This is a genomic window from Streptomyces sp. UF-297 (assembly GCF_058245575.1).
In genome coordinates this window covers 112,364-168,209 of sequence record NZ_JBSIBZ010000005.1, presented here as the reverse complement: position 1 = coordinate 168,209, position 55,846 = coordinate 112,364, and the positions used below count along the sequence as shown (strand labels likewise).

The following is a 55,846-nucleotide window of genomic DNA, read 5'->3' as shown; positions in this document are numbered from 1 at the left end:
GGGTGCGGGCAACGAGAGGGGCGTTGGGGGTAATGCCGCCGACGGGGAATCGGCCTGCGCGGAAACGGTGCAGAGGGTGCCGGTCATGGCGATGGCGAGGGCCGCGCCGGCCAGAAGTGTGCGTCGCATGGACTTCGCTCCGTCGATGTTTTGCCGTGTGTGCCTTGGTGTCTGAATGCCAGGGAAAGGCCCCGCGCCTGCCATCGCTCCGCAGAGCTGTCTGAAAAGCGCGGGGCCGGCTCCGTGGAGTTACCTCTCAAGGGCTACGGCTGCGGGCGGAAAGGCATCACTCAGCGACTCAACAGGGCTTTCACCGTGGCGACTTGGGTCGGCTCCAGTGCGGTCCTGCCGTCCTCGATGTCCCACAGCGCGTTCTGCAGGACGCGGCCGAGCGTCCAGCCGACCGCCCGCTGCCGGTCCAGTGCGAGCACTTCGGTCAGCAGGTCGAAGCGGCGCAGCACCGTACGGGTCAGCTCGCCGCTCGTGCCGGCCTGTGCCAGCCGGCTGTCCAGCGCGGGCCACAGGTCGAAGCCGGGGTCGCCGGCCAGGGGTTCGGGGTCGATGGCCAGCCAGGGTTCGCGCTCGGCGGCCAGGATGTTGTCGTAGTGCAGGTCCCAGTGCAGCAGGCGGTCGCCGGGCTCGTCGATCAGCTCGGTGACGGCGGACGCGCAGGTACGCACCAGGCGTTGCTCGGCCGGGTCGCGCAGCGCCGGCACGGCGCGGGGGACTTCTTCGAGCATGGCGGCGGCGATGTCGGACAGCTGCCGCAGGCCCTCCGGGGCGGGCACCGCGACCAGGCGTGCCAGCAGTTCGGCCAGGATCTGTACGGCCGCGGTGTCATCGGTCACCGAGGACAGCGGCCGGGTGGCGTCCAGCCGTTCCAGCAGCGTGACGTTGGTTGCCGGGTCGTGGTCGAGCAGGCGCACGATGCCGTTGCCCTCCCACCGGCGCAGGCCCGCCGGCGCTCCGGCGCTGTCCTCGCTGACCGGCTGGAGCTTGAGTACGGCGGGTGTGCCGTCCGCGCGGGTGACGGGCAGGACGAGCGCGGCCATGCCGTGCCGGGCGGGGCCGTCGCGCCGCAGCGACCAGCGGTCCAGGAAGTGGGCGGCCAAGGCGGGCAGGGCGGCGAGCCAGGCGCGGCCCGTGGGGTCGCTGTCCTTGTCGTAGGACGCGGCCAGTGCGTCGGGGACGTCGAGGCGAATCGACGTGCTCATGGCGAAATTCTCCTTCGTGGGCTCCGGAAAAGGTGCGGTGGCTCCGTACGAAGGAGGTGATGGCGGTGCCCGGCTGCCGGGCAGGCGTCAAAGCATGACCGCACCCTACCCGGGGCAGTTTCCGTCCAGCGATCGCGGCTCTGATACGGGGCCGCGGCATTCAGGAGGGGGATCGTCCCATGCGCCAGATCCGTAGCACGTTCAGAAAGGCGGCGGTGACCGCCGTCGCGCTCGCCGGTGGCGCGGTGCTGTCGCTCGGCGGAAGCGCCAATGCCGCGCAGCCTGCGGTAGCGGCGGGAACTTATCAGGGGTGCCCGTCCGGGTACGTCTGCCTTTATCCGAACGCGGGTTGGAATGGCGGGCGTCCGACCTACAAGTGGTACACCTACGGCGCCCACAACCTCAGCAATCAGTTCGGCGTGAAGAGGATCTTCAACAACCAGACCGGCGGCGCCATCGCCCGTAACTGCACCGGCTACAACGGCACCGGCTGCCAGGGAGCCCAGCCGGCCGGTACGTACGCCGACTACGACTACACCCCGTACAACTCCGTCGTGCTCGCCCCGCAGTGAGCCGCTCCCGGCCGACCGTCGCCCGTCGGCGGCGGCCGACCGGGGCCGCGAGGCAGGTGGACGGGGTCGAGAGGCGGGTGGGCGGAACCTGGCAGATCATGAAGGCCAGGAGGTCATCATGAGTGCGACGGGCAATCCCAGCCCCCAGCTGTCCGCGGAGGCGCGTGTGGTGTGGTGCGTGCCGGAGGTCGACAAGCCGCTGTGGGCGCGCGAGGTGCGCGGCGTCCACCCGCGCACCGGCCCCCTCACGCCCTCCGACAGCGCCTGGCAGGTGGTGGCGTACACCGAGGCCGACCCCGGCGAGGGGACGGTGATGCGGCGCCTGTTCTATCTGGTGGCGGGCGACCATGACCCCGGCGGCCCCTGGGCGCACGGCATCTATCCGTCCGAGGCGGTGCTCTCGGCCTCGATCCAGCCGGGCCACGACGGGCTCCAGCCGCCCGGCTGAGCGACCGGCCCCGACAGCCCGGCTGAACGGTCGGCGTCGGTAGAAAGACTACAAGCCGTTGGCTGTAGCAGCCCCAAAGTCGACTTATCGGGGACTTTGGTGCGTAGTTCACTTGTGGGATACGCACTTGACTTCTTCTTGGCAGGTTCGCCCCCTCGAAAGGGTGTAGGGGACCGGCCGCATATCGTGCCGCGCGGAAATTGCTGAATTTCCTGCGCGGCGCGTGAAGTTGAGTCGTTGCGAGAGAGAGTCATGATCCCCACAAGTCGGCATGGGCAGTGCATGCTGCGCCTGAAGCAACGCACCGGTGTCCAGCGGATTCGGGGGCTTGCCGCCAGTGTGGTCCTTGCCGCCAGCCTCGTGGTCATGCTGGTCGGTGCCCTGGTGCCGCACGCGTGGGCCTTTGCTCTGGCCGGTCTGGCCAGTTATGCGGCCGACCTCTATCTGCACCGCAAAGAGCCGAAATTCATGCGGCGGCTGGGGCAGCTGCGGGCGGGTGTCACCCTGCGGGCGCTGCTGCGCGGTGCACTGCTGCTCGTACTGATCGCGAGCCTGCCCTACACCGATGACCACACGCCGTACGTGGCCACGATCCTGGTTCCGGTGCTTCTGCTGCTCCAGGCGCTCTTCTCCGCGCTCAACGCGGCCGTCCGGCGCTTTCGGACGATGCCCGTCTCCACACGCAATATCGACCTGGGGCGGCTGCGCATCACCGACCGGCCGCCGCGGGTGCTGGTGGGCTGGCCGGGGCAGCGGCTGCTGCACTGCGAGCTGGTGGTCCTGGCGGGGCTGTGCGCGACCGCCCGGACCCTGGACAGCACCTGGATCACGCTCGGGCTGGGCCTGGCCGTGGCCGTATCGGCCCTGACCCTGCTGGCGCTGATCCCCTACGCGGTCCAGGCCAGGGGCTTTCCCGAGCCCGAGCGGGTGCTGGGGCGGATCGACACCTGGCTGGGGCAGTACCGGCCGGTGGCCGTGCTCTACTTCAGCGGTTCGCGCAGCTCCGCGTACCAGGTCAACATGTGGCTGGAGACGCTGGCCGCGCTGGACGTACGGGTCCTGGTCGTGCTGCGCGAGCGCTATCTGCTGCCGCGGCTGAAACAGACGGATCTGCCGGTGCTGTGCGTGCCCAGCGCGGTGCATCTGATGAACCTGGACCTGTCCAGCGTGCGGGTCGCGCTGTACCCGGCCAACGTCGGCAAGAACATCCATCTGCTGCGGGTGCCCACCATCAAGCACGTCTTCATCGGGCACGGCGACAGCGACAAGCTGGCCAGCGTCAACCCGTACAGCAAGGTGTACGACGAGGTGTGGGTGGCCGGGCGGGCCGGCCGGGACCGCTATTCCAGGGCCGGTGTGGGCGTGCAGAGCGCCGACATCGTGGAGGTCGGGCGCCCGCAGCTGGACGCCGTACGCGTCGCCGACCCCGCGGCCCGCCCGGCCGAGGTGCCCACGGTGCTCTACGCGCCGACGTGGGAGGGCTGGACGGACGACCCGGGCAACACCTCGCTGATCCTGGCGGGCGAGAACATCGTGCGCGAGCTGCTGGGCAGCGCGCGGCCGGTACGGCTGATCTACAAGCCGCACCCATTCACCGGCAGCCGCTCGCCCGAGGCGCGGCGCGTGCACGAGCGCATCATCCATCTGATCGGCAGGGCCAACGTCCAGCGGGCCGCGCAAGTGCGCTTCCAGGAGCCGGAGCAGGTCACGGAGCAGCGGGAGGCCGCGCGCCGGGAGCTGGCGGAGCTGGCCGACCGGCTGGCGGCGATCCGGGCCGCGCTGCAGCCCAAGGGCGCCGACGAGGCCCAGCGCTCGCGGGACGGCGCGCTGCCCGACCCCGCCCTTCGGGCCGAGGCGGAGGCGCTGCGGGCACGCCGGCACCGGGTGCACTGGGAGGCGCTCGCGCCGTGGGAACACCAGGTCGTCCAGGGGCCGCACCCGACGCTGTACGAGTGCTTCGACCACGCGGATCTGCTCATCAGCGACATCTCCAGCGTGGTGTCCGACTTCATCGCGAGCCTGAAGCCCTATGCGCTGACGGACACGGCCGAGCTGGGGGTGTACGAGTTCTGCCGCCGCAACACCGCGGCGCGGGCGGCGTACATCCTCAGCAGTGACGCCCGCCAGGTGCGCGATCTGATCGGCTTGCTCTTCGACCCCGGCAAGGACGTGCTGCGCGAGGGCCGCAAGCGGCTCAAGGAGTATCTGCTCGGGCCGGATTCCCTGTCCTCGCTCGCGCGGTTCAACGCGGCCCTCAACGCCCTGGCCCGGCGCGGCGACGGCGAACTGCGCCGCCGCGAGGCGTCGTTCGCCCCTCCTCTTCCCTCTCCTTCCCCTCCGTCTCTCCCCCTTCAGTGAGGTCGTTTTCGTGAAGATCAGTTTCTTGCTGCACAACCGCTACGGGATCGGAGGCGCCATCCGCAGCGTGCTCAATCTGTCGGCGGCCCTGGCCGAGCGGCACGACGTCGAGATCGTCTCGACGCTGCGGGACCGGGCGGTGCCCTCGCTGTCCGCCGATCCCCGGGTGCGGGTACGGGACTTGGTGGACCTGCGGGAGACCTCCCATGTCTACGACGGCGATGTGCCGCTCGCGTCCCAGCCGGCGCGTATCTTCCCCGAGAGCGACCAGCCGCGCTGGGGCGAGGTCACCCGCCTGACCGAGATGCGGCTGGCGCAGTATCTGGCCACCACCGACGCGGATGTCGTCGTCGCCACCAATCCGGGGCTGGCCGTCTGCCTGGCCGCGATGGCATCGGGGAACTATCTGCGCGTCGTGCAGGAGCACTCCATCCACAGCCGCTACCCGGCGCGGTTGCGCGATGAACTGGCCGCCTTCTACAGCGGTGTTGACGCGGTGGTCGCCGTCTCCGAGCAGGACGCCGAGTACCAGCGCACGGCGCTGCGGGCGAGCGGGGTGGCGGTGCACTGCATTCCCAACTGCGTGCCCACACCGCCGGTCGCGCCGTCCACCGGCGAGAACAAGGTGGTGATGGCGGCCGGGCGGCTCGTCCCGGGCAAGCAGTACGACCTGCTGGTCGAGGCGTTCGGGAAGGTGGTCGCGCAGCATCCGGACTGGGAGCTGCGGCTGTTCGGGCGGGGCCCGGAGCGCGGCAGGCTCCGCAGGAAGATCGATGAACTCGGGCTCTACAACAACGTCTTCCTGATGGGCGCGTCCTCCCAGATGGAGACCGAGTGGCCCAAGGCCTCCCTCGCCGTCTCCTCCTCCCGGGCGGAGGCGCTGCCGATGAACATCATCGAGGCGATGCACGCCGGGCTGCCCGTCGTCAGCACCGACTGCGACTTCGGCCCCCGGGAGATCATCCGGCACGGCGAGGACGGTCTGCTGACCCCGGTGGGCTCCAGTGATGTCCTGGCCTCGTCGCTGATCACCTTGATCAATGACGTCGAGTGGCGGACCGAGATGAGCCAGCAGGCCCGCAAGAGCGCACAGCGGTACGCACCCGAGGCCGTCACCGCCCAATACAAGGCGCTCTTCGAGGAGTTGACGGCGCAGCGGGCCATTCCCGCGGAGGCGGACTGCCGGGTGGCGGGCCCCGGCGACATCGTCGTACGCCTCGCCGCGGACGACGGCCCGGACCTGCGCTACCACCTGCTGTGCGTGAACCGCCACGCCTCCGGGGACGCGGAGGCGGACGCGGTGCGCTTCCCGCTGCGCCCCGAGATCTCCCCCACCCCCGACGGCCCTGGCTCCCCCGGTGCCGAGGAGGAGACGGACGGGCTCGTGGCGGTCATCCCGTGGCGGGGCGAGTCCCTGCCGGAGGGGGTGTGGGACGTGTTCGTGGAGGCAGCGGCGAGCGGGCTGCGGCGGCGCGTACGGGTCGGGGTGTGCGACCAGCGGGAGCTGCTGCCGCCCGCGGGGCCGCACCCGGACAGCCCGGTGCTCCAGGCCCGCATCCCCTACGCCACCCCGGCCGGGCTGCTGTCCGTCCGCAGCTGGGTGCGGGACCTGCACGTCGAGGCGGACCGGGTGAAGGTGTCGGACGGGCGTATCACCATCGAGGCCGAGGTGTGGGGTGCGGCGCTGGAGAGCGGCGCGACGCTGCTCGCGCGGTCGCGGCAGCGGCGGGAGTGCGACTTCGAGCTCCCCGTCGAGCGGGTCGGGGGCGGGCGCTTCCGGGTCACCGTGCCGTGCGCGCGGCCCGCGCTGCTGAGGACCACCGAGCACGACGTATGGGATCTGTATCTGCGCCGCGCGAAGGGGAGCAGTCCGATCCGTATCGGGCGCTTCCAAGGGGACCTGCACGAGCGCAAGTCGGTGTGCTCCTACCCGTATTCCGTCATCGAGGAGAACCCGCGCGGCCGGGCCCGGGTGCGGGCCTTCTACACCGTCAACTGCGAGCTGTCCGTCAACGCGGTCGACCTCTCCGACCGGTGACGAGGAAGGGATACGTGTCCAGCAATCCGAGGCGTACCGTCGCCGTCGTCCTGGCCGGCGGCACCGGTACCCGCGTAGGCCTCTCCGTACCCAAGCAGCTGGTGAAGATCGCGGGAAAGGCGATCATCGAGCACACGCTGCAGATCTTCGAGGAGGCCGAGGGCGTCGACGACGTCCTGGTCTTCATGACCCCGGGCTTCGTGCCGGAGGTCGAACAGCTGGTGGCCGCGGCCGGGCTGCGCAAGGTGCGCAGGGTCCTGCCCGGTGGGGAGACCCGCAGCGAGACGACCCGGCGGGCGATCGACGCGCTCGGCGAGGGCCTGGGCGCCGAGGAGGACCTCAACGTCCTCTTCCACGACGCCGTACGGCCGCTGCTCTCGCAGCGGGTGATCGCGGACTGTGTCCGGGCGCTGTCGCGGTACGCGGCGGTGGACGTGGCCATCCCGTCCGCCGACACCATCGTGGTGACGCGCACGCACGGCACCGAGGGCGAGTTCATCACCGAAGTGCCCGACCGCACCCGGCTGCGCCGCGGCCAGACCCCGCAGGGCTTTTGGCTCTCCACCATCCGCCGCGCCTACGACATCGCGCAGCGCGACCCGCGGTTCAAGGCCACCGACGACTGCTCGGTGGTGCTGCGCTACCTGCCCGAGGTGCCGGTCCATGTGGTGCGCGGCGACGAGCAGAACATGAAGGTCACCCACCCCGTGGACATCTTCCTGGCGGACAAGCTCTTCCAGCTGTCCTCCACCGTGGCGCCCGAACACCGCGAGGAGGCGTCCTACCGGGAGCTGCTGGAGGGCAAGGTGCTGGTGGTCTTCGGGGCCAGTTACGGCATCGGCGCCGATCTGGCGTCCCTGGCCGGGCAGTACGGGGCCACGGTCTTCCGGCACAGCCGCTCGGAGACGGGGACGCATGTGGAGATTCCCGAGCATGTGCACAAGGCGCTCGCCGAAGCACACCGGCAGGCCGGGCGGATCGACTATGTCGTCAACACCGCGGGGGCGCTGCGCATCAGCAAGCTCGCCGAGACCGACTGCGCGGCGATCGAGAGCGCCACACGGGTCAATTACCTGGCTCCGGTGCAGATCGCGCGGCTGGCGCACCGCTATCTCGCAAAGACGCAGGGGCAGTTGCTGCTCTTCACCTCCAGCAGCTACACCCGGGGCCGGGCCCAGTACAGCCTGTACTCCTCCGCGAAGGCCGCGACCGTCAACCTCACGCAGGCGCTGGCCGAGGAGTGGGCCGAGGACCGGGTCCGCGTCAACTGCATCAATCCCGAGCGCACCCGTACGCCGATGCGTACCCGGGCCTTCGGTGACGAGCCCGCCGGGTCGCTGCTGACCTCCCGGGCGGTGGCGCTGTCCTCGCTGGACGTCCTGCTGTCGCCGCTGACCGGCCATGTCATCGACGTACGACGGCAGGATCCCACCCGGGGCGGGCCGGTCCCGCTGCCGGCCGTCCCGCCCGCGTGCGGGAGTTCGCAGCCGTAGCCGGGGATGCGGCGCTCTGACCCGGTGGTTCGTGGTGGCCACCGGGTCACGCGTATCTCTGCCGCACCTCTCTCCGCGTATCCCTGTCGCGCGCTCTACCGGAGCGCGCCGTCGGCAAGCGCCGGAAAATATTCAATCTTGCACCACTTTTCCGTGCACAACTTACGTACTGATTACGGAATTACGGCTGACCGCGTCATCGATCCCGTACGGCCTTCCCGGTGCGGTTACAGTGCACCCAACGGCCGATTCCGACGGGGAATTCGCGGCCGGGCGCCCGCACACCGATGCGTGCCAAGGATGCATGCTGAGCATCCCGGCGCCGAATTTGGCGGCCGTCCCAAGGCAGGTACGGACGCCGCAGCAAAAGGCAGGCCGTCGTTGTCACCGGTGCGGTCTTTCCAAAGGCGAGAAAGGCGAACTCATCCTTCATGTCCGAGCACCTGGGGCGGTTCGCCGCGCTGTGCGGCAGCCGGCGCAAGAACGTGGTGGCCGCGGTTCTCTACGGGGTGCCGCTGCTGGTGATCGCCGTGACCGCGCCCGACGCGGGGCTCACACCGGGCCGGGCGGTGGGCGCGTGCGTGTCCGCCGTGATCGCGGTGGCCACCGTATGGCGGGAGCGCTTCCTGGTGCCCTACGCCGTGGTGTCGGCCGCCGGGGTCCTGGCCACCGGCCATCTGCTGAGCGCCACGGTGGCCTGCTACACCGCCGTCCGCAAGCGCCGCTACCGGCTGGCCGCGGCGCTGGTGCTGGTGCCGCTGGTGTTCGCGCTGACGGTCCCGCACGCCCTGATCGCCCGGGCCCCGCACCCGGAGACCACCGTGGCCGAGAGCACGGTGATGGTGCTGGTGCCGGTCCTGCTGGGCTGTCTGGTCAATGTGAACGAGCGGATGTCCCTGCTGACCGCCGAGCGGCAGGCCCAGCAGGCGCTGCTGCAGGAGAGCCGGCTGCGCGAGGCGGCGCTGCAGCAGCGCGAGCGGCTGGTGCGCGACATCCACAACGGGGTCGGGCGCCAGGTCACGCTCATGGTGCTGCAGGCCGGCGCCATCGCCGTATCACCCGGCGCTTCCGACCCCGTCAAGGAACGCTGCCGGCTCATCACCGACTCCGGGCGTGACGCCGTGACCGCCCTGCGCGAGATCGTCACGCTCGTCCAGACCCCGGACCCCGGCCACACGCCGCCGCCCGGCAAGGAGCACGACCTCTCGGACCTGGGCGCCCTGATCAAGCGCTACCGCGACGGCGGCCAGAAGATCACCATCGACCTCCATATCGCCCCCGCACCGCCTGAGTCCGCCGCGCAGGACCTCGCCTACAAGGTCGTGGCGGAAGGGCTGAGCAACGCCGTGCGGCACGCCCGCGGCGCCGCCGTGGACGTGGAGATCACCCAGATCCGTACCGCCCTGCTGGTGGCCGTACGCAACGGCGCCCCCGCGCTGGGCACTTCGCCGCTTCCCGGCACCGGCCACGGCCTGGTCTGGCTGCGCGAGGAGGTCCAGGCCGCCGGCGGCACCCTGCACGCCGCCGCCCAGCCCGGCGGCGGATTCCTCCTGGAAGCCCGCCTGCCCGGCGCCGCCCAGGACGCGCGCTGACCCGCACCACGCCTGCGCGCCGTCCCTGCCCCCCCCCGGCCCCGCCCCTGCCCCGTGTCACCGAGGAGAAGTCGATGATCCGTGTCCTGATAGCCGATGACGACGAGCTGGTACGCGCCGGAATCCGCACCATCGTGGAGACCGCGCCCGACATCACGGTGACCGCCGAGGCCCGGGACGGCGCCGAAGCGGTGTCCCGGGCCCGGCAGAGCCGCCCCGATGTGGTGCTGATGGACCTCGACATGCCCGGCTGCGACGGTCTGACCGCGACCCGGCGGCTGCTGGCGCAGCCCGAGCCGCCCAGAATCCTGGTCCTGACCACCTTCGGCATGGACGAGAACATCACCACCGCGCTGCGCGCCGGGGCCTCGGGCTATCTGATGAAGCAGCTCAGCCCGCAGCAGCTCATCCACGCCGTCTCCACCGTCGCGGCCGGCGGCACGGTCCTGTCCCCCCACGTCACCCAGCGGCTGCTGTCCCAGTCCGCATCGCCGCGCTCGCGCAGCGCCGAGCGCGCCCGCTCGCTGTACGCCACGCTCAGCAACCGCGAGAGACAGGTGCTGGCCCTGCTCGGGCAGGGCCTGAGCAACGCGGACATCGCCGCGCGCCTGTTCATGGGCATGTCCACCGTCAAGACGTATGTCTCGCGCACCCTGACCAAACTCGGCGTCGACAACCGCACCCAGGCCGCCCTCATCGCCTACGAGCTGGACCTGCACCTTCCCGAGGACGAGACGGCTTGAGCGCGGACAGCCCGGCGCGGATCGGCGTGGGGTCAGGTGCGGGGCTCACCAGTCGCTGTCCTGGATGGGCTCCAGGCGCCACTTCTGGTTGTCGCCGTCCTTCCACTCCCACTGGTGAACAGCCGCACCGTTGTCATACGTCGCCGCACCGCCGCCGACATCCAGCACCTTGCCACTGTGCTGGACCACCAGGCGGGCCGTGCGATGACCGTCGGCGCGCACCGTCCCCGCAAGATCACCGGAGCGTTTCCGGCCACCCGGGCGTCACCCCGGCGGGCCGGTGTCACTGCTGCCGGTCGGCCGCATCCAGGGCCGAGGCCAGCTGGCCTCGGCCCTGGATGCGGAGTTTGCGGTACGCGCGGGACAGGTGCAGTTCCACGGTCCGCTGGACCACGCTGAGCTGCTCGGCCATCTCCCGGTTGGACAGTCCCGACAGCGCCAGCTCCACGGTCCGCCGCTCGGCGGCCGTCAACGGCGTGCCCTGCATGGGGACTTTGGCCTCCTCGGCAGTGCCGCCCGCCTTGCGGTAGGCCGAGGACGCGCGGTCGGCGAGCACATGCGCGCCGTGGGCGACCGCTTCGCGGTAGGCGCGGGCGAGGTTGCGGCGGGCCGGGTCGGTCAGGCCGCTGCGCAGCAGCGCCATCCCCAGGTCGTAGCGGGCCCAGGCGCAGTCGATCGTCGCGCCGCTCGCGGACAGCGCCTGGACGGCCTCGCGCAGCCAGTGGTGCCGGTCGGCGCCCGTGGCGGTCATCGCCAGGGTGCGCAGCGCCGGGCCCAGTACGGCCGGTACGCCCCAGGTCCGGGCGTCGGCGACCTGCTCCTCGGCCAGGGCGCGGGCCTCCTCGCCGCGGCCGAGCCGCAGCAGGGCGATCACGGCCACCGAACGCCAGCCGTTGACGGCGGGGTTGGTGATGCGCCACACCCGCAGTCTGCGTCCGCACTCGCGGGCGTCGGCCAGGGCTTCCTGGGGGCGTCCTGAGGCCAGGTGCCAGCGTGCCCGTGCCGTGAGCAGCGGCAGGACGTGCAGGAAGGAGGGGAGCACGCCGCGCAGCGCCGGGCGCGTGAAGATCGCGTCGATCTCGGTCAGCCGGTCCTGCTCCAGCAGCGCCTCCACGCGCCGGGCCATCGCCCAGGCCGCGTTGACCTCGCTGAGCACCCGCCCCGGGCCCAGGATCTCGATGGTCTCTGCGCTGTCCCGCAGCGACTCGCGCAGCTTGCCCATCAGGAACAGCGCCTCGCTGCGGACGGACAGGGCCGCGGCGCGCTGCTGCGGGCAGCCGCGCCGGGTGGCGATCTCGACGCGGGAGTCCGCGTAGGCCACGGCTTCGGAGAACTCACCGAGGCGGGTCAGGGCCAGCACGATGAGGAACCAGTGGTGCGGGTCGTGCCCGTCCGCGCGCTCGTAGGCGCCGCTGGAGGCGGCCTGGAGCAGCTGCCGTACCCGGGCCGCGTCCGTGCCCTCCCACAGCCCGCGGACCAGCAGCAGCCGCAGCAGTTGGGGGCTCTGGGGGATGTCGGTGCTCGCCGGGTCCCACAGTTCGGTGATGCGGGACAGTCCGGAGGGGGCGCTGCGCTCCGAGTAGAGCTCCAGCAGGGTGAGCAGGGACAGCAGTTCGGTGCGCTGGCGCGGATCGGTCTCGGGGGTCTCGTCCAGGATCTCGCGCACCGTGGCGACGCCCTCGGCGAACCGTTCGCCGCGGATCATCGCGGCGACCAGCCGGGACTTGGCCCGGGCGGAGACCTCCACGTCCGTGCCGGGGCACTTGGCCGCTTCCCACAGGTGCCGTACGGCCGGCTCCAGGCGCCCTGCCCTGATCTCCAGCTCGCCCAGCTCGTCCAGTGCCTGTACGCGCAGCGCGGGCTCCAGCGGTTCTTGGAGCAGGCGGTGCAGCAGGGCGTGCAGCGCTGCGCTGTCGCCGCGGCGCTTTTTGGCCTCCACGGCCACCAGGAGGGTGTCCCGTACCCAGGGTGCGCTGTGGCCGCCGCTGTGCAGCAGGTGCCGGGCGGCCAGGTCCGCGGGATAGGCCTGTTCGTGCGCCAACTGGGCGGTCTTCCAGTGCAGTTCGGCGCGGGCCTCGGCCGTCATGCCCGCCAGCAGGGCCTGGGCGACCATGGGCGGCTTGAGGTGGTGGCCGAGGCCGGGGGCGTACTGGGAGGCGTCGGCCAGGCCCCCGTACAGGAGCGCCGCCGCGGCTTCGGCCGCGATGCCGGGTGGCAGTGCCGCTGCTTTGGCGGCCAGTCCGGGGTCCGCCGCGCCGTCCAGGACGGCCAGGGCGCGGGCATAGGCCAGGACGGGTGCGGGCAGTTGGGCCAGGCGGGCCGCCACCGCGCGCAGCGACCGTTCGGGGGCGGTGTCCGCGTCCGGCGACAGGGCGTCGTGCACCGTCGAGCGGTGCCGCAGGTCGCGCGCCAGCTCGCGCAGCAGCAGCGGGCTGCCGCCGCTCAGCCGGACGCAGGACTCCACGACGTCGGCGCGCAGGCCGTCCGTGCAGGTCTCGCCCTGCTCGTCCGTGGCGCCGGTGGCGGTGCCGTCCCCCTCCTCGCGGGCGTGTACGCACGAGTGCAGCAGGTCGGCGGCCGCCGGGGAGGGCAGTGCGGAGAGCCAGATGCGGTCCGCGTTGGGCGGCATCGAGTCGCGGGCGAGGCGGCCAGCCGGGCCGATGGGGAACTCGGCGGGGCTCAGCGTGGCCAGGACGCCCAGCGGGAGCGGGTCGAGCCGGTCGGTCAGGTAGCACAGCCAGCGCAGGGTGTGCGCGTCCGCGAGGTGCACGTTGTCCAGCAGGAGCAGGACGGGGGAGGTACGCGCCAGCCGGGACAGCACCCGGAACAGCGCCCGGTCGGTCGCCGATATGTCCGGCTCGTCCGCGGCGAGGCCCTCCGCGAGGCGGGCCAGGGCGGGATCGCGGAGCAGGTCGACGGTCTCCGGCGCGGGGTCCAGCAGGAGCGCATCGAGCACATCGCGCAGCACTCCGTAGGGGGTGCCAGCGGTGTGCGGACCGGCCGTGGCGGCCAGTACGCGCACGCCCTGGCGCTGGGCGGACCGGGCGGCACCGCGCAGCAGCGCGCGCTTGCCGATTCCGGGAGGACCTTCCACGAGCAGTACGAAGGGTTGCCCCTGGACCGCTTTGGCGAGGAGTTCGTGAATCTGACCCGTCTCCTCTTCTCGGCCGTACAGCATTGCCCTCCTTCATGTTTTCTCTGCACTCCCGAGTATGCCGCCACTTCCGGTTTACGGATTTCCCCGAGGAGGAGTGAGAACAGTACCGAAATGGCCTTCGGTGGGAGTTTCGGTGACGGCTGGGCAGCCCCTTTCCGAAAGGTGGCGGCGCGGCCTGCCCCACCGGTGCGGCCACCGAACACACCGAGATCCGCCGAGCGTGATCCAGCGCCCCTCCCCGCACCGCCCGGCACCGCTGTGGCCGCCGGCGATTTGCTGGGGCCCATCACCCGGCACGGCAAACGGCCGGGCAGCAACGGCGTACCACTGGAGGAGCGCATGAGCCCCATCGAAGAGCTGTCGGCGGAGGACATTCCGATCCACGGGCTGTGGAGCGAGGAGCTTCCCGCGCAGGCGGCACCGGACAGCTGTGTCGGCTGTGCGGCGACCGCCGCCTCGATGTCCTGTCCGGTCGGGTGCGTGAGTTCGGCGGGGTCGGCGTCCACCGCCTGAGCAAACCCGCCGGGACCCGCGAGTCCCCTGTCATTCACTCGACAATTCACCGTTCAAGAATTCGCAGGAGAAGGAGAGGTGCATGAATTCCCTTGAGGAGCTGTCGGCGGAGGACTTTCCGATCCATGGACTGTGGAGCGAGGAACTCCCCGAGCACGCCGCCGCGAGCAACTGCGTGGGCAGCGCCGGAAGCATGGGGTCCGCTTCCTGTCCGGCCAGCACGCTGAGCTCCCAGAGCACCGCGTCGTGTCACTGATGCCGAGCCGCTGACGCCGGGCTGCTGGAGCGGATCGCGTCACCGCAGCGATCCGCCCGACGGACGTCGGTCGCATCGCCGAAGCAGGCGGGCGCCCCGCGCGGCCGGGGACCACGAGTCCTCTCAGCACCGGCCCGCGCGGGGCCGTCCGCCGGACCCGCCGCCCCTCGAACGTTCCCCCCGCCCCTTGGAGACCGACCATGCCCGAGACCGAGGCTCTGATGACCATGCCCCTGCGGCTGCGCGGCGGGGTGGAGACGCTCACCGGGACCACCGGAGCGACCCTGCTGTACGCACCGGCCAGCGGCCGCTACCTGCGGATCGGCGATGCCACGGGCCGCCTGCTGACCTACTGCGACGGCCAGTACACCGGGGAAGACCTCGTCCACGCGCTCACCGGCGACGCCGGCCCGGACGCACGGCGGCAGGCCGAGGAGAAGGTCTTCGCCCTGCTGCGCACCCTGCGGGACATTTCGGCCCTGGAGGGCACCGGACCACCGCCCGGCGCACCACCGGTCCGGCGCGGACGGACCGCAGGGGAGAGCCTGCCGAGACTGCGCAAGAAGTTCCCGCCCGGTCCCGTACGAGCGGCGGCCGCGCCCCTGCACCGGGCGCTCGCGCGGCTGGGCGACCGAGGTGCGCTGCTGCTGACCTGCGCCACGGCCGTACTCGCGGCCCTGGCCGTCGCTTCCCTGCTCGCCCGGCACGGCGTACCCCGCCCCGGCCTCCCCCTCCTGGGCGCGTACGCCCTGCTGCTCCCCGCGGTCGTCGTCCACGAGCTGTGCCATGCCGCCGTGGCCGAGCGGCTGGGCGTACCGGTACGCGGCGGTGGCGTCGGACTGCGCTACGGGCTGATCCCCACCGCCTTCGTGGACACCACCGACGCCTACCGGCTGCGCGGGCGCGGCGGCCGGGTCGCCCTGTGCCTGGCGGGCCCGTGGTGCGACCTGGTGCTGGCCGGGGCGGCCTCGGCCGTCGCGCTGGGCACGCCCGACAGCGCCCCGGGCCGGATCGCCGCCGCCTACGCCCTGCTGCAGCTGGCCGTCCTGGCCATGAACCTCAACCCGCTGCTGCCCTCCGACGGCCAGCAGGCGCTGGAGGCGGCGGCCGGGGAGATCAACTTCCGTGGGCGGGCGATGACTTATCTGGCGCATCTGGTACTGCGCCGCCCCCGCCCCGCGTTCGTGGAGTGCCTCGGCGTGGGACGGCGCCGGGCGTACCTGGCCTACGGCGGGCTCTCGCTCGGCTATCTGCTCCTGGTCGCCGCTGTGGTGGCGGGAGGACTGATCGCAGCCGTCGCGCATCTGCGGCGCTGACCGGGCCCGTGGTGGCACGGCGGCACGGCGGCAGCACCGCAAAGAACTCACCAGCCTCGTAATGAAGGAGGAGCCTCGTGGAGCCAACGCAGCACTCCCCCGCGGTGCAGCACGCGCCACCGGCGCTGACGGCGCCCTTCGCGATGGTCCGGCTGTGCGGCCTGCCCGCCGCCCAGCGGTACGCGCTGCGCGCCACGGCCACCACCGAACTGCTCGCGCGTGCCGAGGAGGCCACCGCACGGGCCGGGGCAGCGGCGCCTGAACTGGCCGACGCGCTGGCCGCGGCCGTACCGGCCGCACCGGACAAGGCCGTTCGGCGGTCCCTGCTGGACCTGCGCCGCGACGTACACAACGGACGCCTGACCCGGCGCACGCTGCGGACCCTGGCAGCGGCGGGCGCCGCACTGGAGCCGGGGGCACTGGGGCGCGCGAAGGAGTGGGCCGCACACCATCGGAGAGCCCTGGCCCTTCGCGACCAGGCCCGTACCGCGCTGGATGCCGACCTCCTGCGGGCCGCGCACGCCCTGCGCCAGGCGCTGTCCGTACCCGCCCTGCGTGCCGCTCTGGCGCTGACCGCACCCGAGGCCGCCCGCGTACTGCTCGTCGCGGACGCCGCAGCCCTGGCCGCACCGAAGAGCCGGCCCGCGCGGACCGCCACCGCCTATCTCACCAGGGCGATGCTCAAGACCAGCCCGAACAGTTCGCTGACGGTGGTGGGCACGGCGGCCTTCGCACCACCCGGACCGGGCGCCTGCTGGACCGGCGCCCCCGACCGCACGGTGGCCCGGCACCTGGTGGGCGCCCGGCCCCAGGCGCTGCACCTGCTGCTGGACTGCGCGGCCGACCCGGAGCTGAGCCGCGCTGTCGAGCTGGCGTGGCACGACGGCTGCCGCGAGGTCGACGGCGAACTGCTCGCCGCCCTGCCGTGGTACGTCCCCGCGCTGGGCACCCTGTCCCGGATCGACGAGCTCACTGCGGTCGATGCCTACGGCGGCCTGCTGTTTGGCCCGCCTCCCCGGCCCTGCGCACCCGATCCCGGTGCGGCGGCCCTCGCCCGGCGGCTGGTGCGGGCCGGTCTGGTCCGGCCGGTGGCGCCCTGGGGCCCGTACGACACCGATGCGCTGGGCCCGCTCGCCAAGGCACTGCGCCACGCCGCTACGTCACGGGCAGGGGAACTGGCCTGCCATGTCGAGCGGTTGGCCGCTTGCGTCGCCCGGCTTCCGCAGGCCACGGCAAAGGAGCGCCTGGCGGTGCACAGTGAGGCGGGTGCGGCCTTCGACGGGGCGTGCGCGGTGCTGCGCCGCCAGGCGTCGGCGGAGGTGCGGTCGGCGCCTCCGGCACATGAGACGGTGACCGTCGGGCCCTGCGGCACCCTGCCCGCCACCGTGCGCGACGACTTGGTGCGGCTCGGGGAGCGGCTGGCCGACCGCACCGTGCGCAGCGCCCTGTACGGGGTCCTGGTCAGCGCTTTCGTCGCCCGGTACGGGACCGGCGGACGCTGTACGGACATCCTCGCCTTCCTCCACTCCGTCGCCCGCCGCCCCGGCCACCACCACACGCTGCGGCAGGCGCTCGCCGCCGACTCGGCCGCCGGCGCGGACCGGAGCCGGGAGCGCGATCCGCTGCTGGGCGGGTACGGCAGCCTCGCCCCGGCCACCGCCACGGTGGCCTTCCAGGTCGCCGCGTACGACGAGGCCGCCGTACGGGAGGGCGCGCACCTGACCGTGGTGAACAAGGTGCATCTCGGGGGCGCCGGGCTGCTGGCCCGCTGGGCGGCCGTACCGGGCGTGGATCTGGCCACGGAGCTGGGCGACTGGCTGCGAGCCCTGCATCCCGGTCACCACGCGCTCCAGGTGGCGCCCTTCTCCGAGGTCTCCGGCATGCAGATTCCCCAGCCTGGACTGCTGCCGCTGCTGCGCCTGCCGGGAGATCTGCCCAGCGCGGCCTGGGACGAACAACCAGCCTGTGGGCTGGATGATTTGACGCTGCATCATGACGTGGATAGCGGCACCTTGCAGCTCACCGACCGCGACGGCGGACCCGTCGCACTGATCGACCTCTCCGTGGTGCCCGCGCACCTCCTGTCGGGACCGGTGCGGCTGTTGCTGCTCCTGGCCAACCCCTGGGCGTGCGCGGAAGGGCGGCCCGAGCCGGTGCCCGCCCTCGCGTACCGGGAGCCGGTCGCCCTGGGGCGCGTACAGGAAGGCCGCCTGGTCACCTCCCGGCGCCGCTGGTACCTGCCCGCGCAGCTGCTCCCCTGGCCCGATCCGGGCGATGACGACCTCACCCTGCTGGCCCGCGCCGCACGCTTCGCGCGCACGCACGGCCTGCCGACCGAAGTGTTCGTCACGGACCGCAGCGGCTCCGGCCGCCACAAGCCCTGCTGGCTCGCCTTCGACAGCCCGCACGCGCTGCGCGCCGCCTTCGGCGCACTGCGCGCCGCGACCGGCCCGGTGGAGCTGACCGAAGTGCTGCCCGGCACGGACGGCTGCTGGGTGCGGGATGACGAGGGAGCGCCGCGCGCCACGGAGTTCCTCACCTCGGTGCGCCTCACCGGTGCCCCTGCCCTGCATAACTCACCTCAAGGAGCCGGGATATGAGGGAGGCTCAGGACTGGCTCTGCCTGCGCATCGCGGCAGACGACGCCGTCGGCGTCCAGCGGCTCGTCGCCGGGCCGGTGCGCGAGCTGCTGCCGACGGCACGGGCGGCGGGTGCCGATCGCTGGTTCTTCCTGCGCTGGCACGACATCGCCGGATGGCATCTGCGGCTGCGCCTGCGCGGCACACTGCCGGCCCTCGCCACGGTCCAGGACCTCGCGGAACGCGCCTTCGCCGGTCGCACCGTCTCCTACCACGTGTACGAGCCGGAGTACGCGAAGTACCGCGGCCCGGACGGCGTCGACCGCGCCGAGGCCGTCCAGCAGCACACCAGTGAACTGGCCCTGGAGCTGGCCGCCACCGACTACTGGCCGGACCGGCACCTGTACGCCACCGCCCTCGTGCGGCTGGCCGCCGAGCGCCTGCCGCCGTCCGAGCGCGCGTCCTTCCTGTACCACTACGCCTGGTACTGGTCGGGCGGCAGGATCGCGGCCTTCCAGCGGGCCCGCGCCCATGGCGCCGCCGCGATCCGGGCCGTACGGGAACTGGAGCGGCGGCCCGCCCTGCACCGAACCCTGGCCGACACCGCAGCCGCACTCGGCCAACCACCCGGCAGGACAGCCGACTTGGACCGCTATCTGCTCTTCCACCATCTGCACCTCGCCAACAACCGGCTGGGCGTGACACCGGCACAGGAGGCAGTGGCGGCTGCCGTCCTGCATCACTCGCTGACCAGCGCTTCTCATCACCCCCACCCCCTTGGAGGACCCCATGCGCCCCAGCCTTGAGGACCGTCAGACAACCCCGCAGGACACACCTGCGCGGCTGCGCGGCCTGGTGTCGCCGCACGGCGGACTGGTCTCCCATGTCTCCGCACTCCCCTCCCCGCCCGGCGACCCGAGGTTCGCCGTCGCCACCGCATCCCTGGGCGACACCTCCGCCGTACTGCCCGAAGTGGCGGACTGGTGCCGCGAGTTCGAGATGGCGGGGACGTACGCGACGCTGGACGGCGCGGGCGGATCGCTGGAACCGGACCGCGCCTCCTGGCTGTGCATCGCGGAGGCGCTGGAGCGGTACGCCTCCACCGTGTACGACCGCGACAGCATGCGGGTGGCCACGGCGCGGGAACTGGAGGCGGACGGGGAGCACCTGGTCGACCTCGACGACTGTCCCCGTGTCTCCGAGCGGGAGGCCGGGCACCCGGGATGTCCGCTGCGCGTACCGGACAAGTCACTGCCGCAGCGATGGGTGCGCGGGGTGCATCTGACCACCGGCCGCCCGGCGTGGATACCGGCGGTCATGGTGTATCTGCACTATCGCGCCGACCTTCCGGGCGAGCGCTGGTGGAACCAGATCTCGACGGGCTGCGCCGCCCATCCGGACCTGGCCACCGCACTGGCCAAGGGGCTGGCCGAGGTCATCGAGCGGGACGCCATCGCGCTCACCTGGCTGCAGCGACTGGCGCTGCCGCGCATCGAACCGGACGAGTGTCCGCCGGAGCTGGCCGAGGCGATGGAGCGTTCGGAGCACAGCCACACCCGCCTGCATCTCTTCGACGCGACCACGGACGTGGGTGTCCCGACGGTGTATGCCGTGGAGCAGCTGCTGCATCACCCGCAGATCCGCACCCTGGTCATGTGCGCCACCGAGCCGGACCCCGTGGTGGCGGTGGCCAAGACCTATCGCGAGGTCGCCTCCTCCCACATCGGTCTGACCGCGCGCAGCCGTACCCCGGCGCGGCAGGACACCGCCGCCTTCAGCAACGTGTGGGACGGCGCCCTGTACATGGGGGCGCCCGAGCGCGCGGACGCCTTCGGCTTCCTGCTGGACAGTCCGCACTCGGTGCGGCTGAGCGAGCTGCCCCGGCGGCACTTCGCCACGGGGGACGAGGAACTGCGGTATCTGCTGGGCCGGTTGACATCCCGCGGCCTGGACGCCTACGCCGTCGACCTCACCTGCGACGAGGCGCTGCGCGCCGGGATGCGGGTGGTGCGCACGGTGGTGCCCGGGCTGATGCCGCTGTCCTTCGTCCACCTCGCCCAGTACCGCGGGCACCCGCGCCTGTACGACGCGCCCACGGCCATGGGGCGGCGCGCGCTGCCGGAGGACCGGCTCAACCCGTACCCCCAGCCCTTCGCCTGACGGAAGCCGCCGAACGCCCGACACCCGCAGCGGAGACCGAGGAGAGAAACCACCGTGAAGAGTCTGTACGTGATCGCCACCGACGCCTTCGCCGAGGCCGTCGCAGCGGCCCTGGAGTCCGCCGCGCTGGGACGCTGGCAACTGCGGACCGTATCCCGCAACGAGCTGGGCCGGCTGCCGACGGCCGATGCGTATGTCTTTGCGCGCGGCAGGATCGCGCGGTACGAGGAGGAGTCGCTGGACCGCTTCGCGCGCGGCCGTGGCGCGTGCTCGCTGCCGCTCGTCCTGGATCTGCCGGTGCTGCGGGTCGGGCCGCTGAGCCGCCTCGGCGCACCCTGTTCGGCGTGCTATCTGGCGCGGGTGCGACAGCACTCCGTGCCGGGCCGGGCCAGCAGCGATGCCGTCATCGAGGAGCACTATCGGGCGCACGTCCAGGACGGGCCGCGCGGGGTGCTCCCCGCCCATGCCGCCCTGGCCGCCGAGCTGGCCCTCGACGCACTGCGCCCCGCTCCCCCGCGCGAGCCCGGCGCGGTGCTCCAGGTCGATCTGCTGACCCTCCGGACGAGCCGCAGCCGCACCGTGGGGGTTCACCGCTGCCCTCGGTGCGGCACGGGGCGGTCCGAAGAAGCCCGCGGATACGCCGACTTGCTGCCGGTCGCGGCGTCGGCGGCCGCTGCGACAGCCGCCGAACGGGCCTGACCCACCGCGCCTCCCCCATGCGAACAGGAACCACCGATATGCCCTCGACCAAGCCCGCCGTCCGCTCTTCCACGGGACCGCGAACCGCCCCAACTTCTCAACCAGACGCCACAGAACACGAGTTGAAAGAATTTCCCACGCCCGGCGGGCCGCATCTCGTCTCGGCTTCCGACATGCTCAGCGCCGTCAGCCAGGACCAGCAGTTCAGCGTGCCCGAACGCCCCGCTCTGGTGCCCGGTGCCGTCTGCGTGCCCTTCACGGCGGGGCTCGTCATCGACGGTGCGGCCGGGCGGCAGGTGTTCCGCGGCAAGGCGGCCACCGAACTACTGCCCCGCATCCTGCCGTTGCTCGACGGAACGCGTACGGTGCACACGATCGCCGGAGCCGTCCAGGCGCCCGCGGGTTCCGTCGCCGCCGTCGTGGCCCTGCTCTACACGCGCGGCCTGCTCGTCGACGGCGTCCCCGACCCGCACTCCCCGGTGCCGCCCGGCGTCACGGATCTCGCGACCCGGCTGATCGACACGACACGGATCCACCCTGGCCCCGCCTCCTTGCAACGCGCGCTGAGCACCACCGTCGTCCAGGTGGTCGCCGGGCAGCGCGCCGACGCGGACCGGCTGACCGGCCTGCTGACCTCGTGCGGCGTGCGTGCGTACCCCCTCTCCCGCCCCCGGGACCTGGCGCGGGCCCTGCCGCCCGACGTCCGCAAGGTGCTGGTCGCGGCGGTGTGGGACGGCCCCAGAGGAGCCGCCTCGGACCGATTCTTCACAGTCATCGACGCCATCTGCACGCCGCTCGACCTCCCCTGGATCCACCTGCACCGCTCGGGTGGGCAACACCGGATAGGCCCCCGCTTCCACCGGCCCGTCACGGCGTGCTTCCGCTGCTACCGCGCGGGGACCGGTCACGCACCGGCCTCCCGGGACAGCGGTACGGCCACCACCTCGACCGCCGGATGGCTCCCCCTCGCCGCGACCGAGATCTTCCATCTGGTGGCAGGCATCGGCACTCCCCTCAGCCGCCAGGGCGGCGCCGTCATCGACCTCGCGGCGGGCACGACCACGACAACACCCCTGGTACGCAAGGTCGGTTGCCGCCACTGCCTGCCGCCCGTACCCGGGCTCGCCGAGATCACCGGCCCCTTTCCCGCCCCGTACACATACGACCAGGCGGTGGCCTTCCCGCCGCGGGAGGACACCAGCCCCAGGGCCCACCAGGCGCACTACGAGGTCCGCAACCGGCTCAAGCAGCGGGACCACAAGGCGTACGCGAACGCGCCGATGCTCGCCCTGCCGCCCGTGGAAACCGCTCTGCGACGGGCCGCCCGGGCTCCCAGCCCGCTGGACATGAAGGCCCGCGTCGCGGCACTGCTCGGTACGGCCTTCGGGCTGCGCGGGCCCGCCGTACAAGGATCACCGGAGACGGCGGTACGCCGCTACGCGCCCACCGGCGGCAACCTGGGATCACCACAGGCGTACCTGATCAACGTCAAACTCCCCGGCATTTCCAAGGGAGTTCACTTCTACGACCCCTTCACCCACGGCCTCTCCCGCATCCGTGAGCTGGACACCGCCGCTGCCCGCCGCACGCTCGACGGCCTCCAGGCGGGCCAGGGCGCCGCGGCGATCGTGCTGACCGCCGGATTCCACCGCGTCGCCTCCAAGTACCGCACGTTCGCCCTGCGCGTGTGTCTGCTCGACGCCGGCGTAGCCCTGGAGCAGCTTCTCACCGTCTCCAGCGCACTGGGTCTGATCTGCGCACCCGCCGCCGAGTGGGACGACGCGTCCGCCGCCACCGCCCTCGGCCTGCCGGACCACTACGAGCCGATCACCGGCATCGCCATGCTGACCCTCCCCCCGCGCCCGGCAACCACCTCCACTCCTGCCGCGTGAGCGCCCCCGAAAGGAAAACCCCCATGCCCGCCTCATCCCCGCCCCAGAACACCGACCGCGAAGAACAACACCACCCTGCGAACGCAGCCTTGGTGCCGCCCGGACACGCCCTGGTCGACCAGATACTGACGCAACTCCGCGACTCTCGCCCCCAAGGCACCGCCACATCAAGACACTTGCCTCCCCGCCCCCGCCCCACGGGTGAGGTGCGCTTCCATCCCCTGACCACCGGCCGCCAGACCGCCGCGAGTTCGCCCCCAGCCCCACTCGAAGCAGTCATCCACCGGAGGTCTCAACGCGCCTACTCCGACCTGCCGTTGAAGGCTGCCACCCTGCACCGGCTGCTGCGGGCCGCGACGGATGCCGACGCCGCGCTGCGCGCGCCGACCGAGACGCCGCTCCAGGCTCTCGTCGTCACATCGAATGTGGCGCAGGTGCCGCTCGCCATCCACCGCTACCGGCACGAGCTCGCCTGCCTCCAGCCCGTCGGCCCCATCCACGCACGCAGCGAGCTGTCGGAGTTCGTACTGCAACGCGAGTTCGCCGACGCGGCCGCGCTCATCCTCATGACCGGAGACTTCGCGCAGGAACTGGCCGCTCGCGGGGCGCACGGCTACCGGCGCCTGCTCACCCGCGCCGGCGCGTCGGTCCAGGCCATGTGGCTCACGGCCACGGAGCAGAAACTGGCCGGAGCCGGGTTCGCCGGGGTGCTCCCCCACGTACTGCGCGAGCGCGCCGCAATCGACGGCCTCACCGAAACCGCGCTGTTCGCCTTCGCCGTCGGTCACCCCGCCTGACCGTACGGACCACGCAAAGGAGGCTCCCGCCGCCCAACGGTGGCGGGAGCCTCCTTTTCGACGTGAGCGCATCCGGCCTCAGCCGGCGCTGCCCGCCGTCGCCGCGGATCCGGCGGTGCTGAACGGACAGGCGAGCGTCGACTGCGTGCTGGCCGTGCCGAGCGTGGACGACGGGCTACCCGCCGCGGGCAGTTCCTCGGCCCACAGCCCCTCCAGGCCCTCGTCCTCCGCGTACAGGTCGAGACCGGCGAGGTTCTCGTTCATGATGCTCTCCTCCGCTTTCTCTTGCGTTCGTGGTGATTGCTCCCGGTGTCTCCTTCCGGGCCACTTCCATAGGACGCCAGAAGCCACCCGCACCACGACCACGAACGCCGCTCAGGGACGAATCGCACCCAGAGGACTCGGAGGTTTCGGAGCACCCACCACCCACCGCCCGATCCCTTCTCCCGGCGCCCGCCACCCCTCACCCCCAGGTCAGAGGCCTGATCTCCCCCTCCGCGCCGACACACCACCGCACCGCGCCCCCGCAGCCACCGCACCGCCTGCCCAAGCCCACCGAACCGCTACCGAAGCACCGCTCGGTCATCTCCCCCGTTCGGCTCCTCTCCCCCGCCCCGCTTCACCGCCGCATGCAGCGAGCGCAGCGCCAGCAACAGAATCCCGATGTCATCGAGATAGACGGGATCAGGAAGCAGGTCGACAGGAGAGAACGTATAGATCAACGCACCCCAATAGGCCGCCTTGTTGTGCAACGGCACCCCGGCATCACGCAGAATCCGCCGCGCCCGCACCAGCCTCACCAACAGAACAACAACCACCACGACCATCGCCGCAATGGCACCCACCACAAAAGCCGAAACCACCGTCAGCTCATTGCTCATGGCCCGTCTCCTCCCCACGCCCGACCGCGCACCCGGCCACGGGTACCCGCATTCCCCGCCAGGGAAATCCGGATCAACTGGGCCTTGTGGGCGGGGCACCTGGTGGCGGCGGTCGGAGCGGGCAGACCACGAGCGAATCCGCTTCTCCGGTGCAACGCAGTTCAACCCCATGCAGTCCGAGAAAGTCCTCACTGCGGTACAGACACACCTCTGTCCGCAGAAATAACTCACCGCAGTGCCGCCGTGGAAGTGGTCACTGTCCATGCCGGCCCGCAGCTGGGCGTCCATCTGGTGATCGGGGTTCTGGTCGGCGGGCCGAGGACCAGCAGTACCCGCCGGTCTGCGAGACCACCGCCGGCGCCCCAGCCGAGACACGAACACGCGGAGACACAAGGTGGTGGCGCCGCTTCCGTCTTCCACTGCCGCCATGATCTCGCTGGTGCGAGCCGAGATCCGGCTGACGCCTGCCATGTCCGGGGCCTATATAACTGGCCCCATGACATTGGGTTGGAAGTTGGTCATCGACAGCACGAACGCATCCGCTCTCGCGGACTTCTGGGCCGCGGCCCTGGAGTACGAGGTGGAAGACCCCAGCACTCTCATCGAGCAGTTGCTGGCCGCCGGGCATATCAGCGAGGAGGCAATCGTCGAGCACGGCGGCCGCCAGACCTTCCGCGGTTTCGCCGCGATCCGCCACCCCGAGGACCCGTACGACGAGACCAGCGGCGTCGGCCGCGGCAGACGGCTGCTCTTCCAGGACGTACCCGAAGCCAAGTCCGGCAAGAACCGTCTGCACATCGACATCCACAGCGAGCCTGGCGACCTCGAAGCCCTGGTGGCCCGGCTGGAGGGCCTGGGAGCAACCCGCGTCCGCGAACTCGACAAGGGGCCCGCCGGACACTGGTGGATCATGCTCGACCCGGAAGGCAACGAGTTCTGCGCGGCGTAGGCCGGACCACGGCTTTGCGTACGTGACGGCGCGCATCTCGGTCTCCGCTCTCTCCCACTGGCCGGGGCTGGCGCGGCGGCCACACCAACGCCATCACCGACCTGGCCTTCTCCCCCACCCCCGGCAGCCACTACCTGGCCTCCGCCGACCACACCGGCAGCACGCTCCTGTGGAGCACGGGCGCCGACACCACCGCCGCCCGCATCTGCGAGGAAAGCAGAACCAACGACTGGCCCCGCCTCCTCCCCGACACCTCGGCGGCCACCGTTTGTTCCTAGACGGCCGCGCCGCCGCCCTCCTCACCATGGGGTCGAGGAGGGCGGCGGCGCGGGTGCGGCTCTGGTGCGTGGGCCTGGCGCGTGGGTCAGTGGCGCTGGTCGTGGGTGCGGGCTTCGGCGGTGGTCTTCAGGTCGCGCAGCCATCCTTCGAGACCCGCACGGAGGATCTTGGTGGCGGTGGGGACGTCCGCATCGACCTGGGGGCCGGTGTGCGTCTCTTCCGTACGCACCAGGACGCCGCCCTTGACCTTGGTGAAGTTCCACACGTGGACACCGTCGATGTGCAGTCCCTCACCGATCGCGGGCCCGGTCCAGCGGATGCAGGAGTTGCGCTTGAGCTGCTCCACGGTCGAGGTGATCTCCAGGCTGGTGGCGGGGGTCGGGTTGGGGGGCACCGGGGTCGTCCACCGGAACGCGGACCCCTCCCGGAAGGGGCCGTGGTCGAGGCGCTCTATGGTCTTGACCGGCGCCTGCCAGGACGGCCAGCGCTCCACGTCGGTCTGCAGCTTCCAAATGGTGTGCAGCGGCGCGTTGATGACGGTCTCGGTCTTGTAGCGGACTCGCGCGTCGGGGTCGACGCCTTCCCCGCGGCAGGTGAGGGACGTGCCGGGGTGGTGGGGAGTGGCCCCGGCGGGCGCTGCGGCGGTGCCGAGGATGCCGACGAGGGCGAGCGGGACGGCGAAGAGGGCGGCTCGGATGCTGGTGCTGCGGATGCCGGACATGGCGTTCTCCTTGTCAATTGCTGGACGGTCAACTGCCAGGTGCGTGGTGCCTGTTGATCGAGCGTTACCTCTTGGGGTCGCCTGTTGGATCGCCAGGCGGACGCGTCATCGGTCGCGGGCGACCTGTCCGGCGTACACACCTGCCGGGCGCTCGGCGCCCTGCGTCACGCCGGCGGCGCGGCTGGCGGTGGAGGCGGTGCAGCGAACCTGGGCGGCGCGCGTTCACCGCACGGGGAGGCGCCGGGACCGGGCTCGGTGGAGGGTGACGACGAGGGCGGCGGACGCGGCAACCATCAGCCCGACGAACACGGGGTGCATGTCCTTGGACAGGCTCTGCGCCCCGTCGGGCCGCGTCAGCCATACGACGAGCGGGATCACGTACGTGGCAGCAACCGACGTGGCCGCCCAGCGGACCGCCCGGTCGGGGACGCGAAGGAGTGCGCCGGCCAGCGCGATCACGACGGGGATGCCCGAGAGCAGGGCGAACTGACCGATCACCATGACGGGGACCGCCCAGGCGGAGACGGTCACCGGCAGCGGAACGCGCCGGCCTGTGCGGGCGGGGTGTAACTCGACCGTGGTGGTCATGGAGGTCTCCTCATCCGGTGGCGTGCACGGGTGCGCGGCCGGACCGCGCACTCCGTGCTGAGCTAGATGCTCGTGCGTTCGTTAGAAGTTGTAACGCAGTGCGGACCGGGAGGTCAACGGGTTGCGTGATAACCTCTAACTAAATCTTGAATCTGTAGCCACATGCTGGGGGAAGGCGGCGGACCATGGCGAATACGGACGCGAAGACGCCGCGCGAGCGCTATCGCACCCAGGTGCGCGCGGAGGTCAAGGAACGCGCCTGGGAGCAGATCGCCACGGCGGGGGCCTCAGCCCTCTCCCTCAACGCGATCGCCAAACAGATGGGCATGAGCGGACCCGCGCTCTACCGCTACTTCGCCAGCCGCGACGAGCTGATCACCGAGCTCATCCGGGACGCGTACCGAAGCCTCGCCGACACCATCCACGCGGCCTCCGCCAACGGTGCCGACGTGGCCGCACTGGCACACGCCCTGCGCGGCTGGGCCCTGGAGCACCCCCAGCGGTACCTCCTCATCTACGGCACCCCCGTCCCCGGCTACCACGCCCCCGAGGACATCACCGGCATCTCCGGCGAGATCATGACCGCCCTGCTCGACGCCTGCACGGCGCTCGCCCCGGACAGCCCCGCGACCCCGTTCAGCACCCACCTGGAAGAACACCGGGACTGGGCCGATGGCCACCCCGCCCCGCCTGCGGCCCTCCACCGGGCCCTGACCGTCTGGACCCGCCTGCACGGCGTCCTGTCCCTGGAACTCGCCGGCCACTTCGCCGGAATGCGCTTCGACCCCGCCCTCCTCTTCGAAGCCGAACTCAACGACCTGCTGACGCCCCGGATTTGACCTCTGCCCACCAACGGGCTGACGCCGCCTTCTTGGAGATCACCCGGCGCAACAGCCGCACTTGACGGCGAAGGCGATGACGATGGCGCTCCCGAACAGGCAAGGAAACAGGGCCAGTTCACGACACGCCCGTACGTACGGCCCGGCCTTGCTCCCTGCCCCGCCACTTCCCGAAAATGGGGCTCTGCTCCGGACCTCGGAGTCCAGGGTGAAACAAAACACCTGCCGCGCCGCAGAGCCCGCCCGCCCGCCCGCCCGCCCGCCGCAACCAACAGACCAAGTCCGTGGAGCGTTCCTTACCTCCGCGCTCACCGGAGGCATCCCGATGATCACCTGGCGTCGCCTCGCCGAGCACGACTTCCCGTTGCTGCAGCACTGGCTGGAGCAGCCGCATGTAGCCCGATGGTGGAACCACGAGACCTCCATCGAGGCGGTGGTACGGGACTTCGGCCCCGCCGTCAACGGCGAGGAGCCGTCGGAGGACCTGCTGGCCTACCTCGACGGCCGACCGATCGGCCTGGTCCAGCGTTCCCGCCTGTCCGACTACCCCGAGTACCTGGCCGAGCTCGCCGCCATCGTCACGGTGCCCGACGAGGCCATGACCATCGACTATCTGATCGGTGAGCCCCAGCTGACCGGCCAAGGACTCGGCACACGAATGGTCCGATCGGTCATCCGGACGACCTGGGACGACCACCCCGATGCCCCCTGCGTCCTGGTGCCGGTATCAGCGGCCAACCGGGCATCCTGGCGAATACTGGAAAAGGCCGGACTGCGCCGAGCCGCCGAGGGCGCCCTGGAACCGGACAATCCCGTCGACGGCCGCACTCACTATCTCTACCGCATCGATCGGCCAGCACAGTGACCCACCCTGTAATGGGGTGGCCATCCGTCTCAGTATCCGTGTCTGCTTCCAAGGAGATTGCCGTGTCCGGATCCGCGCAAGAGATCTTCGAAAGCTACGTCTACGCCGGTGCCCTGACCCGCAATGCTGATGCCCTGGCCGAGATGTTCACCGAGGACGGCGTCTTCGAGGCACCGCTCGTGCCCGCCGATGCCGCCTTCCCCAGGCGTTTGGAAGGGCGCGAGGAGATCCGCAGGGCAATGGCGGCGTACTACGAGCGGCAGGGGAACGACCTGGGAACGCCGAATCTGGAGAAGTCCGGGTACGTACTGCACACCACCGCCGACCCCGACGTGTTCATCGCCGAGATCGACACGGTCTTCGACGCGAACGGAGCGGACGTGGCGGTCTCGCTGGTACAGATCTTCCGCATCCGCGACGGGAAGATCGCTCGGCTGCGGGACTACTTCGCGCCGGAGCAGGTGAGTTGAACAGACCTGAGCAGTAGTCGCCGGAGCTATGCCGCGGGCGGGCATGCCCCACGCGCCTCCGGAGCGGTCCGGTGAGTCGTGTGACGCGCCAGTGGGCGTCTGGCGCGCCATACGGATCCACCCGTGCTGGGATCGGGTCCCGCCTCAACCGTCAGCCGCAGGACCTGGCACGGGTGGCCCTACTTCCACGGTTCGGTGAAGGAGCGGCCGGGCACCGGCTTGGCGATGAGAGCTACGGCGATGAAGAAGTTGACCTGGCCGATCGCGAACATCAAGGTGGCGAGCGCCTTGGCCTCGTAGTGCTCGGCTGCCTGGGCGTACAGCTCGTCGGAGACCCTCTCGCCGTGTGCGGAGGGCTGAAGTACGGCCTCCACCAATGCCAGTGCGGCGCGCTCGGCAGGGGTGAAGTACGGCGAGTCCTGCCAGGACGCCACCGACGTGATCCGCTCCTCCGACTCCCCTGCCTTGCGCAGGAAGCCCGTGTGCAGAACGGTCAGGTAAGTGCTGCCGACAATCTGGCCGGCACGCAGTTGAACCAGGCTGATGGTGGAGCGTGGCACCGACCCGTTGCCGGTGGCCTTGAACAGCGCCGCCGACACCTCCGCCACCTCGGGAACGAGCTGTGCAGGATCCTCGGGCATCCGCGGAACCATCGGGATCTCCGCCGTGATCGAACGTGCAGCCATGGCCGTCTCCTTGGGGTTGCGTGTCGCTGTCACCGCTCTGACGCACCGCGAGAGAGTGATGTGACCGATGGCCAAAGAAATCTTTCGCGTCCAGGTACGGGCCCGCGCGCGAGCGGCGTCGGCGGACCGAGGACAGGCCAGTGATCTTGCTACTGCCGGCCGGGAGAGAACCTCAGCAGCACCAGCAGGCGCGGGCCTTCCGGGGGCAGCTCTCCGCCCGGGCCGGATCGCTCGATCGCGGGGCGCCGGGCGGAAAGAGCGCCGGACTCAGGCCGCGCAGTACGGGTTGTTCTTGATGGTGTTGAAGTTGGACTTGAACTGGTCGTAGACCGCCGCATTGTCGATCTTCAGCAGGGTCTCGTCGTGGGCGCGCAGGCTGGGGTACGAGAAGTTGTGGCTGCCGGTGAAGACCAGCTTGCTGTTCTTGACACCCCGGTAAGTACCTTCAATGAGGAGGTACTTGGAGTGAATGGTGATCGGCCGCGGCTTCTCGCCCGGATTCTGCGCGGTCGCCATGCACCGTGTGAGCGAGCTGAGCTTTCCGGTGACCGCGCTTTGCACCGTCTTTCCGAAAACCTTCGCTTCATCGCTCTGGACGAGCTCCACCTGGCAGCCCGCCTTCTTCAGGTCGGCCATCTTCTCGGCCACATGAGCGCGGGTGAAGATGTACATGGCGACCCGGATCTGCGTACGGCCACCGGCGCAGTCGACATTGTTGAGGGCCGAGAAGATGGTGTCCGTCTTCGGGTCGGTGGTGGGGGTGGTGCCGTTCGTTTCCCGGCGCGGAAAGCGGTAGGTCTTGTACGGGCCGCTCTTCTGCGACGTGTAGTAGTCGGCCTGGCCGCTGCCCCGGGAGCCCTTGTCGAGCTGGTCCTTCCAATACCCCAGGTAGTTGGCGTAGAGGCCGGAGCCGTCGTCGGGGATGGTGACCGCGTTGTTGAAGTACGTCACCCGCTGCGTCTTGGTGAGGTTGGCCGAGGTCTGGAAGACGACGTTCTCGGTCCCGCCGGTCTTGGAGAAGAGGAAGTACTTGTTGTGGTTGATGGCCCGGCCGGTGCTGAGCTTTCGGTTGCCTATGCAGCCGCGGGTGGCGGGGCAGGCCAGGATGAACGATTCTCCGCTGGTGTCGGTGCCCAGGGCGGCCGCGAGCTTCGGGTATTCCGACCCGGTCTTCGCCGGATCGCCGACGGTGTTCTGACCGTCGACGATCATCTTGACCTTGACACCGCGCTGATGAGCCCTCACCAAGGCGTCGCCGGCCGGATCGTCGTTGAACAGATAGATGGAGCCGTTGATGACCGATCCGGGCTCCGCGCGGTCGATGAGCGACACGAGATGATCGCGGATGGCATTCTGCTGCGCCGTGGTTCCGGTCGGGTCGTTGAACGTGGTCGTCAGCGAAACGGGAGCGGCGTCGGCGGCGGTGGCGCCGGGCACCGACAGCAGCGGGATACCGATGGCGAGCGCGGAAACCGTGGCTATGTTGCGAAGGGTCTTCGTGCGCGGGGATCTGGTACGCAAGGCTCGTCCAATTCCGAAAGGTTCGACAGGAGAAAGCACCCCGGGACCGGCCCGAAGGGTGCAGGGCAAAGCTTAACTTGGCGTAATCGCAGCGCTAAAGGAATTCTGTGACCTGCCGTCAACGTCACAGATCACCCGGCACGCACCGAGGCGCGCTCAGGAAGGGCGCTCAGCCCTCACACGGGTCGAGAGTGCCCCTCCTGTATCCGGACCCGAATCGCGTCAGGCCGCCAGGCGTTCCGTGTAAGCCTCGGTCGGAGGCGCCGCAGTGGGACTCGTCATGCCCGCCGACCAGAATCCGGCGGTGCCGGGAATGGGTGTCACGTCATTCAGGTACGGGGCCGGGGCCGTACCGGCCGGGCCGCGTACGACGGTCCACGCGCTGCCGTCCCGGCGCAGGTACGTGCTGCGGCTCTGGTCCTGGTAGTTCCAGCCGGAGATCCAGGCGGCGCGACCCTGCGCGTCGCCCGCGATTCCGCTCAACGCCCCGATGGTGAAGCCCGGTTGGAGGCGCGTCCAGGCCGTACCGTCCCAGTGGGCCAGGGCAGGGTTGCCGGGGCGTCCCGGCGGTCCGCCGGCTCCGGCCTCGGTGCCCACCGCCCAGACGTCGTCCGCGGCGGCCGCGTGCAGATCGCTGATGCCCAGGCGTAGGCCCGCGATCGGGGGCAGGACCGTCCACGCCCCGTTCCAGCGGGCCACGAGTCCGGACCACCCGCCGCCGCTGGACTGGTCGCCGCTCACCCAGACCTCGCCAGGCGAGCGCGCCACGACCCGGTACAGGTTCGCGCTCGTGACGGGCAGCGGGTCCAGCCATCGCCAGGTGCGCCCGTCCCCGTGCAGCAAACGGACGGCGCCGCCTCGGGTGCCGCAGATCCACACCCGCCGGTCGGGTCCCACCGCCACCGACTCCAGCCTGACGCCCGGTTCGCCCCTGCCGGGAAAGGCGGCCTCGCGCCAGGTGGCCCCGTCCCAGCGCAGCAGTGGGCTGGCGTTCCCGGCGGGCAGCCCCACACTCCACGCCGCGGTGGCGCAGACACCGGCGACATCGCTCAGCCGACCGGCGTAGTTCAGATGCGACAGGTCGGTCTTCGACCAGGCACGGCCGTTCCAGCGCATGGCCAGCGCCCGTCCCCGCGTCGGCCCGGAGAGGCCCTCCTCGCCGACGGCCCAGGCCAGTTGGGGCCCGGCAGCGGCGATCCGGCGCAGCTGCGCCGCCGGGGTGCTGCCGGGCGCCGGTACGGCCTGCCAGCCTTGCGTACGGGACGACAGCCCATCGGCCCGGGCCGCGACCGAACCGAGCGCGATACCCGAAAGCGCGCCGATGCCCCCTGCCACGAATCGTCTTCGTCTCACTGCCGGCTCCCTCCGCGCGGGTAGGAGAGACCACCCTGGGCCGACGATGCCCGGAGGTCTAGCCACGCACATGACAAATCCCGGCAGGCCTTGGGCGGGGAGGCGGCCCGCGCGAACCTCGGGGATTCTGCGATTCCCCCGGCCTGGCACGGGCCGCCGCCGCGAGCGCAGGTCCGCGGCGGCGGCCCGCCCGATTCAGCTCAGCCGGGCGGTGGCGTACGCCTCGATGGCGTCGCGCTGGTACGCGGCCAGGCCCGGCGCGATCGATTCGTATGCCGCGTGCCACTGCTCATCGGTCACGCAGGAACGCCCGATCGCCCGGTACTCCTCGGCGGAGACCGCGTGTATCGCGGCCGGCTTGCGGTACTGGGAATCCACCTCGGCCCGTACGGAATCGGCATCGGCCGGCGTCCCGGCGGCCGGCAGTTCGGCCAGCCGGATGATCTGCGCGGTGCGCTCGCGCTGCCCGGCCGCGATCTCGGCCCGGCTCATCGTCGCCGTGCGTCGCCGGATGTCCCCGGCGAGCTCCGGGAAGTCGCGCAGGCTCTCCTCGTACGGGGCGGACCGGGCGCCCTCGAAGAGGTTCCCCGGTCGGTTGGTGCTGGTCATGGGCATGCCCTCCTTCCTGGACCGTTCCAGTTCGGTGATCGTGCGAAAGACGGTGGCGGCCAGGGTGTCCAGCCGGTCGCGCTCGGCGAGCAGCCGGCGGTGGTGGCCGCGCAGGGCCTCCAGCTCGTCGGCCTGCGCGGCCAGGATCCGGCCGATGTCGGGCAGTCCCAGGCCCAGCGCCCGCAGTACGAGGATCTGCTGCAGCCGCAGCAACTGCCGCTCCTCGTAATAGCGGTGGCCGTTGATACCGATCCGCGCCGGCGGCAGCAGGCCGATATCGTCGTAGTGCCGCAGCGTCCGGGCCGTCACACCCGACATCCGGGCAACCCCCGCGATCGGCCAGGCCATCGCCGTCTCCCTCACGAGTGCATCACCGGGCCGGTCTGTACCGGCCCTGGTCAGGACGGCAGAAGCGGCCGCTGCGGCAGCCTCAAGCCCAGCGGTCAGCTTCCCCTCCCTACGGGGGAGCGCCCCGGACACCGTACGGAGCGTCCGCGTACCTCTTCGCCGGCCGTCTCGTGGCACTGGGCGACAGCCGGGGCGTCACCCGGCACAGGCAACTGCTGCGATTCATCCGCGCGTTGGGGGTGCGCGCTCGCCGACGCTTCGATGGCGTTTTCGTCGGGCCGCGTGGGGCACTCGCGGTCAGGCCACGGAAAGGGGTGACCCACCATGCGCGTCAAGAACTCAGCACGAGTGCTGGCCGCCGCGGCCGCGATAGGCGGCGCTGTCGCCGCCGTACGGGCCAAGAGGAGCGGCTCACCGGCTGCGGAGCAGGGCCGTTGGCATGTGGTCACGGTCGGCCGGCCGCGCACCGAGCTGCTGCCCGACGGCAAGCTGCCGCCACCGCTCGACGGTCTCGGTGACGACGTGGAGATCCGCTGTGCCGACGCTCCGGGCGGGCGCGGTACGGAGATCGCCGCCCGGCGCAAGGGTCCGGGCGGCGCGGCAGAGACGGTCCGGAGCGTTAAGGGCTCCTCGACGGATCAGCGCATCCGTACGGTGCTGCGCGAGTTCAAGCAACTCATCGAGACCGACGAGGTGTTGTCCACCGAAGGGCAGCCGCACGGACGCCGCAGGCTGGGCGGTCGTGCGCTCGGCCTGGCCGGTCGGCGTGCGGCGAAGGAGGGACTGCTGTGAAGGCGCTGTGCTGGACCGGAGTGGGCAAACTCGCGGTGGAGACGGTGCCGGACCCGAAGATCGTCAATGACCAGGACGCGGTCGTGAAGGTCACCGCGAGTTCGGTGTGCGGCTCGGACCTGCACCTGATCAACGGATATGTGCCCGCGATGCGCGCCGGGGACATCATCGGGCACGAATGCGTCGGCGAGATCGTCGAGACAGGACCGGGCGTGCGCCGGCACCGGACGGGCGACCGCGTGGTGGTCTGCCCGATCCTCGGCTGCGGGCGCTGCTGGCAGTGCGAGCAGGGCATGTGGTCGCTGTGTGAGAACTCCAACCCGCACCCCGCGTTCACCGAGATCGCCTATGGCCGGCCGACCGCCGGAATCCTGGGCTACTCGCACGCGATGGGCGGCTTCGCGGGCAGCCACGCCGAGTACGTCCGGGTCCCGTTCGCCGACCGCGGCGCCTTCGCCGTACCCAGCAAGCTCTCCGACCAAGAGGCGGTGTTCGCCTCGGACGCGGTGCCCACCGGCTGGATGGGAGCCGACCGGGGCGGCGTCCACGAGGGCGATGTGGTGGCCGTGTGGGGCGCGGGCGGCGTGGGCCAGATGGCCGCGCGCGCCTCGGTGCTGCTCGGCGCCGAACGCGTCATCGTCATCGACCGTGTTCCCGAACGCCTGGACCAGGCGGAACGCCACTGCGGCGCGACGCCGCTCAACTACGAGGACACCGGGATCGGGAGCGCGCTGCGGGAGCTCACCGGCGGCCGCGGCCCGGACGTGTGCATCGAAGCGGTGGGGATGGAGGCTCACGGGAAGGGCCCGCAGTACGCCTACGACCGGGCCAAGCAGGCGCTGCGGCTGCAGACGGACCGCTCGGTGGCGCTGCGCGAGGCGATCCACGCCTGCCGCAAGGGCGGCACCGTCTCCATCCTCGGCGTCTTCGGCGGGCTGATCGACAAATTCCCGCTCGGTGCGGCGATGAACAAAGGGCTGACGCTGCGGATGGGGCAGCAGCACGGCCAGCGCTACATCCCCATGCTCCTGGAGCGTATGGCGGCCGACGAGATCAAGACCGCCCACCTCTCCACTCACCCCATGCCCCTCGCGGAGGCACCGGAGGGCTACCGGCTGTTCGAGAAGAAGGACGACGGCTGCGTACGGGCCGTCTTCCTGCCCCACGGCTGATCGCGCCACGGCCGGGCCCGCGTGCGGGCCCGGCACTCGGCCGCGTGCGCCCGCGTACCGAATGGCCCTGTCCTGCCTTGTTCATGGCCTGCCTGTTCATGACCCTGTCCTGCCTGTTCCGGCCTTTCGCGCACGGCTTCTACGGACGGACAGGGCGGGGCGGGGCGCCCGCGCTGTTTCAGCTTCAGCCGATCGCGTTCAGCCGATCGCGTTCAGCCGATCGCGTTCAGCCGATCGCGTCCAAGAGAGCCTGGCAGGCCTGCGCGCAGGAACGGCAGGTCCGGGCGCAGAGATTGCAGTGCTCATGCGCCTTGGCGTGGTGCTCGCACTCGTCCGCGCAGGTGTTGCACGCCTGTACGCAGGCCTGCAGCTGGGCGCGGGTGATGTTGGCGTCGTAGCCGGTGTGCCGGGACAGTACGCGGCCGGTGGCCTCGCAGATGTCGGCGCAGTCGAGATCGGTGCGGATGCACTTGGTCAGTTCCGGGACCCGCTCCTCGGACAGACAAGCGTCGGCACACGCGGTGCAGGTCTGGGCGCATTCGACCAGCGCTTGCACGGCGTCGGCGATCGATGCCCGGTCGAGATTGATCTGTGCCGGATAGGCGTCGATCATTTCGCGAACTGGCATGACTTCCTCCTCCATGAGCCGGGGCGCCCGAGTACCCGTACGGCCGTGCGGTATGCGGCTCAAGGGACGGGCCTGATGGCCTGAGCGGAGGCCGGGCATCCCGTCAGCGTGCGTGAAGGAGTCGGCTGATGGCCGGTGCGATGTCGCCGAGGGGGAGGACGTAGTCCACCTGGCCCGTCTCGACTGCGGCTTTGGGCATGCCCTGGAATGCGGCGGTGGCGGGGTCCTGCACCACTACGGTGCCACCGCGCGCCTTGACCGCTGCCACACCCCGGGCACCGTCGCTGTCGGCTCCGGTGAGCACACAGGCGATGATCTGTGACCCGTATGCCTGCGCGGCCGACTCGAAGAGCGGGTCGGCGGCCGGGCGTGCGAAGTTGACCCGGTCCTCATGGGTCAGTTCGAGGACTCCGGCCGTCCGCACGCACAAGTGCCGGTCGGGCGGCGCGATATAGACAGTCCCTGCCGCCGGACGCTCTCCGTCTTGGGCCAGTTTGACGGCAAGTGCGGTGGAGCGGGTCAGAACGGCGACGATCCGCGTCTCGCGGGAGCGGCGGAGGTGCTGGGCCACCAGTACGGGCACCGGCAGGCCGGCAGCCAGCCCACCCAGGAGTGTTCCGAGGCTCTGGACACCTCCGGCGGAGGAGGCGATCAGCACGGCGGCGTAGCGGTCGTGGGCTTCGCCCGGAGAGCAGGTGGGCATGTGGGATCCTCCCGGCCTGGTACTCCTTCCAGCCTGGTACCCCTTCCGGCCTGGTACTCCTTCCGGCCTGGGTTCTCCGCCCGGCCTGGTTCTCCGCCCGTACCGCACAGCAGAGTTGGGTCAGTGCCCCGGTTTCCCGACGGCGGCCGCGGCGCGTTCCTGGCGGCGCAGGGTCAGCTGGCGGTCCAGTTCGTTGCGCAGAACGGGCGCCAGCCGGCCGGTGCGCCCCCATGCCACGAGCTGTTCGGCCACGAGGCGGAGCTTGGTGTTCGTACGCATGGAGGTCTCGCGCAGCACGTCCCACGCTTCGGCCGGGGTCAGCTGGCCCAGAAAGACCACGATGCCAATCGCCTGATCGACCGTCGCGCGGGAGGTCATCGCCTCCTTGAGCTGCACGACTTCTTCCTTGAGTGCCAGGACCTGTTCGGCGGTGCTCGCACCTTCGGTCCTGCCGTGGGGCGCGGCCGACGTCACGACGAACCTCCGTACTCCTGGGGAATGTGGCCCCAGAGTTTTGCCCGACCAATGCCATGCAACACCCGCTGAACCCGGCTGGCTAGACGGGAGTTGTTCACGAACTGGACATCGAGGCCACGGCCGCACCGGCCGGCGGGGGCAGCGCGGGGTCCTGGCACGCGTCGAGCAGGTGCGCGTGGACCGGTTGGGTCTCCTGGCGTACGCGACATCGGCAGCATCGAGGAGATCCGGCGAGCGTTCGGCCCGCACTGCTGGACCCCGTACACGCCGCCCGCCGGGACGATCGACGTACGCGGTGTCGGATATGCGCGCCGAGCGCCCCCGCTCTCACGCGCGGTGCGCCGACGGCGCGATGCGCCGAGGAGCCGGGTGGTGCAGATCTCCGGCTCCGAGAGAGGGCGCCCTTCGATCCCATTGCCGTGCAGCGAACATCTTGTCGAAATCAAGGTGGCGACGATGCAACTATCGCAAAGGGCAAGAAAAACAACTTCCCGATACAGCCAACTGGCGAAAAGGAGGTTCCGTTCACAACCAGTCGCGGGAGGAAGCTAGCGCGCGGACGCGGTCACGGCAGGACGGCCCGGTGCACGAGGACCGCCCCTGCCCATTTCCGGAAAGGGACGCGGGCGTGCGGCACTTCAAGGCGAGGCACACGGCGGAACGGGCAGCGGACGCGGCGGCCGAGCGGCCGCTGCAGGCAGGAAGACTGCTGCGGCAGGCGCCGGAGACGCCGGACGGCCGGGCCGTCTTCCGGCCCGATCAGACGGTCAACGACCAGCCGTACCGGGAGCGTTGGGCCCACGACAAGGTGGTGCGCTCGACGCACGGGGTCAACTGCACCGGGTCGTGCTCGTGGCAGGTGTACGTCAAAGATGGCCTGATCACATGGGAGACGCAGGCGACGGACTACCCCTCCACGGGGCCCGACAGGCCGGATTACGAGCCGCGGGGCTGTCCGCGCGGGGCGTCGTTCTCCTGGTACCCGTACTCCCCCACCCGGGTGCGCTACCCGATGGCGCGCGGGGTGCTGGTGGAGATGTTCCGGGACGCGAAGCGGCGGCTGGGAGATCCGGTGGCGGCCTGGGCGGAGCTCACCGGCGATCCCGAACGGCGGCGCCGCTACCAGTCGGAGCGCGGCAAGGGCGGCCTGGTGCGCATCGGCTGGGACGAGGCCCTGGAGATCGCGGCGGCTGCCCATGTGCACACACTCGCCGAGCACGGCCCGGACCGGATCGCGGGATTCTCGCCGATCCCGGCGATGTCGATGGCCTCGCACGCGGTCGGCGCCCGCTTCATGGCGCTGATCGGCGCTCCGATGCTCTCCTTCTACGACTGGTACGCGGATCTGCCGATCGCCTCGCCGCAGGTCTTCGGCGACCAGACGGACGTGCCGGAGTCCGGCGACTGGTGGGACGCGGCGTATCTGATGCTGTGGGGCTCCAACGTCCCCGTCACCCGCACCCCGGACGCGCACTGGATGACCGAGGCCCGCTACCGGGGGCAGAAGGTCGTCGTGGTCTCCCCGGACTACGCGGACGCCACGAAGTTCGCCGACGAGTGGCTGCACCCGCACCCGGGCACCGACGGGGCGCTGGCCATGGCCATGGGCCATGTGATCCTGCGCGAGTGCTTCGTGGAGCGGCAGGTGCCGTACTTCACCGAGTACGTCAAGCAGTTCACCGATCTGCCGTTCCTCATCGCACTGGAGGAACGGAGCGAGGGCGCCCATGTGCCCGGAGCGTTCCTCACGGCCAGGGATCTGGGTCTGGCCCAGGGCCCCCCGGCGGAGGCACGCCGCTGGATGCCGCTGCTGCGGGACGCGACCACGGACGAGGCGGTGGTGCCCCACGGCACGCTGGGCGACCGCTGGGGCAAGGCGGGCGAGGGCCGCTGGAACCTCGATCTGGGTGAGATCGATCCGCTGCTGAGCCTGTACGGGCGGCCGGGCGCGGCCACGGCGCGGGCGGCGCTGCCCCGCTTCGACCAGGAGCAGGCCGTGGTGGAGCGGGCGGTGCCCGCCGTGCGTCTGGGCGGACGGCTGGTGACGACGGTCTTCGATCTGATGCTGGCCCAGTACGGGGTGGGGCGGCCCGGTCTGGAGGGGCAGTGGCCCGCTTCGTACGAGGACGCGTCCGTGCCGTGCACTCCGGCGTGGCAGGAGACGGTCACCTCCGTGCCATCGGGGGCGGCGGTGCGGGCGGCACCCCCTCGCAGCCTGGCTGGCGGTCCCCACCCGCCTCGCCACTTCCCGGCTCCCTGCCCGCACCTAGACGACACCGCCACTCCCACACCAAACACCAGCACCGGGGGCGCCCACCCTCACAGCGATCCCCTCCGCCGTACGGGCCACACCCACCGCGAGGACAGATCGTGAGGGCGAGTCGTCAGCGACCTCGGCTGCGCCAGAACCTGTCGCCGCGGGGACAGGAGCCCGGGACACCGGCGACGGCGAGGCAGGCCTCCCGTACGAAGTCAGCGGCGGTTGCGCGGATGCTGGGCCGCGGTGCGCTCGTTGCCGCGCCGGTAGTTCCCCGTCCAGCGGGCCATGACCAGCTGAGGTTCGCCCGCCGCGCATTCGGCAAGGAATCGGGCCGCCCGTCCACCACGAAGGGTGCCGGCCGCGCGGCCACGATGGAGAATCACGACGGTACGGTCGGCGCGCTGGTGATAGCTGAATCCGCTGGGCTCTGACATGACGCCGACTGTGCCCGGTGCACCACATCCCGGCAACGCGTTTTAGGGCGCGCATCAAGCATCAGCCCTATCAGCCCTTATAGCGGCGCGCCGCCCCGCGGGATAGCCGCCTCCGGAACCTGGTTTCTCAGAGCCGCCCCCCCCGGACCACTGATGGCGTCTTGAGGACCTGCTCCCCGGGGGCCTCAGCGGCGCCTGATGACCGCCCGTCCCGCCGCCAGGTCCACCTCAGTGGCGCGCGGTGGCGCACCGGCCTCGTTGTCATGACGCACCAACTGGTCCGTTCGGCGCTGTTCCATCTCCACCCGCTTGTTCGGGTTCAGGGCAGCGGTCAGCTCAGCCATAGCCGCCCCGGCACCGTTTCCGCCGCCCGTCACCGTTCGGGCCACAAATCGCCGCAGCCACACGGGGCGACCGGTGCGCAGCACCAGGCGCCGGGCGCCGGACAGCAGTAGCGGCACGACGATCACGGACGCCATGAGCAGGGATATGAGCAGCAAGATGATCAGAGCCATGCCAGGCCAACGTCCACCCAGGCTTCCACCGTTCCCGACGCTGGCCCCTGTGCCGGATGCCCGCCCGACCGACACGTGGGCGTCGCTGCGGCCTGCGCCTTCGCCGCTCAGTATCGATGGCGCAGGACGATCCGGTAGATCGTCCTGCAGGACGCGGGTCGCAACCGACCTAGGTGGAATGGGAGTTCATCGAGCCGTATCAGGTGACCTGCGGGTTCGGGCCGTATCCCGAACGGCCGCGGTAGCCGGGCGCATGTCTTGGCAGTGCGGCGGGAAGGAAGGTGCTCTCGGCGGCGGGGCAGCCGTAGACGCCTGCGTCCCTGTCCCTGAAGGGACCGAGCAACCGCGCATTCCAGACGGTCGACGTATTGCGTACTGAACTGGCCGACGAGCCGGGCCCGTTACGTGGCCGCGATGCGCACATCCCCGGTGTGCGCCGACACTCAACTGCCCAACGTACGCCGACGTCCGACCGAACACGACGGCCGATAACCTCTCGTCACCGCAGCCGACGGGAACTTCTTACCGGTACTGTGCGCCACACCCGAAGCCGACCTCCGCCTTGCCGCGCGCCCGATGGACGAGTTGGCCGACCGCTCGGACCTGCCCGTTCTGCCCGCCGTCGCCACCACGCCACGCCCCTGTCTTAAGGAGCGCTCCATGGACCAGCACCCGATCCTCGCCCTCGATCCCACCGGCCGCGACCGTCACGGCGAGGACGCCGCGCTGCGGGCCCGCGGGCCGGCCACCCGGGTCGACGTCCTGGGGGTCACGGCGTGGGCGGTGACCGAACCCGGTCTGCTCAAGCGGCTGCTCACCGACCCTCGCGTCTCCAAGGACCCCCGGCAGCACTGGCCAGAGTTCCCCGACAACATCATCGGGAAGTGGCCGCTGGCCCTGTGGGTGGCCGTGGACAACATGTTCACCGCGTTCGGCGACGATCACCGCCGGCTGCGCCGCCTGATCAGTCCGGCGTTCACCGCGCGCCGCATCGGCGCGCTGGCACCGCGCATCGAGCAGATAGCCGACGACCTGCTCGACGACCTGGCCTCGACTCCCGACGGCCAAGCGGCAGATCTGCGCGATCGTTTCGCCTACCCCCTGCCGATCCGGGTGATCAGCGACCTCATGGGACTCCCCGAGCACGCCCGGCCCGACTTCCGCCGCACCGTGGACGGCGTCTTCGACACCACCCTCACCCCCGCCGCGGCCGAAGCCAACAACCGCGTCCTGTACGGGATGCTGTCCGACCTGGTGGCCGCCAAGCGCGCCGCGCCCGGCGACGACATGACCTCCGTCCTCATCGCGACCCGTGATGAGGAGGACGGCTCCACCCTCAGCGAGCAAGAGCTCCTGGACACGCTCCTGCTCATGATCAGCGCAGGCTACGAAACCACCGTCAACCTCCTGGACCAGGGCATCGCCGCCCTGCTCACCCACCCCGAACAGCTCGCCCAGGTCCAGGACGGAACGGTCCCCTGGGCGGAAGTCGTCGAGGAGTCACTGCGCTACGAAGCGCCCGTCGCCCATCTGCCGATGCGCTTCGCGATCCAGGACATCGCGCTGCCCGACGGGGTCGTCATCCGTCAGGGCGAGGCGATCCTCGCCTCCTACGCGGCCGCCGGACGCCACCCCGGCCTGCACGGCCCCACCGCCGACACCTTCGACATCCAGCGGGCCGTCAAGAGCCACCTCGCCTTCGGCCACGGCGTTCACGTCTGCCTCGGCGCCGCCCTGGGACGCATGGAAGCCGAAATCGCGCTGCGCCGCCTCTTCGAGCGCTTCCCCCACCTCACCCTCGCCATCCCCGCATCGGATCTGCGGCCCACAGAATCCTTCATCTCCAACGGGCACCGCGAACTGCCGGTCATCCTCCGCCCCGCCCGCCCCGCAACACCGCCCGGCACCACAACTTGACGGACAGGCAAGAGACCGACGCAGGCACTCCGGCGTACGCATAGCCGTCGGTCGCCCCCTGCGACAGTGCAGCGGCCTCGAAGTCGCGCACGCGGTCAGGGCGACCGGCGGTGCCCCGCCCCACGAATGGTCCGCACCGCGAGCACTGAGTCGAACGGCTCCACCAGTTCCTTGGTGGCAATCGCCACCAGGTGCGCCGGAACGTCGCCGCCCTGCAATGCCCTCACGTACGCAATGGCGCGTCGCGAGCCGTGTCGTAGGGCACGTCGTACACCGCGAGTCTGTCGATCGCGAGCCCGGCCGCCGCGGCCTCCAGCGCGAACATCCCACCCGACGAAACGCCGTACACATGCGCCGAGCCACCGGCTGCCGCGATCAGCGCGGCAAGGTCCTCGATCTCGCGCTCCACGGCGTACGGCAGGGTGTCCCCACTGTGACCACGGCCGCGCCGGGCATAGTTGAACACAGTGAAGCCACCCGCCAGTTCCCGGGCAAGCGGCACGTTCTCCGAACCGTCGTCGAGCCCTCCGCCCACCAGGATGACGCCCGGCCCGCTGCCTTCACATTCGTACGCGATCGACGTACCGTCCCTGAACACCACGCGCCCCATCCACACCGCCCCTTCCTCGCACGTCGTCGAGAAACCGGCCGGATCCCGCCCGAACTCTCAACTCCCCTGCCAGTGCAACACGCCGCCCCACTGCCCCCAGACCCATGACACCGCCGCCGCGATCGGTACGCAGCACAGTGCGGCGCCAACTCAGCCCAGATGACCGGCTGTTACGGGCTGGTCCGCTGGACGGTACTCACGGCACTCACTCGGCCATGGATGCCCATACCGAAGAGAACTTCGACGGTGCTGTCAGTCGTCCTTCACGGTGAGGCCGATGTGTCGGGCCAGGGCAGGAGCCAGGTCGAACAGCTGAGTCGTGCCGATCGTCGCGCCTGTCAGGCCCTCCGGTCCGGAGGCGATGCCCAGGGCGGTGACCTCGCGCAGGTCGACCCTGGACAAGGTGGCCTTGTCGAAACGCACCCGGTCCAGGGCCGAGCCAGGGAAGACGGCGCGGCGCATCTCGGATCCGTGGATCTCCGTGCCGGCGAAAACGCTGGCGGTGCACTCGCTGTCCAGCCAGGCGATCTCCGCGAGGTTGGTGCCGACCACGCGAACCGTGTGCAGCCACACGCCGTCGAAGCGGGCGCGCCGATAGCGGCCGCGCTCGAAGATTGCCGAGGAGAAGGCCGACTCGCTGAAGTGGGAACTGCTGCCCTGCGCGTCCTCGAAGGCGGAGCCGTCGAAATGGAGCCATTCGTAGGCGCCCTCCCCCTCGATCTCGCCGATGCAGCGCTCAAGCCGGTGCGCGTACGGCAGTGCGGCCAGGTCTCGGGGCGCGCGGGCTCGCATGGGCATTTCTTCCGGGAGGACGAACGGGCAGCCCTCGCCACGGCCCTGACAGGACCGCGCAATGAGGGGACGCCCTCATGCTGACGCCGCCCGCCCACGTTTGCCCAATCAGCGCGAGCCGAAGAACGGCTCCGAAAGCCGGATGGATCGCCGGCTCAGAGTCACCCCGAAAGCTCATACACCTGGCAAACGATCCACTGTCGATGAGGCGCCCCTACCTGCCCCCCGATCCGAACGTGCGCCACCTTCCACACCCCAAAGCATCTACTGGGATGAGGCGTTGACCCCTTGCAGCCACGCTCCACAGGTAGGACTCAGCCCGGACGGACAGAGACACGCCGGGAGCAGCCCCACAGACACCGGCGAGGGCACACCCCGCACGCGGCCTTTCCTCCTCAGCACCCCCGCATGACGCCGCAGCACAACACGCGTGGCCGCGCACGACCTGGCTGCATCAGAGCCGCGCACGACCTGGCGTATGACGCGCCATCAGGCAGTGCGCATGCCTTGCATTTCAGGGAACTGCGCCTCCAGTGAATCGTCCAGGGCGACGAGGTGTTCCAGTGCCTCGGCGCAGGTTTTGGCGTATCCGGCGGAGCGGGGGAGCATGACGGTTTCGTAGGCGCGTACGGCGTCGTCGATGGTCGGTTGGGCGATGATGGCCTGTGCGAGGTCGGCACCGTCGAGCAGGGCGAGGTTGGCGCCGACGCCGATGGGAGGCATCAAGTGGGCGGCGTCGCCGAGCAGGGTGACGCCGGGGACGTGGTCCCAGGTGTGCGGGGCCGGCAGGGCGTACAGGGGCCGGTGGATGAATTCGCCGTCGTTGTCGCGGAGGAGGGAGCGCAGGCTCTCGTCCCAGCCGTCGTAGGTGTTCAGCAGATGGGCGCGGATCGCTTCGGTATCGGTGAAGTCCAGGTCGGTGTGCCAGTCCTGGGGAGCGCGGAAGGCGCAGTAGAGGCGGATGTGACCGTTGCTGTTGCGCTGGGCGAACAGGGCCTTGCTGCCGCCCTTCGCCGCCATGGTGCCGTGGCCGACGAGGCGCGCGATCTCGGGGTGGCGCAGGTCGCAGTCGTCGAAGTAGCACTCGATGAAGATGACGCCGGTGTGCAGGGGCCGGGCGTCGGAGACGGCCGGGCGGACCCGTGACCAGGCGCCGTCGGCGCCGATGACGAGGTCGAAGTCGTCGGTGGTTCCATCGGTGAAGTGGACGCGGCTGGTTCCGTCGTCGAGCGGGGTCACCGCGTCGACGCCGGCGTTCCACCTGACGGTGCCGGGGGCGAGGGATTCCAGGAAGAGGTCGCGGAGTTGGCCGCGGTCGATCTCCGGCCGGTCGGGCTCGCCTTCGGGCAGCAGGCGGCGCACCACGGTGCCGGTGCGGTCGAGCATGCGGATTTCCTGGCCTTCGGGCCGGGACAGGACGTTGAACCGCTCGAGCAGACCGGCGGCCTGGAGGGCTAGCTGACCGGTGTCGGCGTGGATGTCGAGCGTGCCGCCCTGGGAGCGAGCCAGGACCGAGGTCTCGCGTTCGTAGACGGTGACCGTACGGCCGTGCCGCTGCAGGATGCGGGCGCACGCGAGGCCGCCGGGGCCGCCCCCGACGATCGCGATACGGGGTGTGGGCTCGGTGGCGCTGGAGGTTGGTACGGCAGGCATGACTGGTGACCCCTTTCAAGGAGCAACACAGAGGAGAAGACGGCAGGCAAAGGCAGTGCCGCGGTGTCCGCGGACTTCCTCGGCCCACCCAGAAAAGCACAGCGGATAAATAAGTTCAACGGCTACACTTTCGTAGCCGGTCAACCGCCGAGATAGAGTGGGCCGCATGACCGAGACGATGGGGCGCCGCGAACGCAAGAAGGCCCAGACGCGCCAGGCCCTGGCGGACGCCGCACTACGGCTGTTCCTGGAGCACGGCTACGACAACGTCGGGGTCAGAGATGTGGCGGAAGCAGCCGATGTATCCGTAACGACACTGTTCAAGCACTTCCCCAGCAAGGAAGCCCTGGTTTTCGACGAGGACCAGGGCCTTGAGGCCGCGCTCGTCGCCGCCGTACGCGACCGGGCCCCCGGACAGTCCGTCCTCCACGCCTTGCGCGACCATCTGGTACGAACGCGCACCACCGTCCACGTCGACGAGCCGGACTTCACCGCCTTCCTGCACATGGTGAACTCGACGCCCGCGTTGCGGGAGTACATGCACCGCATGTGGCTGCGGCACGAGACGGCCCTGGCTGCCGCCATCGCCGAAGCGACGGGCGCGGAGGAGGGCGACCTCAAGTCCGCCGCGCTGGCCCGCTTCGCCCTGGAAGGCGCGAACCTCGTCCGCGAACGCGAGGACCGCGAGCGCGCGCTGCACGAGGTGTTCGACCTGCTGGAACACGGCTGGGGGTAGGGTCGCCCCTCCCGCACACCCCCGTGGCATTACGGGGTCAACGGGTGCCGTAAGGACGAGCGCCCGGCCTGCCACGCGTTCATGAGACGACCAGGGCGAGCGGGTCCCCCGGAAGGACGGAAGCCGCGATACCGAGGGCGATGTCCGGGGCCGGGCCGGGCTCATCGACTGAGCGGACCTTCGTTGTCAGACCGCACGGAACGTCGCGACCGCGAACTCCGGGACGGCATGGAGATACGGGGCGGCATCGAGACAACGGCCATAGGCCGGAACCCGAGTTGGGAGTCAGGGAAGGCGGGCCGGGGTGGACAGGAGCGAGTCGTCCGTGGTGCGGGCGCCGGGCAGGTGGTGGCGGGCAGCCACGAGGGCGGCGGCCACGCTGTTGGTGCCGGTGACGATGCACAGCTGGTAGGCGATGTCGTCCATGCGCTGGCGCACCTCGGGGCTGGCGGCGGCGTCGGCGTGCAGCACGCGGAGCGTCTCGTACTGCTGGATGAGTGCGGGCAGGAGGGCGGGGTGGGCCATCAACATCTCCGGGCTCCTTCGACATCGCGTGCATGTCCGCTCTGACCCCCGGCTACCCGAACTCGCCCGGGGCATGTCTCCTGCCCTGGTACGCGCGCATGGGCGGGTGTTCACCCGCAAGGGGCACACGGGCGGTGGGCCTGTCGCCGTGGAGTGAGGCGCCATCCTGGACCTCATTGACAGCTTACTGTCATACAGGCAGGATGCTGTCATCTGAGCGTTCGCGCGAGCCGAGAGAGAGCCTCATGCCCAGTCAACCCACCGGCCCGACCGTCCATATCGCCGCGTACGACACCCTCGCGGACTGGGAGTACGGGCACGCCGCCGCCCACCTCCGCCAGGGCACATCCTTCCGCCAGGGGCGGACCGGCTACGACATCGCCACCGTCGGGAGCACGGCCGACCGCCCGGTGACGACCATGGGCGGCCTGCGCATCCTGCCCGACCTCGCCCTGGACGCGCTGCGCCCCGAAGACAGCGCGCTGCTCATCCTCCCGGGCGCTCAACTGTGGGATACCGGTGAGGAATTGAGCCCCTTCGCCCGTAAAGCACGTGAGTTCCTGGACGCCGGAGTGCCGGTGGCGGCGATCTGCGGCGCGATCGCCGGGCTGGCCCGCGAGGGACTGCTGGACGGTCGCGCCCACACCAGCGGCGCCGCCGAGTACCTCGCCCACCAGCCCGGCTACCAGGGAGCCGACCGCTACCAGGACACGGACGCGGTGCGCGACAACGGCCTGATCACCGCGGGCCCCACCGCCCCGGCCGCCTTCGCCCGCGAGATCTTCGCCGAACTGGACGTCATGGAGCCGCACGTCCTCGACGCCTGGTTCCGCCTGTTCCAGCACTCCGACGCCTCGGCCTTCCCCATCCTGATGGCCGCCGGCCAAGGCGAGTGACGCGGCATGCGGGAGCACGACACGAAGCCGACCGCCCCTGGAGCCGCCGCGCCCGAACTGCTCAGCCGGACCGCTCTGGGCGTCTTCCGGCTCAACGGCCAGTTCCTTTCCGTATCCGAGCAACTGGCCGCACCCGCCGGACTGACGGCCGCCTGGTGGCAGGTCCTGGGCGCGGTGCTGCGCGAGCCGCTGCCCGTCTCCGGCATCGCCCGCGCCATGGGCATCACCCGCCAGAGCGTGCAGCGCATCGCGGACCTGCTGGTGGAGCGCGGACTGGCGGAGTACCGGCCCAATCCGGCCCACCGGCGCGCCAAGCTCCTGGCACCTACGGCGGAGGGTCTCGCGGCCGTACGCAAAATCAACCCCGGTCACGCGGAGTTCGCCGCCCGGCTGTGTGAACAGCTGGGCGGGGAAAAGGAGTTCAGTGCGGTGATGCAGGCGCTGGAGTCACTGTCCGCTGCCCTTGGCGCGCTCAGCAGTGAGGACTGACGAACGGGCGCGGCATCCGGCGCCCCCAGCCTGACGGGTGCGTCGCCAACGGGCCGGGCGCCTACGCGTAGGCGGGTTGCGGCCGGTTCCGTCTCGGCCGGAGCGCCGTGGGGCCAAGGCGAGCCGTGGGGCCAAGGCGACCGGCATTGGGGGCGTACGCCACGCTGTCGCCAACAAGGTCGCGGGCATCGCCGTCCGCCGGGCCGTGCGGTGCGGTGGACCGCATCACCGTGCGGGCCGGCATTCGGTCAGCGCAACGGCCAGCATCCATACGGCGGCGAGGGCCACGCCGACCCGCTGAGGAACGGCAAACCATTCCCCGGTGGGGAGCAGTGCCAGCGTCAGTACGAGGCAGGCGATCTCGGCGGCGAAGACCGGCAGTCCCCAGCGGTAGAGCCAGGTCCGTACCCCCAGGCGGCGGGCGGCGATCGCCAGCGCTCCCATGGCCGCCGGCAGCGCGGTGTTCGCGCTCACGCTGGTGAAGGCGTGCACCTTGTGCCGTACCGAGACGGTCCCGGCCTGTTCGGCGGCGCGGCATCCGGCGTCGGCCGACGGTGCGCAGTCCAGCGGGAAGACGGCGACGTCGGCGACGGTGGCGAGCCCGAAGAGTGCCAGCGCTGCCCATCCCACCAGCACCCAGGTGCTGGGCCGGGCTTGGACCGCCGAGGCGACGACCATCAACGCGCCGCCCACCGCCGCGCACACCCCGGCGAGTGTGTCCGTCGCCCCGAACAGCCACCGGTAGGGCTGGTCGGCCGCGGCGAGTTCACTGACGAAGGCGTGGTCGTGGCTCAGGCCGGTCTTCAGGGCGAATTCCAGCAGCCAGGTGCTGTAGAGGACGGCCGCGCCGATAAGCAGCCATGCGGCGGGGCGCGAGACCGGTCGCGTCGCGGGGGCTGGGCGGGAGGTACGTCGAGCGGCCATGGCCGATGACGGTATCCGGGCGGGCACGCCGCGTCCGCTGCGACACAGTCGCCTCGCGCCAGGTACCCCTTCGATGAAGCCACCGCTCACCGCAGAACCGCAGCTCTATCGCAGTTCGTGAGCGTTCCCGGCGCGATACCCGCCCTGCACGGCGCCGAGGGCGGCGTTCACCCGTCTGGAGCAGTGGTGATGGCGGCGTGCCGTGGCCGAGGCGAGGCTGTGATCAATCCTCGGGGAGATGTCCGGAGGTGAGATTCATGGCCTGGATACTCGTGATCATCGCGGGAATCCTCGAAACCGGCTTCGCCGTCTGTCTCAAACTCTCCAACGGATTCACCCGGCTGTGGCCGACCATCGGTTTCGCGGTGCTGGCGCTCGGCAGTTTCGGGCTTCTCACGCTGTCCTTGAAGAAGCTGGACGTCGGTCCCGCGTATGCCGTGTGGACCGGCATCGGCGCGGCCGGTACCGCCACGTACGGCATGCTCTTCATGGGCGACCTGGTCTCGGCATTGAAGATCGTGTCACTGGTCCTGATCATCGGCGGGGTCATCGGCCTGAAGGTCAGTGGCTCGTGACCGCGTGCTGCGCTCGCGCTCTGCCGTGCAAGGCATGATCGACAAGTAGAAGGCGTTCCCGCCGAAGGACGAAGGACGAGGCACGAGGGGCGACGGGTGGCAGACATGGGGCGGGGTCGGCATGGCAGCTGCATACGACTGGGTGAGTGGCGAGGGTGTGTCGCGTATCGACGACCCTGCCGAGGTGGATGCCGCGTTCGAGCGGGGCGAGTGGCCGCTGGGTTCGGCGGTGATCGGGCTGGCCTTCCACTGTTCGCTGGCTGAGGCCTCCCCTCGGATCGTCAGGGCGATGCGGCTGCCGGACGCCGGTCAGCGGGGGTTCGCGTTCACCGCGGCGGGTGTCGCGGCCCGGCTCCACGGCGCGTTGACGCCGGAGTTGTACGACGCACTGCGCGCCGAGGGCCCCGGCGGTTTCGCCGAGCACCCCATCAGGGACACCCTGACGTTCGTACCGTTCCGAAAGCTGCCGCCATGGTTGAAGTGGCGGTGGCTGCTGACAACGGTGCGGAACACGCTGGAGGGCTGGTGGCTGCGGTCCGAGGATGCGGTGAGCGACGCCTGGCGGGCCCTGCGCGGACGCCGCTCCTGAGCAACTGTCAGGCCCCGCCGCCTCCTGCTCTGGGAAACCTCGTAGTCGTCCGACGCCATCTCCACCTACGTTCGACGGCATGACTGACGAGTGCTTCGGGCATCCACGGCTCGCCGCGGTCTATGACCCGCTCGACCCTGATCTCAGCGATCTCGATGCATACGTCCGGATAGCAGAGGAATTCGGGGCACAGCGAGTGCTCGACATCGGCTGCGGCACCGGGGTGTTCGCCCTCCTGCTGGCCGACCGCGGCATTGAGGTCATCGGTATCGATCCCGCCCAGGCTTCCATCGAAGTTGCCCGGGCCAAACCGGGCAGTGCGCGAGTCCACTGGATTCGCGGTGACGCGACGGCCCTTCCGCCTCTGCGGGTTGATCTCGCGACGATGACGGCGAATGTCGCCCAGGCCATCGCCGATCCGCAGACATGGCAGAAGACGCTGCGGAGCGCCTACGAAGCTCTGCGGCCCGGCGGGCACCTGGTGTTCGAGACTCGGGATCCCGCGAAGCGCGCTTGGGAGGAGTGGAACCGCGAGAACTCTTACCGCGTGACGGAAATTCCAGGAGTCGGCGCCGTGGAGAGCTGGGTCGAGCTGATCGAGGTGAGCGTGCCGCTGGTGACATTCCGAGGGACGTATGTGTTCGCCGCGGACGGCCAGGTGCTGACGTCGGATTCGACCTTGCGCTTCCGTGAACGCCAGGACGTCGAGCGGGACTTGGCCGCGCACGGCTACGCGGTGGAAGACGTTCGCAACGCCCCTGACCGACCGGGCCGGGAATTCGTCTTCGTCGCGCGACGCCCATGAATTCAGCGGCCCACCTCGCTCAGCCTTCCCTCCGTTCTCCTTCGAGACGACGCGAGCCCTCACCGGCCTGGGCATCGGCGCTGCCTGGCGGTGTGATTGGCTACGCCGTATGGGTCTCAGACGAGTGTTCCCCAGGTTCGCACGTGTGCGGTTGAGTTGTTTCCCCGCGGATGCCGGGCTGCATCCCACCGTACGGTCGGGAGGCCGGTCATGAGTGTCCGCCGAGCGCCGTCGGAGTCCGGCCGCTTCCCCACGCCGAAGGCAGCACCTCCTTTCGACCCCGAACTGAGCGTCGTACTGGCGGCCTTGGGTACGGAGTCGAGGGAGCCGGTCACCCCGGAAAATCTTGCGGCCCGGCAAGAGCGGGATGCCACGTCGCGGCCCAGGCCGACGGCCGAGGACCTTCGCGCCGACGGCCGCTTCGAGGTCACGGAGTTCTGTGTGCCGGGACCGCCGGGCGCACCGGACGTCACGCTCGTGAGCGCGCGGCCGTCCGGACTCACCGGGCCGCTCCCTCTCCTCTATTACATGCACGGCGGCGCCATGGTCATGGGCAACGCATGGTCCGTGCTTCCGCGGATTCTCCGCGAGTGGGTCCTCCCGCTGGGGCTGGCCGTCATCTCGGTCGAGTACCGGTTGGCGCCGCAGACGCAGTACCCCGGGCCGCTGGAGGACTGTTACGCCGGACTCGCCTGGGCGACCGAGCACGCCGCCGAACTGGACATCGACGCGGACCGCATCATCATCGGAGGCAAGAGCGCCGGCGGCGGACTCGCCGCGGCCCTCGCCCTGCTGGCCCGTGACCGCGGCGGCCCCGAGGCACTGGGACAACTGCTGCTGTGCCCGATGCTCGACGACCGCAACAGCACCTTCTCCAGCCATCAGATGTCGGGCCTCGGCATATGGGACCTCACCTCCCACACGACCGTATGGAAGGCAGTGCTGGGTGACCGCTACGGCGCTGCGGACCTGCCGCCCTACGCGGCCCCCGCCCGCGCCACGGACCTCTCCGGACTCCCCCCGGCCTACATCGAGGTCGGGTCGGCCGAGATGTTCCGGGACGAGGACGTGGCGTACGCGAACGCCATCTGGCAGGCCGGCGGCCAGGCCGAACTGCACGTGTGGCCCGGCGCCTACCACGGCTTCGACGGCCTGGCACCACAGGCAACCCTCAGCCAGGACGCACGCAACGCCCGCACCCGCTGGCTCCAGCGCCTCCTCGCACAGTCCGGCGCGGGGAACCGGCCTGCCGAATAGGCAGGCGTCGGGCGGCCCCGGGGCACCGCGTGCCTGCGGCCGGTGCCGCCGGTCCTGCTCGGTCCCCTGGCCGCCGTCGCCGACTTCAGCGTCATGATCGCCGTACGGCTCCGGTCGCGTTCCCCGGGGCCGTTGGCGCCGACGGCCCGGTGCTGGTGATGCCCCTCGTGGTACCGGGGCTCCTCTTTTCGCCCTCTGAGGTTCGGGTTCCGTTCCCATAGGGAGGTCCGCAGGCGCGATGGGCAACGACGGTCTGCCCCCCACCGCACCGCGGTCCTTCGACGCATGACACCGGTCGGCGATTCAGTGACGGCTTGAGCGCCCAAGGCCGACGGCCGCCCGCGTACGCGCCGACGCCGCCCCGGCAGAGACGGCGCGTCTCGCCGGAGCCGTCCCGTCCCGCCCCGCCCCGTCCCGCCCCGTCCCGTCCCGTCCCGCACACAAGAGCCAAGACCGGCCGACCGGATGGCGCTGAGCACGACCCGCCCTCCACCGACCCCCTGACTCAGCGAAGCCTCAGCGGAGGTGCCGCAGCTGTGGCGACGGTACGGGGACCACCGGGCGCTCGGGGCTCTCAGGGGCCTGCCAGGTGACGGCCGTGACGAGGTCGAGGTTGTCGACCCTGTGGAAGGCGGCTCCGGGGAAGGCATCGCCGTAGACGCGCCGGAAGGCCCCGGGTTCGAGCGGGACGTGCGCGTAGCAGTGGGCCAGCCAGGTGGGGCTGAGGAACAGCCGCAGCAGTTCGGCGGCGACGGCCGCGTTCTGGGAACGGTGCAGGTACGACTGGCGGGCGTCGTGAAAGGCCTTGTCGACGTGCCATGCGGGGGTGCCCCAGTGCGGGGATCCGTGCAGGTCGACGACGATCGCCCGGCCACCGGGGGCGACCAGGTCGCGGACCTGTGCCGCGGCGCGGACGGGGTCGTCGAGGTGGTGCAGGGCGTTGACGGAGAGGACGAGATCGAAACGGCCGTCGCGCTCGGGGGTGACGTCAAGGAGGCCGCCGGCGCGGAAGACGGTGTTCGGCGCGGCGTGGGTCGCCCGCGCCCGCGCGATGGAGCGTTCGGAGATGTCGATGCCCAGCACGTGGTCGAAGCGCGGGGTGAGCAGCGGGGCGAAGCGGCCGTAGCCGCAGCCCAGGTCGACCGCGCGACCGCCGTGCTCGGGCAGGTGAGGGGTGATCCAGTCGCGCAGCGGCGGCCACTCGTCCGCGCCGAGCGTCTCGTACGCAGAGACCAGCTCATCGAAGAACACCGTGCCGTCCGCCACCGCGCCCGCCTTCCGCACACCGCAGCCTCACAGCGCCTCGGCCCGTAGCCGCAGCACTCCAGCGTACGAGCCCAGCGGCGGGGCAGTTGGCACCCGCCGTTCCACCCCGGCCGGGCCGGTACGCGAAGCGGACGTGCATTCAGCACGGCCCGGCACCGGGGATTCGTATCCGGCGGCGTGGCCCGGATCGACGGTCTTCGCGCCAGCCGAACACCCATGGCTTGTAGTGGAGTTGACCCTACCCGGCGTCATGGTGCCGATCTGCACCGGACCGGAGCGTGCGACCTGTAACCGATCAGGAGAGCCCGCCCGGAGGGCCATAAATCGCTTGCGGGCCTTGTGGGCAGGAAAGTAACGTGATGGCGCTCATGGAGCCGTGTGCTCCATTCATTGATGTCACGAGGTGATGACTTATCTCCCAGGTCTGATAGCCGCTAGTCGTGAGGCTTGACCCCCTGCCTTTCGCAGCAGTGCGCGGTCGCCTCAGCAGTGGCGTACCCATCGGCCTGGGCATCGTCGTACCCGTATCCTCCTGTCGCGCAGTGAGCGGGACGGGCATGCCCGGCCTGCCCTTTTCCCCCAATTCTGTACGCCAGAACAGGAACTGCGCCGTGTCCGCTGACACCGACACTTTCCCGCTCCGCTTCACCGCCGCTGAAAAGCGCACCGGCCGTCGCCGCACCATCACGCTGGTCGTCGTCCTCGTCGCCGAATTGATGAACGCCCTCGACGGCTCCGTCGTCGACACAGCCCTGCCCTCCATCCAGCACGACACCGGCGCCTCCACCTCCGCCGTGCAGTGGATCCACGCTGCCTATGCGCTGACCTTCGCCCTCGGGATGATCACCGGTGGCCGCCTCGGCGACCTGTACGGCCGCAAGCGGACCTTCCTGCTCGGCACCGGCGTGTTCACCGCGGCGTCGCTGCTCTGCGGCGTCGCCGGCACCCCGGCCCTGCTGATCGCTGCCCGTATCGTCCAAGGAGGTGCCGCAGCGGTCATGGTTCCTCAGGTCCTGTCGACGCTGCACGTCACCTTCGACGAGGGCTCCCGGGCCAAGGCGTTCAGCTTGTACGGCACCGTCATGTCGCTGGGCAGTGTCGCCGGACCGGTCCTGGGAGGCGTCGTCACCGGCGCCGATCTCTTCGGCCTCGGATGGCGCCCGATCTTTCTGATCAACCTGCCCATCGGCCTGGCGGCGCTGCTGCTCGGCCTGCGCCACCTCCCCGAGTCCCGGGACCGCGACGCACAGCGCCTGGACCTCGTGGGCGTGGTCCTCTCCGCCCTGGGTCTGTTGCTGATTGCCTTTCCGCTCACGGTCGGAGGCGAACACCACTGGCCCACCTGGAGTTTGGTCATGCCGGCCGCAGGCCTGGGGGTCCTGTTCGCCTTCGTACGCCAGCAGCGTTCCAGGACGGCGCGCGGCGGCGCCCCACTGGTCGTCATGGCACTGTTCAGGAACAGGGCCTTCAGCGCGGGCACGGCCGCACAGCTCGTCTTCGGGCTGCTGTCCGGCGTGTTCTTCCTGAGCTGGACCCTGTTCATGCAGAACGGCCTCGCCCTGACACCCGGCCAGGCAGCCCTGGGCTTCGTGGCGGCCTCGCTCGGTGAAATGGGCGGTGCCTGGCTGACGATGAGCCTGGCCACCCGTCAGGGGCGGCGTGCCCCGCAGGCCGGGGCGCTGCTGGCCGCTGCCACGCTGGGCGGCTACGCGTGGCTGATCGCAGACCGGGGCACCAGCCTGCCTCTGGCGCTGACCGTGGCGCCGATGCTGCTGGTCGGGCTCGGCCTCGGCATGATCGGCGCGGCGCTCGCCGACATGACCCTGAGCCGGGCCGACCGCGCCCACGCAGGCTCCGCATCGGGAATCTTCATTACCTCGACCCAGCTCGGTATC

The 55,846-nt window shown here is 70.8% G+C and carries 54 protein-coding genes and 1 pseudogene (2 of these 55 cut by a window edge); 32 read left to right on the top strand and 23 right to left on the bottom strand.

The window, feature by feature from the left end; translation table 11 throughout:
* On the bottom strand, positions 1-129 hold the start of the coding sequence (locus AC4IJH_RS05495; protein ID WP_490850362.1) for a hypothetical protein. It extends 147 nt beyond the left edge of the window; only the first 129 of its 276 coding nucleotides appear in the window; its start codon is at positions 127-129; its stop codon lies beyond the left edge, outside the window.
* A 161-nt stretch (positions 130-290) separates the two neighbouring features.
* The gene (locus AC4IJH_RS05490) at positions 291-1,214 is read right to left on the bottom strand and encodes an aminoglycoside phosphotransferase family protein (RefSeq protein ID WP_490850361.1); all 924 of its coding nucleotides are present in this window, start codon (positions 1,212-1,214) and stop codon (positions 291-293) included.
* Between the two features lie 179 nt (positions 1,215-1,393).
* Between AC4IJH_RS05490 and AC4IJH_RS05485 the strand changes: the two genes are divergently transcribed.
* From AC4IJH_RS05485 to AC4IJH_RS05455, 7 genes are all read left to right on the top strand, one after another.
* Positions 1,394-1,786 carry a hypothetical protein gene (locus AC4IJH_RS05485; protein WP_490850360.1) on the top strand — a complete coding sequence of 131 codons (393 nt, stop codon included), beginning with the start codon at positions 1,394-1,396 and terminating at the stop codon, positions 1,784-1,786.
* Positions 1,787-1,904: 118 nt separating this feature from the next.
* Complete coding sequence (locus AC4IJH_RS05480; RefSeq protein WP_490850359.1) at positions 1,905-2,234, top strand: hypothetical protein; 330 nt, start codon at positions 1,905-1,907, stop codon at positions 2,232-2,234.
* A 366-nt stretch (positions 2,235-2,600) separates the two neighbouring features.
* Positions 2,601-4,592, top strand: coding sequence for a hypothetical protein (locus AC4IJH_RS05475; protein ID WP_490850358.1), 1,992 nt, complete (start codon positions 2,601-2,603; stop codon positions 4,590-4,592).
* Positions 4,593-4,602: 10 nt separating this feature from the next.
* Positions 4,603-6,630, top strand: a complete 2,028-nt coding sequence (locus AC4IJH_RS05470; protein WP_490850357.1) for a glycosyltransferase family 4 protein — start codon at positions 4,603-4,605, stop codon at positions 6,628-6,630.
* A gap of 14 nt (positions 6,631-6,644) precedes the next feature.
* On the top strand, positions 6,645-8,123 hold the full coding sequence (locus AC4IJH_RS05465) for an SDR family NAD(P)-dependent oxidoreductase (protein WP_490850356.1): 1,479 nt from the start codon (positions 6,645-6,647) through the stop codon (positions 8,121-8,123).
* A 431-nt stretch (positions 8,124-8,554) separates the two neighbouring features.
* On the top strand, positions 8,555-9,715 hold the full coding sequence (locus AC4IJH_RS05460) for a sensor histidine kinase (RefSeq protein ID WP_490850355.1): 1,161 nt from the start codon (positions 8,555-8,557) through the stop codon (positions 9,713-9,715).
* Positions 9,716-9,789: 74 nt separating this feature from the next.
* Positions 9,790-10,458, top strand: a complete 669-nt coding sequence (locus AC4IJH_RS05455; RefSeq protein WP_490850354.1) for a response regulator — start codon at positions 9,790-9,792, stop codon at positions 10,456-10,458.
* Positions 10,459-10,503: 45 nt separating this feature from the next.
* On the opposite strand, the gene AC4IJH_RS05450 is transcribed toward AC4IJH_RS05455, so the two are convergent.
* Complete coding sequence (locus AC4IJH_RS05450; protein ID WP_490850353.1) at positions 10,504-10,680, bottom strand: RICIN domain-containing protein; 177 nt, start codon at positions 10,678-10,680, stop codon at positions 10,504-10,506.
* A 61-nt stretch (positions 10,681-10,741) separates the two neighbouring features.
* Positions 10,742-13,636, bottom strand: coding sequence for an ATP-binding protein (locus tag AC4IJH_RS05445; RefSeq protein WP_490850352.1), 2,895 nt, complete (start codon positions 13,634-13,636; stop codon positions 10,742-10,744).
* Positions 13,637-13,954: 318 nt separating this feature from the next.
* Here AC4IJH_RS05445 and AC4IJH_RS05440 point away from each other — a divergent pair, with 318 nt between their 5' ends.
* From AC4IJH_RS05440 to AC4IJH_RS05400, 9 genes are all read left to right on the top strand, one after another.
* Positions 13,955-14,128: a thiocillin family RiPP gene (locus AC4IJH_RS05440; RefSeq protein WP_490850351.1), complete on the top strand. Its 174-nt coding sequence runs from the start codon at positions 13,955-13,957 to the stop codon at positions 14,126-14,128.
* Between the two features lie 82 nt (positions 14,129-14,210).
* Positions 14,211-14,384: a thiocillin family RiPP gene (locus AC4IJH_RS05435; protein WP_490850350.1), complete on the top strand. Its 174-nt coding sequence runs from the start codon at positions 14,211-14,213 to the stop codon at positions 14,382-14,384.
* Between the two features lie 200 nt (positions 14,385-14,584).
* The gene (locus AC4IJH_RS05430; RefSeq protein WP_490850349.1) at positions 14,585-15,700 is read left to right on the top strand and encodes a site-2 protease family protein; all 1,116 of its coding nucleotides are present in this window, start codon (positions 14,585-14,587) and stop codon (positions 15,698-15,700) included.
* Positions 15,701-15,777: 77 nt separating this feature from the next.
* A complete protein-coding gene (locus tag AC4IJH_RS05425) occupies positions 15,778-18,300 on the top strand; it encodes a hypothetical protein (RefSeq protein ID WP_490850348.1) in 2,523 nt (840 codons plus the stop codon).
* Positions 18,297-19,085, top strand: coding sequence for a thiopeptide-type bacteriocin biosynthesis protein (locus tag AC4IJH_RS05420; RefSeq protein ID WP_490850347.1), 789 nt, complete (start codon positions 18,297-18,299; stop codon positions 19,083-19,085). Before AC4IJH_RS05425 ends, AC4IJH_RS05420 begins: the two co-directional genes overlap by 4 nt.
* Complete coding sequence (locus AC4IJH_RS05415; RefSeq protein WP_490850346.1) at positions 19,069-20,439, top strand: YcaO-like family protein; 1,371 nt, start codon at positions 19,069-19,071, stop codon at positions 20,437-20,439. Before AC4IJH_RS05420 ends, AC4IJH_RS05415 begins: the two co-directional genes overlap by 17 nt.
* A gap of 54 nt (positions 20,440-20,493) precedes the next feature.
* Positions 20,494-21,138, top strand: coding sequence for a TOMM precursor leader peptide-binding protein (locus tag AC4IJH_RS05410; RefSeq protein WP_490850345.1), 645 nt, complete (start codon positions 20,494-20,496; stop codon positions 21,136-21,138).
* 173 nt (positions 21,139-21,311) lie between these two features.
* Positions 21,312-23,030, top strand: a complete 1,719-nt coding sequence (locus AC4IJH_RS05405) for a hypothetical protein (protein WP_490850344.1) — start codon at positions 21,312-21,314, stop codon at positions 23,028-23,030.
* 23 nt (positions 23,031-23,053) lie between these two features.
* Complete coding sequence (locus AC4IJH_RS05400; protein WP_490850343.1) at positions 23,054-23,827, top strand: nitroreductase family protein; 774 nt, start codon at positions 23,054-23,056, stop codon at positions 23,825-23,827.
* A gap of 78 nt (positions 23,828-23,905) precedes the next feature.
* Here the strand turns inward: AC4IJH_RS05400 and AC4IJH_RS05395 are convergent, their stop codons facing one another.
* A complete protein-coding gene (locus AC4IJH_RS05395; RefSeq protein ID WP_490850342.1) occupies positions 23,906-24,091 on the bottom strand; it encodes a thiocillin family RiPP in 186 nt (61 codons plus the stop codon).
* Positions 24,092-24,390: 299 nt separating this feature from the next.
* On the bottom strand, positions 24,391-24,708 hold the full coding sequence (locus AC4IJH_RS05390; RefSeq protein WP_490850341.1) for a YkvA family protein: 318 nt from the start codon (positions 24,706-24,708) through the stop codon (positions 24,391-24,393).
* Between the two features lie 496 nt (positions 24,709-25,204).
* Here AC4IJH_RS05390 and AC4IJH_RS05385 point away from each other — a divergent pair, with 496 nt between their 5' ends.
* Positions 25,205-25,657, top strand: a complete 453-nt coding sequence (locus AC4IJH_RS05385; RefSeq protein ID WP_490850340.1) for a VOC family protein — start codon at positions 25,205-25,207, stop codon at positions 25,655-25,657.
* Between the two features lie 364 nt (positions 25,658-26,021).
* On the opposite strand, the gene AC4IJH_RS05380 is transcribed toward AC4IJH_RS05385, so the two are convergent.
* Both AC4IJH_RS05380 and AC4IJH_RS05375 read right to left on the bottom strand, forming a co-directional pair.
* Entirely contained in the window at positions 26,022-26,657 is a 636-nt protein-coding gene (locus AC4IJH_RS05380; protein WP_490850339.1) for an SRPBCC family protein, read from the bottom strand.
* Positions 26,658-26,879: 222 nt separating this feature from the next.
* Positions 26,880-27,245: a hypothetical protein gene (locus AC4IJH_RS05375; RefSeq protein ID WP_490850338.1), complete on the bottom strand. Its 366-nt coding sequence runs from the start codon at positions 27,243-27,245 to the stop codon at positions 26,880-26,882.
* Positions 27,246-27,430: 185 nt separating this feature from the next.
* Here AC4IJH_RS05375 and AC4IJH_RS05370 point away from each other — a divergent pair, with 185 nt between their 5' ends.
* From AC4IJH_RS05370 to AC4IJH_RS05360, 3 genes are all read left to right on the top strand, one after another.
* Positions 27,431-28,084: a TetR/AcrR family transcriptional regulator gene (locus tag AC4IJH_RS05370; RefSeq protein WP_490850337.1), complete on the top strand. Its 654-nt coding sequence runs from the start codon at positions 27,431-27,433 to the stop codon at positions 28,082-28,084.
* Between the two features lie 325 nt (positions 28,085-28,409).
* On the top strand, positions 28,410-28,949 hold the full coding sequence (locus AC4IJH_RS05365; RefSeq protein ID WP_490850336.1) for a GNAT family N-acetyltransferase: 540 nt from the start codon (positions 28,410-28,412) through the stop codon (positions 28,947-28,949).
* A 62-nt stretch (positions 28,950-29,011) separates the two neighbouring features.
* Entirely contained in the window at positions 29,012-29,419 is a 408-nt protein-coding gene (locus tag AC4IJH_RS05360) for a nuclear transport factor 2 family protein (RefSeq protein ID WP_490850335.1), read from the top strand.
* 179 nt (positions 29,420-29,598) lie between these two features.
* On the opposite strand, the gene AC4IJH_RS05355 is transcribed toward AC4IJH_RS05360, so the two are convergent.
* The 4 genes from AC4IJH_RS05355 to AC4IJH_RS05340 form a co-directional block, all read right to left on the bottom strand.
* A complete protein-coding gene (locus AC4IJH_RS05355) occupies positions 29,599-30,105 on the bottom strand; it encodes a carboxymuconolactone decarboxylase family protein (protein ID WP_490850334.1) in 507 nt (168 codons plus the stop codon).
* A 267-nt stretch (positions 30,106-30,372) separates the two neighbouring features.
* Positions 30,373-31,626 (bottom strand): phospholipase D-like domain-containing protein, encoded by a 1,254-nt coding sequence (locus tag AC4IJH_RS05350; protein ID WP_490850333.1) that lies wholly within the window; start codon positions 31,624-31,626, stop codon positions 30,373-30,375.
* 222 nt (positions 31,627-31,848) lie between these two features.
* Positions 31,849-32,979: a hypothetical protein gene (locus tag AC4IJH_RS05345; protein ID WP_490850332.1), complete on the bottom strand. Its 1,131-nt coding sequence runs from the start codon at positions 32,977-32,979 to the stop codon at positions 31,849-31,851.
* Positions 32,980-33,174: 195 nt separating this feature from the next.
* Positions 33,175-33,936 carry a MerR family transcriptional regulator gene (locus AC4IJH_RS05340; protein WP_490850331.1) on the bottom strand — a complete coding sequence of 254 codons (762 nt, stop codon included), beginning with the start codon at positions 33,934-33,936 and terminating at the stop codon, positions 33,175-33,177.
* Positions 33,937-34,260: 324 nt separating this feature from the next.
* On the opposite strand from AC4IJH_RS05340, the gene AC4IJH_RS05335 reads away from it, so the two are divergent.
* Both AC4IJH_RS05335 and AC4IJH_RS05330 read left to right on the top strand, forming a co-directional pair.
* Positions 34,261-34,728 carry a hypothetical protein gene (locus AC4IJH_RS05335; RefSeq protein WP_490850330.1) on the top strand — a complete coding sequence of 156 codons (468 nt, stop codon included), beginning with the start codon at positions 34,261-34,263 and terminating at the stop codon, positions 34,726-34,728.
* Positions 34,725-35,900: a zinc-dependent alcohol dehydrogenase gene (locus tag AC4IJH_RS05330; RefSeq protein WP_490850329.1), complete on the top strand. Its 1,176-nt coding sequence runs from the start codon at positions 34,725-34,727 to the stop codon at positions 35,898-35,900. The genes AC4IJH_RS05335 and AC4IJH_RS05330 overlap by 4 nt, the downstream gene beginning before the upstream one ends.
* Positions 35,901-36,126: 226 nt before the next feature.
* Here AC4IJH_RS05330 and AC4IJH_RS05325 read toward each other — a convergent pair whose 3' ends face one another.
* The 3 genes from AC4IJH_RS05325 to AC4IJH_RS05315 all read right to left on the bottom strand — a co-directional run bounded on the left by AC4IJH_RS05325 (position 36,127) and on the right by AC4IJH_RS05315 (position 37,705).
* Positions 36,127-36,528: a four-helix bundle copper-binding protein gene (locus AC4IJH_RS05325; protein ID WP_490850328.1), complete on the bottom strand. Its 402-nt coding sequence runs from the start codon at positions 36,526-36,528 to the stop codon at positions 36,127-36,129.
* Between the two features lie 103 nt (positions 36,529-36,631).
* Positions 36,632-37,231, bottom strand: a complete 600-nt coding sequence (locus tag AC4IJH_RS05320) for a chemotaxis protein CheB (protein ID WP_490850327.1) — start codon at positions 37,229-37,231, stop codon at positions 36,632-36,634.
* A gap of 120 nt (positions 37,232-37,351) precedes the next feature.
* Complete coding sequence (locus AC4IJH_RS05315) at positions 37,352-37,705, bottom strand: ANTAR domain-containing protein (RefSeq protein ID WP_490850326.1); 354 nt, start codon at positions 37,703-37,705, stop codon at positions 37,352-37,354.
* A gap of 631 nt (positions 37,706-38,336) precedes the next feature.
* Between AC4IJH_RS05315 and AC4IJH_RS05310 the strand changes: the two are divergent.
* A pseudogene (locus AC4IJH_RS05310) lies at positions 38,337-39,911 on the top strand (molybdopterin-dependent oxidoreductase); the annotation flags it as partial.
* A 269-nt stretch (positions 39,912-40,180) separates the two neighbouring features.
* Here AC4IJH_RS05310 and AC4IJH_RS05305 read toward each other — a convergent pair.
* Positions 40,181-40,402: a hypothetical protein gene (locus tag AC4IJH_RS05305; protein WP_490850325.1), complete on the bottom strand. Its 222-nt coding sequence runs from the start codon at positions 40,400-40,402 to the stop codon at positions 40,181-40,183.
* 185 nt (positions 40,403-40,587) lie between these two features.
* A complete protein-coding gene (locus AC4IJH_RS05300) occupies positions 40,588-40,917 on the bottom strand; it encodes a DUF6191 domain-containing protein (protein ID WP_490850324.1) in 330 nt (109 codons plus the stop codon).
* A 660-nt stretch (positions 40,918-41,577) separates the two neighbouring features.
* Here AC4IJH_RS05300 and AC4IJH_RS05295 point away from each other — a divergent pair.
* Positions 41,578-42,834, top strand: coding sequence for a cytochrome P450 family protein (locus AC4IJH_RS05295; RefSeq protein ID WP_490850323.1), 1,257 nt, complete (start codon positions 41,578-41,580; stop codon positions 42,832-42,834).
* Positions 42,835-43,057: 223 nt separating this feature from the next.
* Here the strand turns inward: AC4IJH_RS05295 and AC4IJH_RS05290 are convergent, their stop codons facing one another.
* From AC4IJH_RS05290 to AC4IJH_RS05280, 3 genes are all read right to left on the bottom strand, one after another.
* On the bottom strand, positions 43,058-43,444 hold the full coding sequence (locus AC4IJH_RS05290) for an alpha/beta fold hydrolase (RefSeq protein ID WP_490850322.1): 387 nt from the start codon (positions 43,442-43,444) through the stop codon (positions 43,058-43,060).
* Positions 43,445-43,696: 252 nt separating this feature from the next.
* Positions 43,697-44,236: a pentapeptide repeat-containing protein gene (locus AC4IJH_RS05285; RefSeq protein WP_490850321.1), complete on the bottom strand. Its 540-nt coding sequence runs from the start codon at positions 44,234-44,236 to the stop codon at positions 43,697-43,699.
* A 489-nt stretch (positions 44,237-44,725) separates the two neighbouring features.
* Entirely contained in the window at positions 44,726-45,889 is a 1,164-nt protein-coding gene (locus AC4IJH_RS05280; RefSeq protein ID WP_490850320.1) for an FAD-dependent oxidoreductase, read from the bottom strand.
* 166 nt (positions 45,890-46,055) lie between these two features.
* On the opposite strand from AC4IJH_RS05280, the gene AC4IJH_RS05275 reads away from it, so the two are divergent.
* Complete coding sequence (locus AC4IJH_RS05275) at positions 46,056-46,625, top strand: TetR/AcrR family transcriptional regulator (protein WP_490850319.1); 570 nt, start codon at positions 46,056-46,058, stop codon at positions 46,623-46,625.
* A gap of 285 nt (positions 46,626-46,910) precedes the next feature.
* On the opposite strand, the gene AC4IJH_RS05270 is transcribed toward AC4IJH_RS05275, so the two are convergent.
* Positions 46,911-47,156 (bottom strand): DUF5133 domain-containing protein, encoded by a 246-nt coding sequence (locus AC4IJH_RS05270; protein ID WP_490850318.1) that lies wholly within the window; start codon positions 47,154-47,156, stop codon positions 46,911-46,913.
* A gap of 239 nt (positions 47,157-47,395) precedes the next feature.
* Between AC4IJH_RS05270 and AC4IJH_RS05265 the strand changes: the two genes are divergently transcribed.
* Positions 47,396-48,046, top strand: coding sequence for a DJ-1/PfpI family protein (locus AC4IJH_RS05265; protein ID WP_490850317.1), 651 nt, complete (start codon positions 47,396-47,398; stop codon positions 48,044-48,046).
* Positions 48,047-48,052: 6 nt separating this feature from the next.
* Positions 48,053-48,535, top strand: coding sequence for a MarR family winged helix-turn-helix transcriptional regulator (locus AC4IJH_RS05260; protein ID WP_490850316.1), 483 nt, complete (start codon positions 48,053-48,055; stop codon positions 48,533-48,535).
* Positions 48,536-48,760: 225 nt separating this feature from the next.
* Here the strand turns inward: AC4IJH_RS05260 and AC4IJH_RS05255 are convergent, their stop codons facing one another.
* Positions 48,761-49,459 carry a DUF998 domain-containing protein gene (locus AC4IJH_RS05255; protein WP_490850315.1) on the bottom strand — a complete coding sequence of 233 codons (699 nt, stop codon included), beginning with the start codon at positions 49,457-49,459 and terminating at the stop codon, positions 48,761-48,763.
* Positions 49,460-49,716: 257 nt separating this feature from the next.
* Between AC4IJH_RS05255 and AC4IJH_RS05250 the strand changes: the two genes are divergently transcribed.
* From AC4IJH_RS05250 to AC4IJH_RS05235, 4 genes are all read left to right on the top strand, one after another.
* Positions 49,717-50,034 (top strand): DMT family transporter, encoded by a 318-nt coding sequence (locus AC4IJH_RS05250; protein ID WP_490850314.1) that lies wholly within the window; start codon positions 49,717-49,719, stop codon positions 50,032-50,034.
* A 121-nt stretch (positions 50,035-50,155) separates the two neighbouring features.
* A complete protein-coding gene (locus AC4IJH_RS05245; RefSeq protein ID WP_490850313.1) occupies positions 50,156-50,623 on the top strand; it encodes a hypothetical protein in 468 nt (155 codons plus the stop codon).
* 79 nt (positions 50,624-50,702) lie between these two features.
* On the top strand, positions 50,703-51,428 hold the full coding sequence (locus AC4IJH_RS05240) for a class I SAM-dependent methyltransferase (protein ID WP_490850312.1): 726 nt from the start codon (positions 50,703-50,705) through the stop codon (positions 51,426-51,428).
* A 210-nt stretch (positions 51,429-51,638) separates the two neighbouring features.
* Positions 51,639-52,685 (top strand): alpha/beta hydrolase, encoded by a 1,047-nt coding sequence (locus tag AC4IJH_RS05235; RefSeq protein WP_490850311.1) that lies wholly within the window; start codon positions 51,639-51,641, stop codon positions 52,683-52,685.
* 516 nt (positions 52,686-53,201) lie between these two features.
* Here AC4IJH_RS05235 and AC4IJH_RS05230 read toward each other — a convergent pair.
* On the bottom strand, positions 53,202-53,951 hold the full coding sequence (locus tag AC4IJH_RS05230) for a class I SAM-dependent methyltransferase (RefSeq protein WP_490850310.1): 750 nt from the start codon (positions 53,949-53,951) through the stop codon (positions 53,202-53,204).
* 611 nt (positions 53,952-54,562) lie between these two features.
* Here AC4IJH_RS05230 and AC4IJH_RS05225 point away from each other — a divergent pair.
* Positions 54,563-55,846: the 5' portion of an MFS transporter gene (locus tag AC4IJH_RS05225; protein WP_490850309.1), read on the top strand. It continues 171 nt past the right edge of the window; only the first 1,284 of its 1,455 coding nucleotides appear in the window; the start codon lies at positions 54,563-54,565; its stop codon lies off the right edge, out of view.

What these genes read in the sequence shown, in the direction of transcription:
- AC4IJH_RS05480 (WP_490850359.1), top strand. Translation starts at nt 1,905, where the DNA reads ATGAGTGCGACGGGCAATCCCAGCCCCCAGCTGTCCGCGGAGGCGCGT.
- AC4IJH_RS05240 (WP_490850312.1), top strand. Translation starts at nt 50,703, where the DNA reads ATGACTGACGAGTGCTTCGGGCATCCACGGCTCGCCGCGGTCTATGAC.
- AC4IJH_RS05285 (WP_490850321.1), bottom strand. Translation starts at nt 44,236, where the DNA reads ATGCGAGCCCGCGCGCCCCGAGACCTGGCCGCACTGCCGTACGCGCAC.
- AC4IJH_RS05430 (WP_490850349.1), top strand. Translation starts at nt 14,585, where the DNA reads ATGCCCGAGACCGAGGCTCTGATGACCATGCCCCTGCGGCTGCGCGGC.
- AC4IJH_RS05235 (WP_490850311.1), top strand. Translation starts at nt 51,639, where the DNA reads ATGAGTGTCCGCCGAGCGCCGTCGGAGTCCGGCCGCTTCCCCACGCCG.
- AC4IJH_RS05265 (WP_490850317.1), top strand. Translation starts at nt 47,396, where the DNA reads ATGCCCAGTCAACCCACCGGCCCGACCGTCCATATCGCCGCGTACGAC.
- AC4IJH_RS05385 (WP_490850340.1), top strand. Translation starts at nt 25,205, where the DNA reads ATGACATTGGGTTGGAAGTTGGTCATCGACAGCACGAACGCATCCGCT.
- AC4IJH_RS05390 (WP_490850341.1), bottom strand. Translation starts at nt 24,708, where the DNA reads ATGAGCAATGAGCTGACGGTGGTTTCGGCTTTTGTGGTGGGTGCCATT.
- AC4IJH_RS05380 (WP_490850339.1), bottom strand. Translation starts at nt 26,657, where the DNA reads ATGTCCGGCATCCGCAGCACCAGCATCCGAGCCGCCCTCTTCGCCGTC.
- AC4IJH_RS05325 (WP_490850328.1), bottom strand. Translation starts at nt 36,528, where the DNA reads ATGCCAGTTCGCGAAATGATCGACGCCTATCCGGCACAGATCAATCTC.
- AC4IJH_RS05275 (WP_490850319.1), top strand. Translation starts at nt 46,056, where the DNA reads ATGACCGAGACGATGGGGCGCCGCGAACGCAAGAAGGCCCAGACGCGC.
- AC4IJH_RS05340 (WP_490850331.1), bottom strand. Translation starts at nt 33,936, where the DNA reads ATGGCCTGGCCGATCGCGGGGGTTGCCCGGATGTCGGGTGTGACGGCC.
- AC4IJH_RS05370 (WP_490850337.1), top strand. Translation starts at nt 27,431, where the DNA reads ATGGCGAATACGGACGCGAAGACGCCGCGCGAGCGCTATCGCACCCAG.
- AC4IJH_RS05395 (WP_490850342.1), bottom strand. Translation starts at nt 24,091, where the DNA reads ATGAACGAGAACCTCGCCGGTCTCGACCTGTACGCGGAGGACGAGGGC.
- AC4IJH_RS05475 (WP_490850358.1), top strand. Translation starts at nt 2,601, where the DNA reads ATGCTGGTCGGTGCCCTGGTGCCGCACGCGTGGGCCTTTGCTCTGGCC.
- AC4IJH_RS05280 (WP_490850320.1), bottom strand. Translation starts at nt 45,889, where the DNA reads ATGCCTGCCGTACCAACCTCCAGCGCCACCGAGCCCACACCCCGTATC.
- AC4IJH_RS05460 (WP_490850355.1), top strand. Translation starts at nt 8,555, where the DNA reads ATGTCCGAGCACCTGGGGCGGTTCGCCGCGCTGTGCGGCAGCCGGCGC.
- AC4IJH_RS05455 (WP_490850354.1), top strand. Translation starts at nt 9,790, where the DNA reads ATGATCCGTGTCCTGATAGCCGATGACGACGAGCTGGTACGCGCCGGA.
- AC4IJH_RS05300 (WP_490850324.1), bottom strand. Translation starts at nt 40,917, where the DNA reads ATGGCTCTGATCATCTTGCTGCTCATATCCCTGCTCATGGCGTCCGTG.
- AC4IJH_RS05250 (WP_490850314.1), top strand. Translation starts at nt 49,717, where the DNA reads ATGGCCTGGATACTCGTGATCATCGCGGGAATCCTCGAAACCGGCTTC.
- AC4IJH_RS05365 (WP_490850336.1), top strand. Translation starts at nt 28,410, where the DNA reads ATGATCACCTGGCGTCGCCTCGCCGAGCACGACTTCCCGTTGCTGCAG.
- AC4IJH_RS05485 (WP_490850360.1), top strand. Translation starts at nt 1,394, where the DNA reads ATGCGCCAGATCCGTAGCACGTTCAGAAAGGCGGCGGTGACCGCCGTC.
- AC4IJH_RS05375 (WP_490850338.1), bottom strand. Translation starts at nt 27,245, where the DNA reads ATGACCACCACGGTCGAGTTACACCCCGCCCGCACAGGCCGGCGCGTT.
- AC4IJH_RS05245 (WP_490850313.1), top strand. Translation starts at nt 50,156, where the DNA reads ATGGCAGCTGCATACGACTGGGTGAGTGGCGAGGGTGTGTCGCGTATC.
- AC4IJH_RS05490 (WP_490850361.1), bottom strand. Translation starts at nt 1,214, where the DNA reads ATGAGCACGTCGATTCGCCTCGACGTCCCCGACGCACTGGCCGCGTCC.
- AC4IJH_RS05305 (WP_490850325.1), bottom strand. Translation starts at nt 40,402, where the DNA reads ATGTCAGAGCCCAGCGGATTCAGCTATCACCAGCGCGCCGACCGTACC.
- AC4IJH_RS05415 (WP_490850346.1), top strand. Translation starts at nt 19,069, where the DNA reads ATGCGCCCCAGCCTTGAGGACCGTCAGACAACCCCGCAGGACACACCT.
- AC4IJH_RS05435 (WP_490850350.1), top strand. Translation starts at nt 14,211, where the DNA reads ATGAATTCCCTTGAGGAGCTGTCGGCGGAGGACTTTCCGATCCATGGA.
- AC4IJH_RS05445 (WP_490850352.1), bottom strand. Translation starts at nt 13,636, where the DNA reads ATGCTGTACGGCCGAGAAGAGGAGACGGGTCAGATTCACGAACTCCTC.
- AC4IJH_RS05420 (WP_490850347.1), top strand. Translation starts at nt 18,297, where the DNA reads ATGAGGGAGGCTCAGGACTGGCTCTGCCTGCGCATCGCGGCAGACGAC.
- AC4IJH_RS05320 (WP_490850327.1), bottom strand. Translation starts at nt 37,231, where the DNA reads ATGCCCACCTGCTCTCCGGGCGAAGCCCACGACCGCTACGCCGCCGTG.
- AC4IJH_RS05440 (WP_490850351.1), top strand. Translation starts at nt 13,955, where the DNA reads ATGAGCCCCATCGAAGAGCTGTCGGCGGAGGACATTCCGATCCACGGG.
- AC4IJH_RS05270 (WP_490850318.1), bottom strand. Translation starts at nt 47,156, where the DNA reads ATGTTGATGGCCCACCCCGCCCTCCTGCCCGCACTCATCCAGCAGTAC.
- AC4IJH_RS05255 (WP_490850315.1), bottom strand. Translation starts at nt 49,459, where the DNA reads ATGGCCGCTCGACGTACCTCCCGCCCAGCCCCCGCGACGCGACCGGTC.
- AC4IJH_RS05400 (WP_490850343.1), top strand. Translation starts at nt 23,054, where the DNA reads ATGCCCGCCTCATCCCCGCCCCAGAACACCGACCGCGAAGAACAACAC.
- AC4IJH_RS05290 (WP_490850322.1), bottom strand. Translation starts at nt 43,444, where the DNA reads ATGGGGCGCGTGGTGTTCAGGGACGGTACGTCGATCGCGTACGAATGT.
- AC4IJH_RS05405 (WP_490850344.1), top strand. Translation starts at nt 21,312, where the DNA reads ATGCTCAGCGCCGTCAGCCAGGACCAGCAGTTCAGCGTGCCCGAACGC.
- AC4IJH_RS05260 (WP_490850316.1), top strand. Translation starts at nt 48,053, where the DNA reads ATGCGGGAGCACGACACGAAGCCGACCGCCCCTGGAGCCGCCGCGCCC.
- AC4IJH_RS05355 (WP_490850334.1), bottom strand. Translation starts at nt 30,105, where the DNA reads ATGGCTGCACGTTCGATCACGGCGGAGATCCCGATGGTTCCGCGGATG.
- AC4IJH_RS05295 (WP_490850323.1), top strand. Translation starts at nt 41,578, where the DNA reads ATGGACCAGCACCCGATCCTCGCCCTCGATCCCACCGGCCGCGACCGT.
- AC4IJH_RS05335 (WP_490850330.1), top strand. Translation starts at nt 34,261, where the DNA reads ATGCGCGTCAAGAACTCAGCACGAGTGCTGGCCGCCGCGGCCGCGATA.